The organism is Dyadobacter sp. 3J3, from assembly GCF_009801115.1.
In the GTDB taxonomy this organism is placed as follows: domain Bacteria; phylum Bacteroidota; class Bacteroidia; order Cytophagales; family Spirosomataceae; genus Dyadobacter.
Genome location: NZ_VTOL01000001.1, coordinates 230,687 through 288,357 on the forward strand (window position 1 = coordinate 230,687; position 57,671 = coordinate 288,357).

Here is a 57,671-nt window from a genome sequence, read left to right on the forward strand (position 1 = left end):
AATGGCTGATGAATCGGTCATTGGTACGGATGGCACCGTAGATCATGTAAAAGCAGAAACCATGACAGTGGCTGGGTTGGATGCCTATTTCCTTCCACAAGTTGTCGGGCGACTTGCTTATGCTAAACCAGGGATTGAGCCACAGGAATTAAACCTAACAAATTAAACGGATGATGAAGCATAACACAGATGTAATCATTATCGGTGCAGGCTTAGCGGGTTTGACGGCTGCCAAAGTTTTAAAAGCAGCAGGTAAATCAGTAAAGATACTGGAAGCTTCTGACCAGGTGGGAGGCAGGGTAAGAACAGAGGAGATTGATGGCTTTCTTCTGGACAGAGGATTCCAGGTTTTATTAACCGCTTACCCCGAAACCCAAAGATTTTTGGATTATGATGCTTTGGATCTGCGTAAATTTGACCCGGGTGCATTAATCCTGAACAAAAACGGTATGACCAAAATCGGCGATCCTTTAAGACAGCCGAGTGCATTGATCAGCACTTTGCTATCCCCAGCCGGTACATTAGGTGATAAAATGCGGATGCTCGGGCTAAAAATAAAACTTGCCCGCAAAAGTATCGCTGATATTTTTTCTGAGGAACAGACAACTACATTAGCCTATCTGAAAAATGAAGGATTTAGTGATCAGATCCTCGAATCATTCTTCAAACCTTTTATGACCGGTATTTTTCTTGAAGATAAACTAAGTACTTCCAGCCGGATGTTTGAGTTTGTATTTAAGATGTTCAGTGAGGGCGATGCCGCTATTCCCGCAAAAGGAATGGGGATGATCCCGTTACAATTAGCCAGGGATTTGTCATCCGATGAAATTGTCTTTAATCAAAAAGTAACAGAAATTGATGGCAATAATGTAAAAACGTTGGCCGGTTCAGTTCACCAGGCTACCGCTGTTCTCATTGCCACGGATCAGCTTCATTTGCCCGAACCTTTTCAAAAGGAGGTAAAATCATACCATTCTGTCACCAATATGTATTTTACTTCCGATAGTAAACCGTTCACCGACCCGCTGATTGCTTTAAATACACTATCTGGAAAGCTGGTTAATAATATTGCCATGATGAATCAGATCTCACCAAGTTATTCAAAAAATGGTGATACCTTAATTTCACTTTCGCTTGTCGGAGACCACTCCTGCATAGAAAGAACAAAACTTCAATCCAACGTAATAAGTGAAATGCAAAACTGGTTTCCGGAAGCAATGCACTGGAAACATCTTAAAACGTATCATATCTCTTATGCGCTGCCGGATGATGATTATGTAACCAATGAGCCGGATAATCAGATGATGAAGTTAAACCCACACTGCTTTGTATGTGGGGATTATTTAATGAATGGCTCTATAAATGCAGCGATGAAAAGCGGGAGACTGGCAGCAGAAGCGCTCATAACTACCTTAGATTCATAATGGTTGATCACAAAATATATAGCGACGAAATTTTAAACAGGAAAAGACTGTTGGGCGATCCGCCTGCCGATGATTTTATAAAAATTATTTTTGCGGATCCAAATAAAAAACTCCTGTTACAAAACTGGATGTATTCAGCAGGCGGAAATAGCGATTCTGAATCATTAACAACTATTTTTCCTGAATTTGAATTCATCAGTAAAGCACAAGAATTGCCATCATGGGCAGAACCTGAGTTGATGAGCACTGGTTCGGCTCTTTTTGCGCGGCATTCTGAAATGATCATGAGCCTGCTTGGATTGTTGTCGCTTCCTTATTGTTATACTGCTGCGCATGGTGCGATGGTATTGTATGTTTCAGGAAGGATCCAGAAACAAACTACTAAACGATTATATGATACGGCGATATTTGTCTGGGACATGATGGATCCTGATGCGTTTGTTGAAAACGGAAACGCTTATCAGCAGATTTTAAAAGTCCGTATTATACACGCCGCGATTCGTTACTATACACTGCAAAGCGGAAAATGGGATGAGACTTGGGGTTTGCCGGTAAACCAGGAAGACATGGCAGGTACAAATCTTTCCTTCTCATTAATTGTACTCCGCGGTTTGCAAATGTTAGGTTTTAAAGTTAGCCGTCTGGATCAGCAGGCTTTTCTGCACACCTGGGCAGTGATTGGTTATCTGACCGGCCTGGATGAGGACATGATTCCCGAAAACCAAACAGAAGCTAAGCATCTGGACGCTGCCATCAAACGTCGCCAGTTCCGGGTTTCAACGCATGGAAAAGAGCTGACCGAATCTCTGATCGGCCACATTCTGTCTGTAAATACGAGTAAAGCTACGCCGGACGATATCATGGGGTTAATGCGGTATCTGTTGGGAAGCGAAATCGCCGATATGCTTGCCATAAAGGCCCCGGAACTACCTGCATACAAGCTGGCATTGATCAGGACGTTCAATCTTTTCAAAAGCTTTATTCCAAAGGGCAACCTCAGTCAGAATTACACCAACGCCTACGAAGCGTTCCGGAAACTAAATCCGGAACTCGTCAGCAGTATTTAAATTTGAATCTCCCTTAATGATATTGACATGAAATCATACCAGCTTATTCATGAACTGATTACGCTTGCAGAGCAACTTGAAAATGAGAATCAAGGCCGTCCGGTAACCATCCGGGACTTTGCAGGATTTCTGGTCACGAAGATTGGTGATCCAATAGATAGCCTGGCTGGTACAGATGTACGATTTGGTAAAAATGAAAGTGCGGCGCAGGAAATTGCTTACCAGGTTGACAACAATATCGGCAGGCTGTTTGTCTATATGAGCCGTTATGCTAAGTCTTATATAAAAAAAGCACTGGAAGGTACACCGCTTCTGACCGCCGAGGATTTCACTTGCCTTTCTCTTCTGCTCACCCACGATCACCTGTCGAAAAGTGAGTTGATCAGCCATAATTTACAGGAAAAAACGTCGGGCACGGAGGTGATCCGAAGACTGATCGCAGCAGGCCTCGCTAAGCAATGGGACGATTTAGAGGACAAACGAAGCAAGCAGATTGCCATTACCGAAGAAGGGAAAGAATTGCTATACTACGTGTTTACAGATATGAGCAACGTGGGCAAAATGATAACCGGTAAATTGACAATTTCTGAAAAACTGACGCTTCAATACCTGCTTCAAAAACTGGAAAATTTCCATTTGGAACATCACGAAAAGAAAACGATCATGAACAAAGCCGACCTGAAATCTTTTGCAGAACAGCTAAGTTCAAGGGATCAATAAAATTAGAATACCAGGTAGTGCAAGCCGGGAATAAATTATAAAATGAGCCCATTGATATAATTAAATGGTGTTTCATTTATGTTCTGTACATACCTAAAAAAGGGCGATTCGTTCCGTTTTACTACTGTTTTACTCCGGACAGCGAACGGATTTTAGCAATTCGAAAGTTATAGAATTGATTGTATGTTAATCTTAGTCAAAACTTTACCATTTCACTCATGAAAACTTTCAAAACAATTCAAACACTAAAAACCTGCCTTTTTGCTGCCATGGTGGCTTTTACGCTTTCGTCATGCAGTGACGACGATGATGATGATCAGCCTACACCACCTGCCTTAGGTACCATCCCGGCAGTCGCCTCAGCGGATCCGCAGTTTTCTACATTAGTAGCCGCACTCACCAAAGCTGAACTGGTTACCACCCTTCAGGGCGCTGGCCCCTTTACGGTATTTGCACCGAACAATGCCGCCTTCACAAAGGCTGGCATCACCAGTTTGGACGGTTTAACAAAGGATGCTCTAACACCTATCCTGACTACACATGTGATCAGTGGAACGGTTAAAGCAGCTGATGTGAAAAGCGGCACTGTTAAAACCGTTAATCCCAGCAATGATATTTACCTTTCAAAAAATACTGACGGTGTTTTTATTAATGGTAAGATTAAAGTGATCGCTACTGACGTTTCCGCGGCAAATGGTGTAATTCATGTCATCGACAACGTCATCGTACCACCAACCCAATCACTCGTGGCTATTGCGCAGGCCGACACCAATTTTACCGAACTGGTGTCACTTGTACTTGCTGCGGACCCGGCAGTAGCCACGGCCTTATCATCAGCCGGAACTGGATTGACGGTTTTCGCTCCTACCAATGCAGCTTTCCGTGAATTATATAAAACGACATCGAAAGCCACGCTTCTGGATCCTGCAAACAAGGCTTTATTAACCAGTGTTTTGCTTTACCATGTTGTGCCTGGTCGTGTTTTCTCTACCGATTTGCCTAATGTTTCCGGCCCTGTAACCACTGCGAATACGAGTGGTACCGTTACATTCGATCTGACGGGAGGTGCCAAGGTAATAGGAAAAACAAGTGGTGCATCTAACATCACAGCTGCCAACATTCTGGCAACCAACGGTGTTGTGCACGTAATTGACAAAGTTTTAATGCCCTAAACTAAATTGAACATAAAGGTTGGCAAACTGTTGTTTTTCAATTAGGTTGCCAACCTTTTTAATTTACTGCCTAACTTGACGAAGTCATGTTCAACATCAGGTACCGGTTCGGGTTAATGCTTTTGCTCGGAGCGTATTCTTTCCTGAATACGCTGCTTATTGAGTCTTTTGAATACTATCATCTCGGTGCAAACCAGTGGGTGATATTTCTTCTTTTTCTTGCAGTTACAGCCGGGATCTGGGAAGGTAACCGGATTTGGGACAACTGGCTTTCTGATGTTGACATTAAACCCTTTTGGAAAAGGGTAAGTTATAATTTTGCCGGAGGCGCTGTTATTACTGCATTGGTTGCCATGCTGCTTGGTATTCCGGCGGCTATCTACACCTTATCGAAGAACTGGCACGAGTGGATACTTCCCTTAAAACTACTGCTAATGTTCTGTTTCCGGGTGAACTTGTTCCTGAATACCATCCATGTTATTTTTCTTTACATGAAACAGCTCGAACAAAGCCGCCAGTTATTGGAAAGTTACAAGCGGATCAGCAGTCAGGCTCAGCTCCAGTCACTTCGTAACCAGGTAAATCCTCATTTTTTGTTTAATAATTTGAGTGTGCTAAGTGCCCTGATCCCTCAGGACGCCAATGCTTCCATAGAGTTTGTAAAGCAATTTTCGAATGTGTACCGTTACGTACTAAAAAGCGATGAAAAGGAGCTGATCGAGTTATGGCAAGAGCTCGATTTTATTGAATCGTATTTGTACCTGCTCAAAACACGTTTCGAAACCGGATTAAGCATCCAGGTTGATATTTCCGAAGGATGCCTTTCTGCTTATATCCTTCCGGTGTCCCTCCAGATGTTGGTTGAAAACGCGGTAAAGCACAATATTGTTTCAAAAAGCAAACCGCTACACATTGAAATATCTTGTCATGATAATGCATCTATCACCGTTAGGAATAATTTACAGAGAAAAATAGTGGAAGAAGACCAATCTACCAAACTGGGTTTGACCAACATTACAAAAAGATATGATTTCCTGGGACATCATGGCGTGGTTGTTGAGCGGACAGACCAGTCATTCAGTGTAACTATCCCACTTATACGTCTTGATCAGCAACCGATGATGCATGTAAACAGAGTTGCTTCAGATTAATTATCCTCAAACTTAAAATTGCCTTCCATGAAAGTACTCATTTTAGAAGACGAAGCCCTCTCGGCTAAAAGAGCTTCCCAACTATTAACTGAACACGATCCGGCTATCGAAGTAATGGATACCCTGGATTCTATCGAAGAAGCTGCCTTGTGGCTCAATCAAAATCCTGAACCTGACCTGATGCTGCTTGATATTCATCTTGCCGACGGGCTTTGTTTTAGCTTGTTCGATAAAGTTTCTGTAAAAAGTCCGGTTATTTTCACCACTGCTTACGATCAGTATGCATTGCAGGCGTTTAAAATAAACAGCATCGATTATCTGCTTAAACCGCTGGACAAAAAAGATTTAACGAAGGCTTTGACAAAATACCATAACCTAAACCAGGATCGCAAAAGCATTTCCGCTCTTGATATTGAAAAGCTCAGGATGACGATCCAGTCACTGACAAAAAAATACAAATCCAGGTTTCTTGTCAGATTTGGCGACACCATACTTTTTAAATACATTGAAGAAGTGGCCTACTTTTACGCTGATGGTAAGTCTGTATTCATGGTCACCAATGAAGGAAAAAAATACCTGATGGATAGTAATCTGGAAAGCCTCGAAGAAATGGTTGATCCGGCATTATTTTTTAGGATCAACAGGAAAGTCATTGCCAGAATTGAGGCAATTCTAAAAGTAAAGACTCTGCTAAGCAGCCGATTACAGGTATTTTTGAAACCTGCTTTCAATCAGGACGTTTTTGTGAGCAAATACAGAAGCAATGACTTTAAGACCTGGCTTGACAATTAACAAAACATACCTCCATTTTATGAAATTCCTATTTACATTTTGTGCATTCCTGATTGCAAACGGGATGTCAGTAGTTTTTGGTCAGCAGGCCAGTGAAGTCAGTATACATCTCAAAAACGGCTCCATGATTTATGGCCGGATACTTGAAACAGACCAGCATTATAAAATTCAAACCTACGACAAAAGTATCTGGGTATTCCCAAAATCAGACGTCGACACCGTGATCGCCGAAAAAATGATCAACCCAAACATTGGATACAAAAAAAGAGGGTTTGTCCATTATACCGAGCTTGGCCCTTTAGCTATGAGCAACAGGGCCTCAAATGGCGTAACTACCTCCGCATTTTCCTTTCAAACGACCAATGGATATAAGTTTAGCCAGTGGATTTACACTGGCCTTGGTATTGGTGCAGACTTGTATGCCGTGCAGACATTCGTCCCGGTAGTGTTGAGCCTTCGGGGCGATTTTACAGATAAGGGATCAAAAATTCCTTTTTATTTTCTGGAAGGTGGATATAGTTTGAATGCCACTTCCAATGATGTGGATAGCCTCCGGTTTAGTGGAGGAGCCACCTTCGCGGCGGGTATCGGCTTAAAAATACTTTTCAACGGAAACACCGGATTTACTATTGCAGCAGGTTACCGCTTCCAAAGGTCCTCCGTAACCCAGGCTGGCTCAGAAAGGCTGGAAGACTTTAACCGGCTGTCTTTGCGGGCTGGGTTTTCGTTTTGAATTACTGACTTGTACTAGTTCAAAGTAATTGGGCTGAAACCCTGAGAAAATTGCAACTTTCTCAATTAATCTGAATTACGATTACGGATAAATTCAGTTTATATTCGGGGTTGGCGGCAGCAACTGGATGGAGATTGTGGACTGTACTGATAGCAGGCACCCAAGAGATTTTGCTAATACCAGATAGTCCATTATTTCCAGCCTGGCTTTTATCAATATCTCAATATTGGATTCGCTGGTACTATCATTTATCCCAAACCTTTCCTGCATACTAAAATTCCTTAAATTGTGAAAACTGATTTTTTGATTGATCAGACTTAATAATACGTCACGGGCATCGTCAAATTCGTAAATACCAGAGATTAAAGTGATGTCACCATTTTCCATGTTCCTATGCGGTCAAGTTATTTTAGGTTTATTTTGTTCAATAATTTGCTGTCAGCACAGGCAAAAAGAATGGAAGGTTTATTCGAAAACACCTTGACCATATTGTGCAGGAGGACGTACATCTCCTTTTCTAAATTGATAAGGAGATGCACATCTTACTACCAGGACACACCTTTTTCTATCCCACCTCAACCTGCGACTCGATTGCAACTTTGCCCGAACCGTTATCAATATACTTTTTAATTTCAAAGAGATTTTCCTGAAGTTTTCTTATTTTTCTTTCCCGGCTTTTGATATCTTCTTCATTCATATCTAGGTTAATTTTTTGCTCATGATACTTTATTTTAATATGGATCATTTGTGTGATCAGGTGAATCGCATCATTAGCCTCGAACTCGCCTTTTATCAATTGTATGGTCATTATTGCTAAGTATTTATTTTGAAAGATCTCTATGTTGATTGAATTATTTACACATATGATTTATTAATTTTTTTCGTAAATATTTTCGAAAGCTCCGATTTTGAACTATTGCCCCTGTCCCAAAGAGAAACCTTGTTTTCCATTAAACGTGTATAGGTTTTCTGTTTTAATCACGTCAATATCTTCACGAAGGCAATTGTCCAACAGTCCGGCGATAAACGCTTTATTAGCGATGGAACCCGATTTTGACTGGAACCGGCATCGCCAGTGATCCGTACAAAAGGTTTCCTTAAATCCATTTGGCCATACCTTTATACCCCTGTTTGTAATCATTTTCAAATCAACCTCATTTCCATCCACGCGTTTTATGATTTCTGCGAGTTCATCAGGATTTGATCCGTCCCAGTGTACAAACAGATCCACCCCCACCAGTTCTTTATCCTGTTTAGGTTTCCGCTGATAGGTTGGGAGAACCAGTGCTGCATTATTGGCATAAGAAACTTCCTTTAACAAATCAGGTTTCTTTCCAAGGTTTGAAATAACTGCATCAGCAAATTCCTTTGTACCGACTTTCACTTTACTGACTTTATCTTTGAAGATATCATAGGTATGCGTGCCATCCTCTATCGTTTTTAGCCAGGCATTTTGAACCCTTTCTGCCACCTTTGTTTGGCCGATATGATTCAACATCATCACGGCTCCCTGCAACAAACCAGACGGATTTGCCATATTCTGGCCAGCTCTTCTCGGTGCTGACCCGTGAATAGCCTCAAACATTGCGCATTCTTCTCCGATATTGGCCGAACCTGCCAAGCCGACGGAACCTGCTATTTGTGCTGCAACGTCACTCAATACATCACCGTATAAATTGGGCATCACCAGTACGTCGAAGATTTCAGGCGTATCAGCCATTTTGGCCGCTCCAATATCGATGATCCAATGCTCATTTTCTATTTCCGGGTACTCTTTTGCAATTTCGTCAAACACACGATGAAACAGGCCGTCTGTCTGTTTCATAATGTTGTCTTTGGTAAAACAGGTCACTTTCTTCCGACCTTGCTGCCTGGCATATTCAAATGCATACCGTACAATTTTCTCACAACCTGGGCGACTGATCAGTTTCAGACATTGAACTACCTCATCGGTTTGCTGATGCTCGATTCCTGCATATAGGTCTTCCTCATTTTCCCTTATAATCACGATATCCATATCAGGATGTTTTGTGCTTACATAGGGATGAAGGCTCGTGCAAGGCCTGACATTTGAATATAGACCCAGAAATTTACGCGTCGTAACGTTTAAGCTTTTGTACCCACCTCCTTGCGGCGTAGTGATGGGAGCTTTCAGAAAAATCTTGTTGCGCCTGATTATATCCCAGGATTCCGAACTAATACCGGCAGCGTTGCCCGCCAGATAAACCGACTCTCCAACCGTAATTTCTTCAATTTCAATTTCGGCACCTGCTGCCAAAATAATTTTCAAAGTGGCATCCATGATTTCCGGGCCAATTCCGTCTCCTTTTGCAACTGTTATTTTAGTCATTTCAATTGGTTTGTTTATGACCACAAAACTATTGACCGTAAATCATAAATTTTCATTTATATTTACTATGCTTTACATAAAAATTATTTATGCATTATACATTAAACCAACTCCGGATTTTCCTGGCGGTTGTGAAGGCACAGAGTGTCACAAAAGCCTCCGAGGAATTGCATTTGACCCAACCTGCGGTTTCTATTCAGTTAAAAAATTTTGAGAACCAGTTTGACATCCCGTTGACAGAGGTCATAGGAAGGAAGATTTATATAACAGATTTTGGACATGAGATCGCGGAGGCGGCTGAAAGCATTATTGAACAGGTACATGCCATTAACTATAAAACATTGGCTTACAAAGGCAAGTTGACCGGAAAACTAAAAATCTCGGTAGTTTCAACTGGAAAATACGTCATGCCATTTTTTCTTACGGATTTTTTGACAAAAAATGCAGGAATTGAGCTATTAATGGATGTTACCAACAAAAACAGGGTTTTGGAAAGCCTGGAAAACAACGAGGTAGATTTTGCCCTTGTATCCATTTTACCTACCACAATCAATATTGAATGGCTGGATCTTTTACCCAACAGGCTCTATTTAGTAGGAAAACCCGGACTAAAACTGAAAAAAAATAAAGAAGTAAGCGAAATATTTAAAGACTTGCCTCTTATTTTTCGGGAAAAAGGTTCTGGTACACGCCAGGTTATGGAGGGTTTTATTGCCGAGCACAATATTTCTGTTTTAAAAAAAATGGAACTCACTTCAAATGAAGCTGTTAAACAAGCCATCCTGGCTGGTTTGGGCTACTCCATTATGCCCGTAATAGGCATAAAAAACGAACTCAATAGCAATGAATTAGAAATCATAAATGTCCCGGGCCTTCCGATAAAAACGACCTGGAGCCTGATTTGGCTGAAAGAAAAAAAGCACTCGAAAGCTTCATTATCTTTTTTAGAATCAGTTGGTAAACAAAAATCAGGGATCATTGAACACAATTTCAAATGGTGTGAGCATCCTTATTAAAAAAGACTTCAAAGCATCAGTCAGTACCAGTCATTAAACAGGAAAATTACAAATAGATACCATGACGATAAAGTCGCAAGTATCAGATATGTTTTTAATACCTTACTGTTTAAATATTTCCATCGAAAGGTCAACAAACTTAATGTCAGCAGCGTAAAAATAGCGTAGAGAAATTTGCCGATAGACCAAATCATAAAAATCCCTTTCGTAGATACCGCTTCCCTCATGTGGTCGAAAAGCTGGCTGATCGAAAGCAGGATTATGACCAGGCCTATGGTCGCTAGTGTGGGCGAAAGCCTGATCAACAACTGGTTGCATGGGAGTTTTTTCAGGATGAAAAGAAAAATATTTACTACGCCAAAAACTAGTGTGCTGATTAAAATGAGCCCGCTGAACGCAAAAAAAAGTATGGACGCCCAGGCCGCTAACGCGGTTGTTTTCTTAAAATACAGTGCTCCGTCCGTAATCACCGGGTTGTTGTCACTGTCCTTCAAAAATAAAATTTGAGGTTTAGCAGCATACTGATTTTTATATTTCAATCCCGTTTTGTCAACTGCTTGCCAGGTCATTGCACCACGACTTAGAATTTGCACACGCATTTCGTTTCCGGCCGGTTCAACATTGATGGTATTCGTCAGACTTTCGAAAAATCCGGTATACATTTGGCTTGGATTGCTTAGCCGGTAATAACCCAGGTAGGGCTTTACAACCACAGTATTCAAAGGATACCTTAAAGTCGCATCCGGCTTATGAATATTCCTGAGAACAAACTCACTGATTAGTTGATCGGCAAATTGATAAAATGCCTCATTGTGCGTGTTTAGAGCAAATGCGTATCCTAATCCAAGGTGCCGGTTGTATAAAAAAGCTGACAAAAATCCACCGATTGCGCCTCGATGTCCCCTGAATATGTGACCGCCCAACTCGTTTGCCTCATTGCCATAGGCATACGTATTTTTAAGGCCACCCCCGGCCGAAAGATAGCTATGCGGTGTTTCAGTTGCTTCCAGAATATCCTTCGAAAGAAATTGTCCCGATGGTGTTTTCCAGTCGTTTAAATAATTTTTCAATACATGAGCAAAATCCTGTGCGCTGACATTTAAGGAGCTGTAACCAGCATTGAAAGCGGGTTGATGTGGTACCAGCTGAAAATTCCCTTGCTTCCAGACATAACCTTTGCTGTATCGGCCGGAACCGTCATCCGTCAGATCGACATTTGCATAAGGCATCCCCAAAGGCTTGAATACGCGTTCCTGCAAATATTTCGGGGTCGGTTGGCCTGATACTTTCCCGGTGATATAATCCAGAATGGCATAGTTCACACTAGAATAGGAATGTCTCTCACCGGGTTTCCATTTGGATGTCATACAATCTTCAAACACCTTAACAGACTCGATTTTTGTATATGGATGGCCCGTGAAATTGTATTCCTGAAAAGGCGATTTGTCGCTAAATCCGGTGGTATGCTCCATTAATTCTTCAATGGTAACAGGATTCGTTGTTTCCCATTGATTCTCAAATGGAATTTCCGGCGCTATATCTTTCAGTTTCGCGTTGACTTTCAGCTTTCCGTCTTTTACTAAATTCATAATCCCAAGTGCGACAAACAGTTTTGTGATTGAAGCGCCGCGAAATAGATGCTTTTCTGTAACCGGGGTTTTCTTATCAATATCTGTATAACCGATTCCACCCGAAAACAGGATTGAATCCCTATTGACGATTGTCATCATCATGCCTGCAATATGCTGCCTCTGCATTTCAGTTTCTAATCTTGCTTTTAAATCACTCAATGTGGTTGGGACAGATTCTTCTGCAGAAGCCGGTTCTACACGCAGAATTGTAATCAGGAAAATTGCTAAGGTGCAGGAAAACAAAGTAGTTCTAAGAGCCATTTTATCGGGATATTAATTTGAAAAAATTATAGCCCGAAATTGGATAAAAACAGCCCTATGTGTGTTCGGATGTATCCAAACGAACAAGTTTCAGCTATTGGAAAAAGAAAAATAGTCTTGGAGATATAAAATATTCTGGTTAATTATCTGATTTTCAGCATTTAATTAAAAGACAAACAAAATATTTATTTTCTTCCCGTCAATGCAAATTCACTTGGCGAAAGGCCCGTTGATTTTTTGAAAGCAGTATTGAACGTGGTTTTGGAATTGAAACCGGCCTCGTAAGCGATTCCGAGTATATTCAGCGTTTCGTATTTTTCAGAGTGCAGCAGACGTTTGGCTTCTTCAATCCGATGTCTGTTTACAAACGAAAAGAAATTTTCTCCATAGACATCGTTGATCAGAAAAGATAATTCATGAATGGATACGCCCATTTGTTGCGCGAGGACCGGCAAACTAAGCTCGTTGTTGAGATATACCTTTTCCAGTTGCATGAGATTTTCCAGCTTTTCTTTCAGAACCACCGTCTGGCTTTCTGTCAGCCTTTTTTGCTTTTCAGTTTTGTGAGGTGTCGTGGAAGAAATGACGATGTCAAGCTCCTGCAAGTCTACTTTTGTAAAAGGATAAATTTCGCTTTGTTTCAAAGCGAAATAGGCCAGAAAATAAACGCTGAGCAGGTAAAGAAACGGTGTGAAGCCGAACAGAACTGTGAAGTTGAAGAGTGCAAGGTTGAGCCAGATTAAAACCACCGCCGCCAAAACCCATAAGAAATATTTCAGCCAGGAGAGGTCAATTTCAGTCGTAAAACTCGTAACCTGTCTGATATTTTGTTCGTGCCGACGTAATTTCAGAAAAGATAAACACCAATAAATCACCGTTTGTGCGGGGAGCGAAATTTTGAAAAAAGTAAGTACAATACCAGCAATATATTCATTTGGGAATTTGAAATTTTCTCCGGTCAATATGTTCGGCATTAGTAAAATTAGAGCCGCAAAGAAAAGAGCAAAATGCAGGTATACTGCTTTATCTTTTTTATTGGCTGATGTAAAGGATGAAACACTCAAATACAAAGTCGGTGCGGATAAAAACCGACTCGCTTCAATCAAACTGAGCGCTACATGGCGATTTTTGACAAGACGAAGATTGTGCAGGAAAATTTCCAGCATTGCACACGCAAAGGAAAAGACAAAAACACCAAGCCAGCGGTTCGCCTTTACATTGATATTCTTTGGATTTGTAAAAAGCAAAAATGAAAGCAAAAAAGCTGCGCCGGTCGTAAGGCCAATGAAAAGTGGATCAGACATGTTTTTATTTTAAAGAGCTGACTTCCATCATTTATTGAGTTGGTGCTCGAAGTTATTACGAATCTTTACCTCCTCCACTCTGACATCAGGCGTGAGTAGGAAACCTGTTGAATTTGTAGAGTTCCCCAAGAGAGGTATTGAAATAATTCCTGGCATGACTTCTGGTAATTTCGATTTGCGAAGAAGGACCTGAGAAGACCTGTAAAAAATTAAGTGAAGCAAAAATATATTCAAAAATCACCCCGATAAAAATTGATAAACCTGGAAATTTCCAGTGATTACCTATCAGACTCAATAAAAAACAGGCTGGTCGGTTTCAGAAAAACCAACCAGCTTTAAAAGCCACTACTCTTTTGTTAAAAATGAATTCATGAGCAGATATCTTCCGCGATGTTTTTCCGTTTCCAGTCTTGTTTTTAAATCGATGTGCATGTAATGCGCATTTTCTCCTGTTCCTAATGGCTTCCACTCAGGCAATCCTGTGCCATTTGGATTTCCTGTTTTCACAAAGTTGGCAAAGTAATTCTGCATAATTTCCGACACTTTATGATCTTCCGGCGTCCAGTCATATACTTTATTAAGCGAAAGATTACCCATCGCATATTCAATTTCTGAGGAGTGCACGGCTCCCTGCGGAATTGTTATTTTTGATGGAGCCGCATCCTTAGATTTGGTAATTCCACCTGCTAATCCGGGTGCAGCATTGCCCATTTCCTTTGTCATTGCAGGGCGTGGATGGGCGTAATAATAACGGTATACAGGTTTTCCGCCTCCGGTTTTGCTCTGGACATCCGCCCATTTCCAGGTTCCGAATCCAATGAAGCGATCACCGGCAAGATCCGTGGCTACTTGTTCAACTTCTGCATCCGTGGTAACTGCATATTGCTTTAAAACCTGATCGGCCTTTTCTCCATATAGCTTTTGTACTGTTTTGGTATAATTATCAACAGTCGGCGATTCTTTACCCAAAATAGCTTTGTAATTCATTTCCTCAGAATTCCATCCGACCAGGAGCGGTACCTGGGCTTGTTCACCATTCAGGTATGTTTCCATAGGTGGTTTTGAAAAGAAATATCCGTCAACCGTAGCCATGAATCTTGGAACTCCAGGCTTATCAGTAAAACCAAGCAATTTCTCCGCAGGGATAGCTCTTAATTCGGTCAGTGACTTCGCACCAACATGTTCTGCAAATTTCGCTCCCGTCTGTTCCGCCTCCATAAGTGGAACCGGAGGCAATGTACCCAATACAGAACCGCTTTCACCAATAGCAGCTGCAAAAAGATTTTTTGACAAAGGTGATGCCATCAGCGCACTTACAGAAAGCGACCCCGCGGATTCTCCCGCAATTGTCACCCGGCCCGGATCTCCTCCGAAAGCAGCAATATTCTGTTGCACCCATTTAAGTGCTGCTGCCTGATCAAGATAACCATAGTTGCCCGATGCGTGATGCGAAGATTCTTTTGTTAAATCAGCAGAAGCCATATAACCGAACACACCCAAACGGTAATTGACGGTTAAACTCACCATACCCTTTTTAGCCATACTTTCGCCATCATAACGACCTTCCGAACCATCACCGGCGATGAAACCACCTCCGTAAAAATACACCAGTACCGGTAATTTTTCATTTGCAGATGAAGCCGGTGTCCATACATTAAGGTACAAACAATCTTCACTCATACCATCCGAACGAAAACCCATATCTCCAAAAACAGCATTTTGCATTGCACGCGGACCAAACTTTTCTGCTTTACGGACATCCTTCCAGTTCTTTACCGGCATCGGTTCTTTCCAACGCAGCTCTCCTATCGGCGGCTGTGCAAAAGGAATTCCTTTGAAAGCACGAATTCCTGACGGCTCTGTTACTCCCTCCAAAATGCCGTTGACTGTTTTGGCTTGCGGAGTATTGGTGGACTTTTTGGACTGAGCAGTAGCCAGTTGTACAATCTGCATAGTCATGAAGACTGTTATAAATAATATTTTCATCAATTGGATTTTAAGATAAAAGATGAAAATATAAGTTATCTCCTCACGAAATGAAAGGTTTAATCCTATATTATATTAGGGTTAATACTTAAACTCAACAAATGCATAATTCAACGATGTTTATGATTCAACTTAATTTGTTACCTGATGACATAAATAAATTGCAGGGCAATTCATTGTCATTAAAAGAATTTAGTATTTTGAGATAAATAGTTATAAACGAGTTATATATAAAACTAATTTAATGGGATGTAATGTCTAATTTTGGCTTCATTATATTATTTAACGGTATGGCACAAAATGTCAATTCTCACTTTTGCAATTTTTGAAGCCCCAAAAATGGAACCTATACATATATACGCTATAAGAAGCTTCGGTGTTCATTATCTTCAATACACTAGCCTGAGATTATTTCAATGGTACGGAGCTGCATTATAGGCAAACAGTAGAATGATGGTCAGATATTCTATGGCTGTCGCAATAACCATTGGGCAGGTTCGTCCTGGCATTTTGAGCATATTGCCCGGACCATCCATCCCACACCCTGCCCCATCAAAAATCACCCTGCAGTCATATTCAAAGCGGAAAATTCTGGAGTGTTAGACACTTCTATCATGGAATTTCTATATTACAGAAACGAGCTCACTGACCATAACTTCCTATGATATTTGTACGTGCCATCACTTATCCACAAGTATGCACTCAACATAACTTTAATTATATAACAAAGGAAATTCACATTAATGAACATCAACATTAATAGCTCTTTGTAGATAATGCTTTATTTATATCTTCTTACTGATTCTTACCTCTTTTTGTCTGGTATTTCGGAGAAGTGAACCACCTAATTCAGTGGTACCGTATTTCCTGGTCATTTCTCCATGTTATTTCATAACAGGTTATTTCTGTGCGCCGCTTACTCCAGAGTGGTATACATTGCCGCTCCCCGCTCTAACAGAACAGGTTTTAAAAGTCCTGCAACATGGCAGTAAAAGTAATCCGTAATCTGATCATCGAGCATTGGTGGAGTATGATCGTGATAGTAAAAAATGTACACCGTACTGCGTCAATTCCGGGATAACTGACTCTATTAAAATCTTTCTGAATTGATTCAGCTGATTGTAATTAATTTTTGCGGCCTTATCATAGATACTATTTTTGCCTCGCTGTTGCCTTGCAAGCAAAATGGGTAAACGAACGCGGTAAAATTCATCAAGATTTGAGGAAAATATTAATAAAAACTTTATTCTTTCCAAAACCGGCACAATATCCCTGCCTGCTTCAATCAACACTCTTTCATTAAAGGAAAGCCAGCTCAGATTACGGTCAAAATAAGAGTATTTGGTCATCATGTTGATAAATCAGACATTGTGTAAGGATCATTACTTTCAAAATTTATAGTGCCGTTTCACAGGAACAATTAAAAATGTGCCACCTAAATCTAATACGTTGGCTTTCCCAAGCTGGGAATAACTTTACCTGATTGCTATGTATCTAAAACGGAGAAGATATTTTAAAGACATAAGTAGATATACCTACAGACAAAATGAACGAATTGGAATACACGTAAATTTGTATTAAAAATTAAATGAACCAAATTATTATTAAATGTCGTTTAGCATTTCAACCTTTAATTTTAAAATCATTTTACTTTGATTGATATTACTCGGGATGGGATAAACTCTAAGTAACGTTAATAATCTGTATCCTGCGGCTGCCAGTTGACCCAACCAACAGTCCAGTCCGTCGTAGCAAAAGCGCCGCGGTAGCTAACCGGAGTAATAAAATAATTGGCTATTTTAGTGCTAACCACCCCGCTACTTAACAATGATGAATTTTTCTGAGGCAGCATCTTGGGTGCACCAAGATCAAAACTTGATGGGTCTAATAATAGCGATGACAACTCAGAGCCTGCAATAATCACGTTTCTGTAGGCAGGCGTATGGAAAAAACTTATAGCCTGCTCATCTGTAATATCTCCTGCCCCACGTACATCCTTTGTCAGTACATCCCCATATAATGGCAGTGCCCCACCGACATTGGCCAAGGTTACACCCTGAAGTTTTAAGTCCCCATTTTCCACATTTTTCCAGGTACCACTTCTTGTACCGTCCAAACGTAAACCTTCCGGCCAGCCGATAAAAACTGAATTAATAACGCTGGCCGCTGAGTTTCTGCGAAGGTGCAGCGCAGACTGATAGCCACCGCTGCCCATCAATGTAGTAGCAATGGGCCTTTCAGCAAATGCAAAACTACTTACATTGGCTAAAATCGCTTTGGTTAACGGCATTCCCTTATTAGGATTTAAAGAACTTTGGTCAGCGTTTTCACCCGGGTTAAAATTATCAGATTCAATACAATTGGATCCCGAAGCATCAGCGATCTGCGGATCACGCAGAGAAAGTGCAAATTGAACATTTCCTGAATAGCCCCAGTCCAGATCAAAATCGTCATCAAACGGGCTTAGCGATATCAGGTGCCGAGCGTTTACAGTACCACCACGCCAATCAAAGGAATCACCAGCACTGTGAGAAACCTGAACATGATCAATAGTAGTTGCTGAACCAACGCCGTAACACCTCAAACCACTCAGGTCGGAGCAGCAGACCGAACCTCCTGCGTACTCGATACGCACATATTGCAAAGATCCGGAGTTGTCGGCCGGCTGATCGAATGCATTCATCGAACCTCTGATATCCGCATCAAACAAAAAATCGCCAGGACGGTTATGTGGTGCTTTACCTATGAGCACTATACCACCCCAATCACCGGAATTACGTTTGCCAGGCACATTTGCAGATGTAAAAACAATAGGTTTCTGCTCTGTCCCGTTGGCGAAAATTTTGGCTCCGGCTTCAATGATCAATGCGTCAGGATGGCTGTATGCATCCTGTTGAAAGTTACCACCCAAAATTACAGTGCCAGGTTCAATGGTCAAAGCCGCCTGGTTGGTTACATAGACGTAACCTCGAAGCAGGTAGTGGTTATTGGCAGTCCACACCATGTTTTCACGAATCTCGCCCTTCACTTCAATTAAATTATATGTAATGGGTTTTTCATCTGGCACCGCCGTTATCGACTTGCAACCAGCCAGACAAAAAAGATGACACAATCCCAAAACTAAGATTATCTTAAATAAAAAAGGCTTCATCAAATGCTGATCATAAGTCAATACAAAGTTATAAACAGAGAACTAATTTAAGCCTGAATCAACATTATGTTTATGTAAAGATTACAGCCAGTTACAGCTTACTTCAATTACACACAACACTGCTGATTGCAATCTTAGACCAGATCACAATTTTCTACAAGCAGTTGACAGATTATTTTATTTGATAGGAAATAATCTCATTTGAAAAGGCCAGATCGACTAAGGCAGTGCCTTTGATAATGTCCGGGCCAAGCAGATAATTTAATAGGATCATAAAACTCTGAAGAATTGCAGGAAATATCAGGCGGCTAACTTTATGGATTACAACAAATCACAAAACAGCTGTATGAAAAATAAAAATTCTATCAACCGAAGGGCATTTATTGAAAAATCGGCATTGGGCATTTCTGGGATGATTTTATCATCTGTACTGGTGGGTTCGTGCACCGATCACAACATACCTGACCCCAATGATCCAGGACAGAAAGGTAATTTTGACTATGGCGTTGCAAGTTTTGATCCAACAGAAAGTAAAATAATCCTATGGACCAGAGTAACACCCGCTGTAAGCACTGACAAAGTAACGCTTTCTTACAAGCTTGCCACAGACTCTGCTTTCAACTCCGTTCTAAAAACAGAAATGGTGGATGCACTTTCGGGCGATGACTTTACAGTAAGCATCGATATCAGTGGGCTTGACTCCAACAAAAAATATTACTATAATTTCACTATCGTTAATACTGCAACGGTTTCAGTGACCGGCGAGACATTGACACTTCCAAAGGCAGGTGAGCGTAGTGAAGTGAAACTAGCGGTCTGTTCTTGTTCAAACTATGCCGCTGGTTTGTTCAATGTTTACGGCGCGATGGCGATATCCGACGCTGACGTGATTTTGCACCTCGGGGATTACATCTATGAATATGGTGAAGGGCAATACGGTACTAATTCAAACACTGCCGCTCTGGGAAGGACACATGCACCAAAGAACGAGATATTGACCCTGGACGATTACCGTACACGTCTTAAACAATACAGAAGTGACCCGCAGCTTCAGCTGGCTCATCAGAAAAAACCATTTATTTGTGTTTGGGACGATCATGAGATTGCCAATGATGCTTACAAAGACGGTGCACAGAATCACAATGCCGGCGAAGGAAGCTTTGAAACGCGGAAAGCAAATGCAATTAAAGCTTATCATGAATACATTGGGGTCCGTACTTTGTCAGATCCGAAAATCTACCGCAGCTTTACTTTTGGAGATATTCTTGACCTTCACATGCTCGATACCCGGGTAATTGGCCGGGATAAACAACTTTCATACACAGATTACTTTAACAGTAGCGGTGTTTTAGACGCAGCTGCCTTTCAGAAAGACTGGCTAAATCCATCCAGAACCATTTTGGGTGCTGAGCAGCTTACATGGCTGGGCAGTGCGCTTCAAGCTGGAAAAGGCAAATGGCAAGTCCTTGGACAACAGGTATTGATGAGAAAAATGTATGTCCCGGCAGAATTACTAATTGGTATAACACAAATCGTTGGTGAAGCTACCGCATTGGGCTCGGCAACCCCAGCGACTTTTCAAAAGTTCCAGGCGCTGCTTTTGGCTTTGACACAGATCAAAGCGCGTTCTCTTGCCAAAGATCCTTCATTGACAACACAGGAAATTGCCAGAATTAGCACAGTATTGCCCTATAATCTGGACGCCTGGGATGGATATCCAGCCGAACGTGAAAAAGTATATGCGTTGGCAAAGGGCAAGAAACTCATAGCCCTGTCAGGTGATTCACACAATGGCTGGTATTCTGACCTGACAACAGCGGACCAGGAAAAAATAGGAAAGGAATTTGCTGCTTCCTCTGTAACTTCTCCTGGTTTTGAAGAGTATTTGGGAACTGATCCAGCTTCTTTGGCAGGCTTTGAAAAAGCACTGGCACTCCTGGTTGATGATCTAAACTATGTGGACGCTTCTAAACGCGGTTATGTGATGGCAAAATTCACCACCACCCAGGCAATTGCAGAATGGAGGTATGTGAGCACGATCTCAACACTGAACACGACAACCACAACAGGACATAGCGAAACAATTAGTTAGTAACCTGGTAGTTTTTTTATTTTGGGCTAAAAGGTTGCTGCCTGCGCATACTGGTTAGCAACCTTTTAACTTTACTTGATTCATTCTATAAGGAGACATCCTTTTGTTCAATTATAACAGTCTTATTTTGATGTTTAGGCATTGTTTTTTTTGAATTTTTTGCAAGCTGCTTCCCTATCTTAACTGCCAGTTTTTTAGCTGTTTCTTTTATTGATTTTTCAAAGCTCTTTGAGATAGGCACCAAGCCAGTCAATTTTTCAGTAAGTGTTGATTAAATATCCTGAGCTGTCTGTTTGTCGTATTTTTTCATAATTCCTGTCTATTGGGCGATATCATTTTTGAGCATTGTCAAATCTTTGGCTATCCGCATCGGCCGGATCGATATTGCCGGTTAAAACTGATTGACTTCCGTCAAACTAGGGCATATTTTTAAGATTCGCCGCTTGCATCTTCGGAAAAATTACCCGGATCGCTACCAGTTTCAGCCACTTTTTTAGCTGCCTGCCGCTCTTGTTTTTCAAAGATCATCATCAACCTTTCAGCAAGTTTTCCGCCCGACTTGGCTATCCTGTTTTTTGCTTTGTCTGATAGCACCATTGAGGATTCCAACCGGCTCGTTATTGCTTCAACAATTTCGTTTTGCAAAGAATTTTTATCGACACTCATGTTAGTTTGGCTGTATAAAGTTTGAAAAGTGAGATTAAACATCAATTTAAATTTTTAATGTTTACAAACCATAGATGAGCAAGAAAATAAACTGGATGGAACCAGATCAAATCAACCTCGCAGTATTTTAAATCATTCGTTCTATATACTGACCTATAAAACATCTGTATTTTAATTGATTTTATTTATTAAATTTTGATTGAGAAATCATTGTAACGAGTGATCTTCATTCATTATTAAACGATACAGCAGTCAATAGATTTGTCACTAGTGGTATTATCAGATAAATCTGTACGCATGAAAAAAACCTTTAAAATATTCCTGCTTTGTGCAGGCACAGTGATGCTGATACTTGTCACTGCCACCAGTCTGTTTATTTACAGAATTAAAAATGGGTTTCCGGTAAAATTCGAAACAGATCATCCTGTGATCAATTTTCCGGCTGCCAAACCTGCCATACTATTATTTTCCAAAACAACAGGTTACAGGCATTCCGAATCCATTGACGCGGCCAAGCGTGTCTTTCTGAATATGAGCAAGAAAAATGGTTGGTATATTTATGAGACGGAAAAGGGTGGCGTATTCTTCGGCGAACTGTTAAAGAATTTTAAAGTTATAATCATTAATAACGGAACTGGCAGACTGCTGAATGCTGAACAACAGATGGCGGTGAAGGAGTTTGTTGAATCGGGCGGCACATTAATGGGTATTCATAGTGCCGGCGATTTCTCCCACAATGACTGGCCATGGATGAATAAAAATCTTATAGGTGCCAGTTTTTCCCATCACCCACTCCATCCGCAACTTCAGGCGGCCAAGGTAAACATTGAGAAAGATATAGATTCCACCTTTACACATCAGCGGCCCGCTTCCTGGAAGCAAACAGATGAATGGTATATCTATTATTCGAAGCCCAAGGGTGTCAGGATTGTTGCCTATATCGATGGCGAAACGATTCTTCCTAGCGGAAACTTATTTCTTATTCAAAACAAAGATTTTGGCATGGGTAAGCACCAGCCAGTTGCATGGTACCGAAATGTCGGCCAGGGAAAAACATTTTATACTTCAATGGGCCATGATACAGCAGTTTGGAAGAATGAAAACTTTGTGCAATTACTACAAAATGCAGTTCTCTGGTCAATCAAATAATTTGCCAGATTTAATTTTAGCATCAGCACCATAAGGGCAAATCAAATCATTATTTCAGCATGCACTCCGACCGGTTTAGACAAGCATTTCCCGTCTTTTATTGCCAAGAATAATCACCATTTTTCTTAACAACGATTTATTGGAAACCATTAAAGGATGAAATAACGAAAAAACCTTATAATTCCGGGCACACTTTATCACTGAAGATCTAGCAGGTGTAATAACAAGATCTAAAGGGGTATAAAATGAGACAAAGTTGATTGGTTGTAACTGGGTGGTGTCCAGGTTTAAATTTTCAAGAAAAGAACTGTTCGGGCGCATTTGGTTAATTCCGGCCCCAGGAAAAAAATAAGCGCTTATAGTACCTTGATGTGGCGTTGAAAGGGTTATAAGATTGTCCGTTTTATATAAGCAGTCAAGATGCTGGAGATAATACCTGCATATAAGACCTCCCATGCTAAATCCTATTAAATCAATCCGCTCCGAGCCAATTGTATTTTCCTCAATGAAAAGATTTAATTGTTCAGCAAGTACTTCAATAGATTCAGAACCATTACTTGAACGCAGCGACGGGGTTAAAACTTTCCAGCCCAAATCACGCAATTGCCTTGCCATAAATTTCATTCGCCTGTCAGTATCCATAAAACCGTGAACGAGTACCAGCGTATTGTCCATCTCAATTTTTCAGTCTTTGCAATTATATTCGTACAAAACATTTGTAAGATAGTTTGATACCCAACGGCAGCCAAGCTATTTGATCTAAATTATAATTGCTTTTTAATAACTTAATCAAAGCATCACGTTGAATATATTTATGTTTTAGCTCAATATATTAACTTAACCGGGTTAACAAAGCACTTCATCATTATGGATAACTTTACCGAATATGTTGATACGATTGCCCGTATGTCAATTCTCAAGGCCAAGGCTGCCTTTACTTGTCCTGTTCACCCGGACATTATGATAAGGACTGAAAATTTTGATACCGAGCAACGCGCCTTTATGATAGCCCAGAAAACATCGGTTTACAATGACAAAAGTGTACTCCTCAATAGAGTAACGAGTGCTGTCCGGCGGGAGCTGGAATCTGCTGATGGAAGATGCAATATTTGCACCTGAACACAATAAACTAATAACCTTTCTTCTGTGGATCACTTTATTTTACAACTTTATTGCCTACAATTTTCGTTTCACTTTACTTACCATTTTAACCTTTTTCATTATTTGAGCCAACGTTGGAGCTGCGCGGGTTGAAAACACTGGATTCCGCCAATGTGAATAGGAATGTCATTTTTCTTAACAATAAGACAATATGAACCTGTCTTTCAATTTATTTAATATTGACTAGATTTTCTACTCCTATAAATATGAAAGGTTCTTTATTGACAATGCTGGTCTTTCTTTGGTCTTGTCAGGGAAATAGTGATGTAATAAAAATAAAAGGATCAGACACAGAGGTGAATCTGGCGGTAGAATTAGCAGAATCTTTCCATAAGCAAAATCCGTCAATTTTTGTTTCCATCTCCGGTGGTGGTTCTGGTTTGGGGATTGCGTCGTTGCTGAATGAGACTGCTGATATCGCCAATTCGTCAAGAAGTATCAATGCCGAAGAAATAGGTCTGTTTAAAAAGGAGGGTGAACGGATTGATTCATTCATATTTGCGCAGGATGCAATAGCATTTGTCGTGGCAGAAAATCTTTCGATCGACTCTATCAGTACCACACAACTTGCAGTTTTACTAAAAGGAGAACAGACAGACTGGTCTACTATTGCTAAACAAAAACTTCCGGTCAACATTTATGGAAGGCAAAGCAACTCAGGAACGCATGATTTTGTGCGCAAGAAACTAAAAATTGAGTTTAGTAACAGAGCAAAAGAAATGAACGGAAATGCCCAGATACTTGAAGCGATCAAGGCAGATAATTCCGGCATTGGTTATGTGGGTGCGGGGTATGTAACCCATGGTGGAAGCAAAGGAATAAAGGTTCTTAAAATTTATTCCGGAGATGGTCAAAGCGCGGTTTCACCCTTGGATGCAAAGATGATTGCGGCAGGAAAGTATTTCTTTCAACGTCCGCTTTTTCAATACTACCAGCGTGCATCTTACCATAAAATAAAACCATTTATTGATTTTGAAAAAAGCGCAGTTGGACAAAAGATAATAAAAACAGCGGGTTACTATCCGGTAATGAAACTATGAGTGTACGCAGACGAGAGAGGACCGATCGGATACTGAAAATTATTTTCAAAGCCACAGGCCTTGCTACAATCGCATTGCTGGGAGCAATATTTTTTATGCTGTTTTATAACAGCATTGCGTTCTTCACCCACATCAGCCCGATCGATTTTTTTACAGGCTCCCAGTGGAACCCCGAAAGTGTAAACGGGACGTACAGTATTTTTCCACTACTGGCAAGTACAGGCCTTGTAGCATTTGGGTCTATGTTTATTGCAGTGCCACTGGGCATTTTGACTGCTGCTTATATCTCCGAATTTGCGCCGCGGAAATTGCAAATCGTTTTAAAACCGGTCATAGAAATGCTTGCGGCAATTCCTTCTGTGGCGATCGGTTTTCTAGGTATTGTTTTGATCGGGCCGGCAATTGCAAAATTATTCGGGATTCAAAATGGCTTAAATGCGCTGAATGGATCTATTTTACTAGCGGTAATGGCTTTGCCAACGATTATCACCATTGCCGAGGACGCAATCAATGCTGTCCCGCAAACATATAAAGAAGCCTCTTTTGCATTAGGCGCAAACAAGTGGGCAACACTATTTAAAGTCACGATACCCGCAGCGCTGCCGGGCCTGATTGCCGCGGTCATGCTGGGGTTGGGCAGAGCTTTAGGAGAAACCATGACCGTGCTTATGGCAACTGGAAATGCTGCCGCCTTGCCAAAAGGCTTTCTGGATTCTATCCGTACCATAACTGCAACGATTGCGATTGAGATGGGAGAAGTGCCTTATCAGACTACGCATTATTTCGCTCTTTTTGCCATCGCGGCGGTTTTGTTTGTTATCACGCTTGTCATCAATTTACTCGGGGAATATTTCGCAAACCGGTTTAGAAAATTTCATGCATGAAAAAGAAACTTACACATTTTCTAAACTGGGTCCTTCTGGTTGGAAGCACATGCATCGTATGTTTGTTTCTGGGTATTATCTTGTTTGATATTTTCTCAAAAGGCTTCTCCTCTGTCTCCTGGAATTTCATTAGTCAGCCTCCGGAGCAAGGTATGACAAAAGGCGGGATCCTTCCGGCGCTTATTGGCACTTTGTGGCTGACACTGATCACGACGCTTTTTGCTGTTCCATTTGGCATTGGCTGCGCGGTTTATCTCAACGAATATGCAAAACCATCTCTTTTGACCAATATTATACGCGCATCGATACGAAATCTCGCAGGCATTCCTTCCATTATTTACGGACTTTTCGGTTTGGCCCTTTTTGTGCAAGGTCTGCGCATGGGCACATCGGTTCTCTCAGCAGGTCTAACATTAGGTTTGCTATCGCTTCCCTATATTATCACGACAACCGAGGAAGCATTAAAACGGATTCCGAATAGTATGCGGGAAGCAACGCTGGCACTTGGGGCAACCCAGTTCGAAACAATTAAAGATGTGGTGCTGCCCAAAGCTCTTCCGGGCATTCTAACAGGTATTATTCTGACTTTGTCAAGGGCAGCCGGCGAGACAGCACCCATCTTGTTTACCGGCGTAGCGTTTTATATCAATGGTTTGACCTCTTCTCTGAACCAGGAATTTATGGCATTGCCTTATCATTTATATATGCTTTCAACCCAGCACCAATCTATCCAACAGGTCAGGCCGCTCGCTTACGGCACAGCGGTAGTACTCATTGTACTGGTGTTCGGTTTGAATTTGATTGCGTTTTACATCCGGTTTAAACAAAGAACACAAGACTAAAATGGATCAGATAAAATTATCCGCTCATTCCTTAAATCTGTCGTTTGGAGAAAAGCAGATACTGAAAAATATTAATATCGACTTTATTAAAAATCAGGTTATTTCGCTGATTGGGCCATCGGGATGTGGTAAATCAACACTGCTGAGGTCTTTCAACCGCATGCATGATCTTTCACCAGACGCGCATGTAAAAGGAACGCTGAAACTTGATAATCTGGATTTATATGATAAAAATATATCGGTCACTGAAATAAGGAAACGGATCGGCATGGTGTTTCAAAAACCTAACCCTTTGCCAAAAAGCATCTATGAGAACCTCTCTTATGGACTTAATATCCATGAATTCCCAAAAAACGAAATCCCTGACCTGATAGAAAAAGCCTTAAAAGAAAGTTATCTGTGGGACGAGGTCAAAGATGAACTTAAAAAACCGGCAGTCAAATTATCAGGAGGACAGCAGCAGCGGTTATGCATTGCCCGCACGGTTGTGCTGCGGCCCGAGGTTATTCTCATGGATGAACCATGTTCGGCATTGGACCCGATCAGTACCGGCAAAATTGAAGAGCTGATTATGAGTCTTAAAAAAGACTACACGATCGTGATCGTGACACACAATATGCAGCAGGCACAGCGGATATCGGACAAAGTAGCTTTTATGTATTTAGGGGAAGTTATTGAATTTGATTCCACAGAAAATGTTTTCAAAAATCCTCAGCAGGAACTGACCAGGAATTATGTCGGTGGACATTTTGGATAAGTTTTTCAAAATTTGAATTAAACCAGAAGTATAAACCGCATTGTTACACTTCTGGTTCTCTTTATCCACTTGTAGGGCTTTTTATTGGTAATACAATTTCTTGCTTTTTAAATAATCAAGAAGCTCTTTTGGCCTATCTGTCTGGATGACATTTGCTCCTCTTTTGATAAGCCATCCCCAGTTTTCTTCTGGCTTTAAAATTGCTTTTTCATCTGTGTGTCCGGCGCACAGTTCTTCCCAAAGTGAATTCACCCATACAGAAATACCGGCTTTCTGGATCGCAGGCACAGCCTCCAAAAGTACCGGGGAGTCTTCTTTATTGAATATAACTTCAAATGCCACAGGTTTGTAATCATCTAAAAATCCCTTCACAAATATATCCGGATGCGCTGCGGTTTCACCATAAATATTATAATCCATCGGCCATACCATAGGCATGTAAATGATACTGTCCATCAGGCTGCCATGCTTTTTTCTCATTTCAACAAGTGTTTGTTTTCCTTTAAAAATGGCCTGCTGGACTGTTCCGGTTTGCTTTAAAACTTGATACGCTTCTGGCAAATAGTCCCAGCCTTTATCCAGGTTAACCAGTACGGGTTTTCCCTTTATAAAAAGCATTGCCTGCTCCAATGTTGGAAGCTCTCCCGGTGTGGCGCCTCCATGTCCCTGTCTGATTTTGAGCGTTTTCAATGAGTCCAGGGTCCAGTCTTGTAGTTTACCGTGTCCTGTTGTTGTTCTGTCGATCGTCAGGTCATGAAGCAGTACCAAATGACCATCTTTGGTTTTATGAATATCGATTTCAACAATATCAATTCCCATTTTAATACAACGGTCGATTGCATCAATTGAATTTTCGGGAGCGTTTCTCCAGTCACCTCTGTGGGCAGCTGTCAGCACATGATCAGGTGATGGGTTCTTTAACTGCTTTAAAATACTCTGATAAGTTTTTTGTGCATTTGCCTGGCGTGTGCCTAAGCTCAACAGCACGCTGATTACCAGGATTTGAAATAGTATCTTTTTCATAGATTAGTTATAACCAGGATTTTGTTTGATAGCAGGATCTGTATTGATTTGCCCAACCGGAATGGGTAATAGCATCTTTTGTTCACTGATCACTGTAAGTGCTCCGTTCTGCTTAAACCAGGAATTCATCACTTCAACCGCTCTTTTAGTCCTGATAAGATCAAACCACCGGTGGCCTTCTCCGACAAGCTCCAATTGTCTTTCCAACGCGATGGCAGTTCTTAATTCCTCTTTTGAGCCCGGAGCAGCTGCATTTAATCCAGCCCGTGTTCTGATTTGATTTAAATAATCAATGGACGCTGCCAGATTGCCCAATTCATTTTCCGCTTCCGAAAGCATTAACAGCACATCAGGATAGCGAAGAACTACAATGTTGCTCCCGCCATCGGTTATCACTGTTGTTGGTTTTTTTAGCTTGTTGTTGTAAGGGGAACCACTAGTAGCCAGGGCCACATATTCATTTTTTCTTTTGTCAGCCGAGGTGTAAAGATTGTAAAGGCTTTTTGTAGGTAAGTTATGCCCCTTTGCGCCACTGACTGTGGCTGACGGGCTGAACTGTTGGTACATGTAGCTACCCTCTGTATTTCCATTGATACCAGATGCAAATTGTACTGCAAAAATGATCTCTTTGTTGTTTTCATTGGCAAGCGAAAAGATATCCGCCAGGTTCGGAAGCAGTAAATGTTTACCCGATTTAATCACATTTTGAAGTTGTGTTCGGGCATTGGAATAATCATTGAGTGTCAGATAAACCTTTCCAAGCAATGCCTGGGCAGCAGTTTGGACCACTTTTCCCGGTTGACTGGATTCAGCAGGCAGCAGCTCAACGGCTGTATTAAGATCCTGAATAATTTGCTCATACACTTTTGCCGAAGCAGTGCGCCCCTGGCCAAAATAGGTATTAACGTCTGTGGTCTCGCCGGTAACCAAGGGCACATCACCATATAATCTTACCAGGTTGAAATACAGCAGTGCACGGATAAACTTCATCTCACCGGTCCTTGCTTTTTTTATAATATCACTTTTGAATGATACCGCTTCAATCCTATTTAAAACTACATTGGTTTTTTGTATGCCCTGATAGGAATGTTTCCAGTTTGCAGCAATGACGCCATTGGCAGGTATGATTGTGAACAGGTCAAGTTCTCCATAAACCCCTCCGTCATTCAAAGGCACTTCATCAAAGGTATTGTCTGATGCAATTTCACCCAACACAGGCATGTAAAGACCATAAAGGCCATCCAGTTGTAAATTTGCATAAACTGCATTTACGTATTCTTCAACTTCTGCTTCGGTTCGCAAAAATTGGCTTAACTCTTTGGATGTAATTGGGTTTTGGTCGAGCTCATCTGTGCATGACGTAAACAGAGCCATGCACACCATGGAGGCAACAATAAGATTTTTCATATTTGAATATTTGATAAGTCCAGGCAAGTTTTTAGAAAGTTACATTGACACCGATCTGGTAAGAGCGTGCGACCGGGTAATTGGAAACCGCCTGGCCGCTGGTTAAAACCGATCCTGTGGTCGCATCCGGGTTAAAACCTCTGTATTTAGTGATAGTCAACAAATTATTGGCAGATACATAAACTCTTGCAGCGCTGATTTTTAACATGGATAATACCGATGGCTTAATGGTGTAAGAAAGCTGTATGCTCCGAATCCTGATGTAATCGCCGTTTTGGTAATATAGATTTGAGGCACGCGCCGATTTTCTGGCGGTTGAAAAGTTACCCATGTTAGGCTGTCCAAAGAAACCGTCAGGATTATTTTCCGGATGATACCTGTGCTCGAAATAGTACTTGGTTGGAACCGAAAAGCCTTCCCCGGATTCATTTTGAGATGAGAGTTGCCGGTCAAATATTTTACGGCCTGATACACCGGTTAAAGAAAAGTTTAGTCCAAAACCCATATAGGAAAAATCGTTGGTAAGCCCGTAAGTCAACTTGGGAAAATAAGAGCCCTGCGCTGTCATATCAAGGGAATTCACGATTCCGTCGCCATTTGTATCAGTCACTACATAATCGCCCACTACCGTTCCTGCCAGGTGCGCTGAATTGTCGATAGCATCCTGGGTTTTATAAATTCCGGTCACGTTATATCCGTATAATTCAGCAACAGGACCGCCTACTTTGGTATAGAAATTACTTTCGTTACCGCTAATGATCTGTGTCTGGCCTGGTGCCAGGGCCAAAACTTTATTTTTATTGGCGGCCATATTTGCAGAGGCATTCCATTTCACTTTTCCCAGATTGATATTTCCGGAAAATTCTAATTCCAAACCGCTGTTTCGAACCTTACCAATATTTTGGATGGATGAGCTGAAACCGGATTGTTCGGGTACCGGTACATCTAATAACAGATCACTTGTTGTTGAATTATAATAGTCAACCGTCACGTTAAGCCGGTTAAAAAAGCTTAAATCCACCCCGAAATTTACAGATGTCTTGGTCTCCCAGCCGAGCCTTGTGTTGGGCGTTTTCGATGCAGCAAAACCCGAGCCCAAAGTATTACCGTAAACGTAATTATAAGCCGATCCGCCACTAACAAGGGCCTTGGAATCATAAGGGCCGATTTGGTTATTACCGGCTTTCCCCCAGGTAGCACGCAGTTTAGCAAATGTCAGCAGATCCGTTTTCGGCATAAATGCTTCTTTACTCAGTATCCAGCCAGCTGTAAAAGAAGGGAAAAACCCCCACTTGTTGTCTGCCCCGAAACGGGAAGATCCATCTCTTCGCATGGCAGCTGAGAACAGATAAGTACCTTTATATGCGTACTGAATACGGGAAAGATAGGAAACCTGAGCCCAGGCGTATTTATCGGTATTGACAGCAAAGGCACTCGCACCGCCGATATTGGTGATATTATCATCTGCGATGCCCGTACCGGTTACGGCGGTATTGGAATTGGTTTGTTTTTGAAAACTATACCCAGCCAAAACGTTTATGTCGTGCTCTCCAAATGCCTTACTGTAAGTCAGTGTATTCTCGATCAAATAATTAATTGCCGAACCGTTTGTTTCTGAGGCTTCTGCCGGTTTGGGGGCGGGGGTACGGTAAGCGCCCACGTCTGATGGGTTGAAATAAGAAAAGTAATTGGTCCGGTAATCGGCACCCCACAGAGTCTTAAACTTTAATCCGTCCAGAATTTTGAACTCAAAGTAGGTATTACCTAGCGTCCTGAAATTGTTTCTGACATTTTTGATTTTTTTTGCCAGTGCTACTGCATTTTCTGCCAGCGCGCCATCCTCAGGGGTATTCGCAATTATCTGCTGGCTGATGGCGAAAGAACCATCCGGATTGTATACGCTAAAAAAAGGATAAGATATCCCGGTAGCAGCAATCGGATCAAAACTGCTGTTATTATCATCGTTGTTAAAATAATTTTGAACCGAATAAGACGGATTCAAATTGAAGCTGAAACTAAGCCTGTCCGAAACTTCAGAATTAATTTTTATAGTCCCACTGTAACGTTTCAATCCGTTATTGATGACCAGGCCCTGCTGGTTAAAATAATTAGCTGAAAAATAGTAATTGGTTTTGGTCGTTCCTCCGGAAACAGAAACGTTGTAGCTGCTCATGGCCGCCTTCCGGAAAGTTTCGTCCAGCCAATTCGTATTGGTCAGTCCAGGTTTCTTGTCCAGGTATGGCTGCAGGTAATTAAGTCTGAGCTCACGAAGTGATGCGCCGTTGGCTTTCCTCGTAGCAACATCGTCAGTGATTCTTCTTTTTGACGGATTTTTAGAAACGTATCCGTAATCCCGGGCTTCCGTAAAATATTGGGCCGCATCGTAGGCATCAACATATTCTACCTTATCTGCGCGCTGCTGAACCCCGGCAAAAATATCCAGACTTACTTTCATACTCTCATTTTTTCCTTTTTTAGTTGTAATCAGGATCACTCCGTTGGCAGCTCTGGATCCATATATAGCGGCAGACGCCGGGTCTTTTAGAATGTCGATCGTTTCAATATCATTTGGGTTGATCGAATTAAACGAAGTGCCTTCTGTCATTGGAAAACCATCAACAACGATAAGAGGATCTCTTCCGGCAGTGAGTGTTCCGACGCCCCTGATAATGATCTGTGGGTCACTGCCGGGCTGGGCGGAATAATCATTGATGATAACGCCGGCTGCTTTGCCCGACAGCTGGCTCGCAAAACTGCTTCCTGAGTAGGTAGCAAGTTCTTTGGATGCAACGCGGGATATCGAACCGGTAACATTTCTTTTAGACTGTGTTCCATAACCAACTACCAATACCTGGTCCAGCGATGTGGCAGACTCGGTCAGCCTGATAATCATCGAGTTATTATCTTGTTGATTGATCTTAAAATCTTTCAAAAAATAAGTATCAAAGCCAACCGAGCTAAAAGAGAAATCATATATTTTCCCAATCGCAAGATTGCCAATCGTAAACAGTCCTTTCTCGTTGGTGGTTGTAAAATCTTTTGTGGCAACTCCGGTTTGCTGCATGGTAATGGTAACGCCAGGTAGTTCTTCACCTTTCATGCTCACAACCGCACCCTTTATTTGAGCGGTCATCGACTGTGCATTTGAAAAAAAAGGAATCACGACCAGCCACAGGAGCAGCAGCCATCTTTTTTGTACATTTTTCATCATTTATACTTTTTTGGAAATAGTTCTCCCGTGCGCACAAAACAAGGCACAGGATTAAATTAGGTTGAAATTGGTTGAAAACAGATTCTTACGCTATGTGAAGTAATCTCAATTATTGGCTTTTTTGATGGTTATTATGTTTTGTTTTCTTTCAAAAGATAAATCATTGCTACCGCAAATGATGGTAAGAATATTGCCCAGAGAGTCCGACGGAAAAAATGTACCGGTAAAGGAAATGGAATTTATTTCCACATCAGAACTTTCGATTTTTACATTAAATTGTTCTCCAATCTTCTCAAAAACAACGGATAACGGTTTTTGAACAAAAGCCAACGATCCGGCTTTATTTGGATTTAACGACGTTTTTTTTAATCCATTAGTCCCGCTCTTTTGATCTTCAATATCAAACGGGCTGATTTTGGCATATCCAGTTGCAATTTCGAATTTACACTGCTGACCCGGCATCAGGTAAACATCTTTCATCTCAGTTGAACGCAGAACCACTTTTCCTTCCATCAACCTGACTTTTACGAACTTATTCTGGCTTGCGGCATCAATTCTAAACCTGGTCCCCAAAGCCGTGGTTGATAACCTTCCGGTATATACGGCGAATGGCCTCGAAACGTCTTTCGCCACATCGAAATCTGCGGTTCCCACCAATGAAATATCTCGCCGGCCAGATACAAAGGGTTTGTAGTAGGTAATCGCACTCCTTGGGGAAAGCCGGATAAGGGAACTGTCACTTAAAGTCAGTACCATTACGGAATCAGAAGAATTTACAACATTCACCAAACCGGGTTTTTCTGTGATTGGCGTTTCTGCCATTTGCTTTTCCGGATTTTTAACAAATCTGAAAACTAAAAACATACTGGCAAGAACCAAAAGTACAGAGGCTGCTGCAATCCAGTAATGCCGGTTACTTCTGCTATCAAGAGGCCTCTCAATAACTTTCGTTTTTTTAGTTTCAAAATTTAACCTGCCGTGCAATGCTTCCAGCAATTCAGCGCCTGCGGACTCTCCCAATACATCCATATGCCCTGTTTCGATTGATTCAAACCCCAACAGAATACCATCCGAATCGTTATTCAAAATATGATTCAACCGGATGTTTTCCGGCTCTGTTGTTTGGCCAGCCCAAAATTTTTGTATCAGTAAGTCTAGTTCTTCCATGCTTTCAAGGGTAAATACGTCCCGGCCGTGTTGATGGTGGGTATTAGCAGTGTTACGAAATTGTTAACTTAAATTTATTGAAGAAATCCAAAAACGAAATACAGCAGCCAGGCCGCATTTTTTGGCATGTGATCTGCAACATACGACTTGATCGTTTTTGAAGCTGCCATCAGATGTTCCTTGACAGTGTAAATTGAGATACCTAAAATATCGGCGGCTTCCTGGTAAGATTTCCCTTCAAGCCTGCAAAGTGTAAAAACATTTTTTCTTTTTGGCGGGAGCTGTTCTATTGCAGCGTATAGGAGATTAAGTTTAACTTCGGTATCCCCTTCGTTTTCTTTAAAATCTTCAATTTCTAACGGAAGCTCAACATCCAGAACCAGCTTTTCTCTAACCTTTTTTCTCAGGCAGCTGAAATCTCTTTAACAGGTTGACTCAAAACAAATTACAAGCACTTCAGTGCGTCTTTTTGAAAAATAAAAAGACGCACTGAAAGACGCTTTTTGATTTTGAGCAGTTTTGTACATTTTGGTGATCTAAAACGCAAAAAAAATCCTGCTAAAATTGAATTTTAACAGGATTTCTTAATTTTTGAAAAAAAAATGTGCGGTCTGGACGGGACTCGAACCCGCGACCCCATGCGTGACAGGCATGTATTCTAACCAACTGAACTACCAAACCAATAGCTTCAATCTTTCAATAAACTTGGCGGTCTGGACGGGACTCGAACCCGCGACCCCATGCGTGACAGGCATGTATTCTAACCAACTGAACTACCAAACCAAGTTAACTTTCCCCCGTCGTTCCGGGTTATTGTGGTGCAAAACTAGTATTATTATTCTTGATTGCAATACGTTTGGCAAATAAATCTTGTTTAATTTGCAAATAAAATTTCAAAAAATCAAATTCGTTCTGGCTATCAAATAGTTGCAACTTAAAAAAAATGACACAAATTAAAGAGATTATTCATCAACTTGAAAAACTTGCTCCTCCTACCTATCAGGAAAGTTACGATAATGCCGGATTACTCGTTGGATCACCTCTCACATTGGTAACAGGCATACTTTTCTCACTGGATACTACAGAAGAAGTCGTTCAGGAAGCTATTGAAAAAAATTGTAACCTGATCGTTGCCCACCACCCAATTGTTTTTAAAGGGCTAAAAAGATTAAACGGCAGTAACTATGTAGAAAGGACTGTCATAAAAGCGATCAAAAATGATATAGCAATCTATGCGATTCATACCAACCTGGATCATGTTGTCAATGGCGTTAACTGGAAAATTGCAGAAAGACTTGGCCTGGGTAATGTAAAAGTGTTGTCTCCAAAAAAGCAATTGCTTACAAAACTTACATTTTTTGCTCCAATCGAAAACACCCAATCTATTTTAGATGCAATGTTTGCAGCCGGTGCCGGTGAAATTGGTCAATATAAAAATTGCAGTTTCCGTACTGAGGGCATTGGAACTTTTCAACCGGGTCAATCTTCAAATCCTACCGTTGGAACGAAAGGAAATGACGAAGAAGTGACAGAAAACAGAATTGAGGTGATGTTTCCTTCTTATTTGCAATCCTCCATTTTGAAAATCATGAAGGAAAATCATCCTTATGAGGAGGCAGCTTATTATCTTCAAAATCTCGAAAATGAGAATCAGGAAGTAGGTGCAGGGGCTGTTGGAGAATTATCTGAGGCGATGGACCCGGAAATATTTCTCCAATTTTTGAAGACCCAAATGCAAACGCCGCTTGTTAAACATACTGTCCCATTAAATAAAAAAATACAAAGAATTGCTGTCTGCGGAGGCGCGGGAAGTTTCCTGTTATCGGACGCGATTAGAGCCAAAGCAGACGTTTTTGTGACAGCAGATTATAAATATCATGAATTTTTTGATGCCGATAACCGCATTATGATCTGTGATATCGGACATTTTGAAAGCGAAGTATTCACGAAAGATTTATTATACAACTATTTATCGGGAATTTTTAGTAATTTCGCACTCTGTTTGTCAGACGTCAATACTAATCCGGTACGATATCTTGTTTAGAAATAAGTTTTTGAGCAAGTTAGTATTCAAATAGTACGAAGAAGAGATTCAGCTTAAAGTCCCACTCATATAATACGCATTGAAACAAGTCCATTAAAGACATACATGGAAAATACAATCGCACAAAAATTAGACGCTCTCCTGAAACTTCAGGAAATTGATTCAAGCCTGGACGAAATCAGAAAGACCCGTGGCGATCTTCCCGAAGAAGTTAGAGATCTGGAAGACGAAATCATCGGTTTTGAAACAAGAATAGGAAAATTCAAAAGCGAAATCGCTGCATTAAATGCAGAAATTGATAGCTTTAAAAATGCCCAGAAGGATGGCGAAAAGCTGATCAAAAAATACAAGGATCAGCAGATGAATGTTCGTAACAACCGCGAATATGACGCTATCACGAAGGAAATTGAATTGCAGGAACTTGATATGCAATTGGCCGACAAGAAAATTAACGAAGCCAAAGCACGTATCAGATTGATCGAAGATGATGCAAATCGTGCAGAATCTACGCTTAATGAAAGAAATGAAGATTTGAAAGCCAAAAAAGGTGAACTTTCTCTGATAACCAGCGAAAGCGAAGCAGAGGAAAAAGGACTTTTAGGTGAACGCGAAAAACATATTAAAAAAATCGAAGAGCGTTTGTTGAAATCGTATCAAAAAATACGTGACAATTCTATGAACGGTCTTGCAGTTGTACACGTATCACGTGGCGCCTGCGGAGGATGTTTCAGCATTGTTCCTCCTCAAAGACAAGCGGATATACGTGAACGCAAAAAACTTATTGTTTGCGAACATTGCGGAAGAATTCTTGCCGATGTGGAAAGTGTTGAGCCGGTTCACCAACGCCGCTAGGTTTTAGAGAAATTATAATATTAGAAGGTTGTCTTATTCAGGCAACCTTTTTTTGTGCTTTGATTTAACAGATTTCCGGTCAAATGATAGTGGATAACTTTCTCTTCTTAAATTTGCACGACCAGCACTAATTGTCTCCTAAATAATCCAGTGAAAGAATATAAAATCATTAACAAGCTTACATTGAAAGTTCAGGCAACTATTTTTTTATTTATTATACTGTTTTTGAGCAGCTTACAAATAAAAGCCACAACTAGTCATGATGTTCGTTTTACTCCGAAATTGCAGAAGGCTTATTTCGAAATTCAAAAATTGCGCATTGAACCTGCCCGCGCATTGATTGAAGAGGAACGAAAAGCTGATCCTGAAAACGCTTTTATTACTTATCTTGACAATTATGCAGATTTGCATTATCTCCTGATTTCAGAAGATAAAACAGCTTTTAAAGAATGGAGTAAAAAAGAGGATAGCCGCTTGCTTGATCTTACCAAACTTTCTAACTCTTCGCCGTACAAACGTTTCTTCCAGGCCGAAATCAGAATGCACTGGGCATTTATTAAAATGAAATTCGGAAATGAAGTAAGTGCTTCCTGGGATATCATCAAGGCCTATAACTTGTTACAGGACAATAGAAAAAAATTCCCGGCGTTCAATCCTTCATTAAAAACTCTGGGGCTTTTACATGTATTAATCGGCTCTGTTCCTGACAATTATACCTGGGTAACCAAAATTCTGGGCTTAAAGGGAAACATTAAGTTAGGCATTGAAGAAATACAGTTTGTAGAGCGTGAAGAGCCATTTTTCAAACAAGAAGCGCAACTAATCGATCTTCTTTTGCATGCTTATACTTTGCAGCTTAGTGATGCACAGAGAACTTTGATACAACAATTACCAAAAAGTCAGCCGGATAATTTGCTGCTTCACTTTTTTGCTACAACCATTTTGATGAAAGAAGGAAGAAGCGAAGATGCACTTTACTATCTTAACTATGCACCCAACGGCGATGATTACTTGCCATTTCCGTTTCTTGACTATCTGCGTGGGGAAATAGCTTTGCAAAAAGGAAAATATGATATCGCTTTCTTCTTTTATTCAAAATTTCAGCAGAAATATAAAGGTGTCAACTTCATCAAAGACAGTAATCTGAAACTTTTCATGAGCCGCTGGCTAGCCGATCGTGATGCTGATGCAATTCCTTACATCAAACTTGCCGGCAGCAAAGGAAGTACGATTGTGGAAGGTGATAAATTTGCGCAGCGTTTGTCGGAAGAATATGCTGATGGAAAATTATTACCGGATCAAAAAGTACTTTATAAAGCCCGCTACTCAACTGATGGAGGATATCTGACAGAAGCCTGGGATTTTATTGATAATTATACTGAAAAATCATTTTCGACGCCAGGCGATAAAGCGGAGCTGAATTATCGTAAAGGCCGGATTCTGCAAAAAATGAACCAAATTGATCGAGCGATACCCTATTATGACCGGGCGATATTTTTGACTCAGGGCACTTCATTCACCTTTGGTCCTTCTGCTGCCTTACAAATGGGTTATATTACCCGGGATAAAAAGAACAACACCCTGGCCATCAGCTATTTCAAAAAAGCCATGTCGTACAAAAAACATGAATATAAAAATAGCATCGATAATAAGGCAAAAGCTGCACTGACTGAATTAGGGGAATAAAAGTTAACAGGACGCAGGTTTTTACATGACCAAACAACTTTTTCTTCGTCATAGGGACTAAAATTTCCTTATGTCCGAAGATAATCCTTACAATCCGACCACCATTCGAAGTTGGGCAGAAGAAGACCGACCCCGCGAAAAATTACTTTTGAAAGGGAAAGCAGCCTTGTCCAATGCCGAATTAATTGCCATTCTGATAGGTTCAGGAACTGTTAAGTTATCTGCGGTTGATGTGGCCAAAGGAATCATGAATGCAGTAAACAATAACATCAGCGAACTTGCCAGACAAGGAATGAAGGACCTGATGAAGAATAAAGGAATCGGCGAAGCAAAAGCCATTACTATTCTCGCTGCACTGGAACTTGGACGTAGAAGAACGGATCATATTTCGGACAAACGCAGAATTATCAACTCATCCCAAGCTGTATATGATGAAATGAGGCAACATCTCCAGGACAAATCTCATGAAGAATTCTGGATTATTTTGCTTAATCGTGCCAACGAAGTTATGAAATCCGTCGCCGTCAGTGTAGGTGGAATTTCCGGAACCGTCTGCGATCCAAAAGTAGTGTTTAAACTAGCACTGGAACATATGGCAAGCTCTATTATCCTGGTACACAATCATCCTTCGGGTCAATTGACCGCCAGTTTACAAGACCTCAATCTTACCAAACAGTTAAAAGAATGTGGTATGTTACTTGACCTGCCGGTTTTGGATCATATCATTTTCACCGATAAAGGTTTTCTAAGTTTTGTGGACGAGAAAATTTTCTAGCCTAAAAAATCAATTCCTTTTTTACAATTCCTTCCAGTTCTTGATAAGGAATTGTAAACGTGATTGCTCCGCGCGCGTAAGCTGCAATTTCGTATGGATTGTAATAAAAGAAAATCCCTCCTCTCGTAAATGCGTAGTTTGCAGGTAGAAAAAATTTATGATTTGCTAAAAAATATCCTGCATTTTCAAGATTGGTAGTATCCGCCAGATTTTCAAGTTTCCTGAATGATCTTTCTACTTTTTTAAGCAAAGCAACGGAATCAGCAATGAATGACGATGATTCTAATTCCTTTCCGGTCTGTATATCGAAAACATAATAGGTCCGGAAACTGTTAGGATGTGCTCCGCCTGTAAAAGCATAATGATCCATTTGATACTGCATGATTTTTGAGGAAACCATAATCGTATCTCCTTTCAAATCCACTTCCCAGCAACCTGGCGCATCCGGAAATTGTGTTTTGAATTTTGTATAATTTGAAGCAAAAACATCATAAGCATTTTTGATACTATTATCTGAACCCGGATGAGCAGCGATACTCGCAGAATCTGCATAATCATTTATTCTGTCGATCAGTTTTTGATTTAAAAAAGCACGAATCGTGCCAGAAACGGTATCCTGAGAAGCTGGCTCCCAGATATTTATCATCAGACTTACCCCACCTATCAGTGTTGTATCACAATTCCCAAACTCCATTTTATTAAATTTCCCAGCTTTAATTCCCGTATTAACTTCTTCCTTTTTAGTGGAAGGCGTACACGCATAAAAGAAAATAAAGCTGCCTAATATTAACAGTTTTGAGAGAATACGCATATTGAGTTTGGGATTGATGAGTGCTTTTATTTTAATAGTCTTAAAGTGTAATAATTGTTCCCAAGTTTTTATTATCTGTCCGACGTTAAAAAAACCGTCGGACGGACGGCTCGAAAAACTTCTGAATCGGCAACCCGTCGGACGGCTTTTTCCGCCGTCCGACGGGTAAAAAAAACTCTATAAGCCTACAAACTCATTAACTCCTTAAACCGGATCGCCTGTCGACGGGAAATTTCAATTTTATCTCCACCTTGCAAAGTCACTAAAAGACCACCACTAAACCAGGGTTCAATTTTTTCAATCCAATGTAAATTGATAATATGTTTACGGTTAGCTCTGAAATAAGTCCCTGGATCAAGTCTTTCTTCCAGATTATTTAGCGATTTTAAAACCAAAGGTTTCTGGTCATCAAAATGCAGACGAACATAATTACCCATCGATTCGAATAATCTTACTTTTCCTAATTTTACAAACCAGCATTTTTCGCCGTCTTTAACAAAAACCTGATCGTTTTCACCAAGAATTTTTTCTACTCTTTCATGATTTGAAACAGGGATTTCAATATGCGCCTGGTTTTCTTCAATTCTGTGGATTGTCTCTCTTAAACGTTCCGAATCAATGGGTTTCAATAAATAATCAAGCGCATTAAATTCAAATGCCTTGATTGCATATTCATCATACGCCGTTGTAAAAATCACCTCCGGACTTTTTCCTTCTATTGAAGACAAAAGCTCGAAACCGTTTTTACCCGGCATTTGTATATCAAGGAATAAAAGTTCTGGCTGCAAATCGTCAATCATCACCAATGCTTCTTCCGCGTTGGCAGCTTCTCCTACAATTTCAATTTTAGTGTAAGGTTCAAGTAATCTTTTAAGTTCATTTCTGGCTAGGCGTTCATCGTCAACAATAAGAGTTCTCATGGCGGTTTTCGGGAATTGTTTATTAAATAAAATTCTTGAATTGTTACTTAAAATTTAAATTTGGCGACTTACAAAGTCGCCAGTTTAGTCAACCTGCAAGAGCTGCATCTGATCAGAAAGTGTGGGAATCCTTACTTCCGAGCAAACCACCCCCTCTTTTTCCTGAAAAATCCTGAATGATGCGTCTTTACCATACAATATAGAAAGTCGCTCCGCTGTATTTTTCAACCCTACCCCACCAGAATCCATATTCTCCAGATTACCCGGAATACTATTAAGTGTACCCGTATTCCTTATTTGAATAATAAGAATATCGTCCTCAATATCGGACTTTACTTCCAGAAATCCGCCACCCATAAGCTTTGATACGCCATGTTTTATACCATTTTCCACCAAAGTCTGTAACATCATCGGTGGAACCTGCCAGTAAACTGCCTGTGGATTGGATTCAATTGTATATTGCAAACGCTCTTCATATCGAACTTTTTCGAGTTCAAGATAATCTACAACCGTCTTCAACTCTTCTTGCAAATCCACCGTTTTCCTGCGATCCGCAAGAAGTGAATTTCGTAAAATGTTTGATAATTGAGTAATGCTAATTTGTGCCCGTGACGGATCTTCATAGACCAGTGCCCGGATACTATTAAGTGCATTGAAAGTAAAATGCGGGTTAAGTTGTGAACGTAACACTTTTGCTTCTGCTTCGCGCATGGAGGTTTTGAGCATTATCTTTTCAAAATCTGTTAAACGGTTTTGTTCAACATAATGATAAACGGTGTAGGAAAGTATCCACGCCAGAAGATTTTTGCACCAACCCGCATAATAATTCCAGAAGACAAAAGGCTGGTTCATCAGGTTTTCCTCTAAAATTTTTCGATCAAGAGGAAGGTTGACCACGGTCATGATCAGACCTAAAAATAAAACAGATACTACCACTCGCAAAGCAAGCCTTGGCAGCGGCAGCGTAGACCAGTTCCACCGACGGATCACAAGCCTGTAAATGTGTGTCAGGGTAATACCCAGAAGAATATTGGCAATACTGCTGTATAAATTGGTACGGTCAAATCCGTATTCAAGGGTGTATAATACAAACTCATACATAATGAGCACGGTCCAGCCCACAATTTGTAAAGTCCAGTAAATTTTCCTTTTGGACATGAATTAAAGGTTACAGCTGAATAACTAAGCCACAAAAGTATAGAAGCCCGGTCAGTTTTCCGCCATAAATACATCAAAGGAATTGCCCCTACACGAACGGTCTCCTACAAGGTTTGAGGAATTTCAAGTGAAAGCAGGTGTGTTGTATCGTTTTTTACTTCCATTTCAAAAAGACCGGTATCATAAGAATAATTGATGCGATACAAACACAAATTGCTGTGTTCATAATCATCCATATGAATCAGCGATTCTTTGAAAAGGATCGTTAACAGGACACGCATCGCACGGCCATGCATGGCGATAAGAATATTTCTTTCGTGCGGACGGGATAGAATTGTTTCTATTACCGGAATCTGCCGGTCACGGACCATGATCGGACTTTCTCCACCTTCCGCCGCTGCATCAAAATCCCCAGCTTTCCAGGCAAGTACAAGATCGCGGTAATAACTTGTATCTCCCGTGTTGGGCTCTTTGCCTTCACGAAGTCCCCATGAAATCTCGTTCAGACCCGAATAACTTTCGTGTGGAATGCCTTGTTTTATAAAACCGCGGACCGACTGGTGCGTTCGCTGTAAATCAGAAGTATATATTTTGTCAAAAGGCACATGCTGGTAAGCATTAAAAAAAGCAGCCGCCTGAGCCTCTCCCCATTCGTTCAAACTAGAATTTACACCACTTCCCTGGACTACTCCTCTACGATTAAGATCAGTTTCACCGTGGCGAATGAGATATATAGACTTTCTTTTCAAAATAATTGTATTATTTAAATATTATTTTTGCAAATACCTTGTTTTTGACTAATATAGCAGGTACAAATTTATACAATTTTTATATGTTCACAACATCCATTTCTCTTGATGCCATTCATTCTTTTAGCAAAAACACAATTGCCGATCATATTGGTATTGAATTTCTGGAAATAGGAACAGATTATATTGTGGCCCGGATGCCTGTCGACCACCGCACACACCAGCCTTTTGGAATTTTGCACGGTGGAGCGTCCGTTGTTCTGGCTGAAACATTGGGAAGTATAGCTTCATTTTTATGCCTGAAAGACCCGGATAATCAACATGCGGTTGGACTTGAAATAAATGCAAATCATCTTCGGCCTGCAAAGAACGGATTTGTTTATGGACGTGTTACACCTATACATGTTGGAAGGACGACACATATCTGGGATATAAAAATCACCAATGAGGAAGACAAATTGGTTTGTGTGAGTCGTTTGACAGTCGCCATTGTGAGTGCGAACCGTTAATTCCAACAAAAATAAGTTATGGATTTAGAGCAGGTTTAGGCCTGTTAAAGATTAAATAGATGATTTCGACACAAATTAGAACGGCTCAGTACATTTTAGAACGTTTTGAAGCAGAAGAACTTTGGAAAGCAGCAAAAGAACTGGGCTTTCCATGTGCCATGTGGAAACTTCCTTATACCAGTGAAATTAAATTATTAATATCGATCAGAGAAGGAATACGCAGCTGCCAGCCGGATATTGAAAAACTTTCATCAGGATTCATAATCAGTCCATTTCATTGGAATGAAAACGAAAATGTCCTTTTTATGGAAGGGGATATTATTGCCGTTTATTCAGAAAATGGTCATCTTCAACACCTGGATAACAAGCTTGGAGAAGAACATCCGGAAATCAAAAAACTAGTTGATTTAGCATCTCAAATAAAGGAAAACGACATAAGTGAAAATGTCAGTAACCAGCCTTTGTTAATTTCTACCCTACCCGATCAGGATACAAAAGCACGGTTTGAAAGAACGGTAGAACTTGCTGTATCGGCTATCAAGCAAAAACAGTTTCATAAGGTAGTTTTATCCCGCACAAAAGAACTTTCCTTTACCGAACATTTTCAACCAGCAAAAGCTTTTCAAAAATTGGCAAAAGCATATGCTCACGCTTTTGTTTCCCTTGTTAATTTACCCGATCAGAAAGAGCTATGGCTTGGGGCAAGTCCGGAAGCCTTGGTGCAGCAAACAGCCGAAGGAACTTTTAAAACCATGTCTCTTGCCGGCACACAAAAAGCCAAAGATGAGAACGGAGATCTGTTGGCGAAATATGACATTCGATGGGGCCAAAAGGAAATTGAAGAACAGGCTTTGGTAAGCCGTTATATTATTGAATGCTTTAAAAAAATTCGATTGAGGGAATATCTTGAAACCGGCCCGAAAACTGTTTTGGCAGGAAACCTTTATCACCTTCGAAGTGATTTTGAAGTAGATACCAATGCCCTCAATTTCCCGGAACTTCCATCGGTAATGCTGCGCCTGCTGCATCCCACTTCTGCGATATGCGGAGTTCCAAAAATCCCCAGTTTAAAATTTATTTCTGAAATCGAAGGATACGACCGTTCTTTTTATAGCGGATTTCTTGGACCGGTTCAGATTGAAGGAGATAGCAATTTATTTGTAAATCTCAGAACCGTTCGTCTTAAAGATGGCATTGCCACGTTTTATGCGGGTGCCGGAATAACAGAAGACTCAATTCCGGAACGTGAATGGGAAGAAACCGAACTCAAATGTGATACGCTTTTAAAAGTGATCGCAAAAGAATTTTAAAAAAATTACTTCCAGGCATTAAACTTTTATAGTAGAAAACTATCCAAGCGGTATTACATTTACGTAACATTGACGAAACTTCCACGGTTTCTGACTGTTAACTATTCCTAACAATTTAATAATTTAAAATTTCCTTGAAATAGTACTACCTCTATGAATTGCATTCTTCCAGGGCCTGATTTTCTATGTCGATCTAGTTTAAAAAAATCTTTTCTTTCTTCACTTTTCTTAGCCGCTTTCAGCACCGTTTTTTTTTCGTGCGGAGAAAAAAAGGATACTTTCAAAAAAAATGATGGCAAATCTGCCCCTACTACCGTTGATGTAATCATCGCGGCAAGAGAAAATGTAAGTGATAAAGTTGAAGTAAATGGTACAGTAGTTGCCAATGAATTTGCAGAACTACATCCGGAAGTAAGCGGATTGCTGACTTTCCTGGACGTTCCGGAAGGAAAAACCATTCAGAAAGGAACGGTTATTGGCCGAATCAATAGTGCAGACCTGACAGCACAGATGAACAAATCTAAAATTCTTTTAGATAACGCCTTGCTTACGGAAGATCGGTTGAAGAAACTGATCGCTATCAACGGTGTTAACCAGGCCGATTATGATCTTGCGATTAACAACTCCAATTCCCTGAAAGCCGATATGGCTTATACTCAGGCTTTAATTGACAAAACAATTATTCGTGCACCATTTACAGGTGTGGTTGGTTTGCGAAAAGTAAGTGCAGGATCCTACGTATCTCCAATGACAATTATTGCTACCATGCAGCAATTGAGCAATTTACGGATTGATTTTACAGTACCTGAAGTATATCAGCAATTTGTTCAAAAAGGAAGCACAGTAGACGTTGTTATTGATCAAAAAGGTACAATCCAAAAAGCAAGAATTATAGCGACTGAACCAAAAATTGACCAGTCGACAAGAAATATTACGGTGAGGTCGGTGTTGGATTCAGGAAATCCAAGCCCAGGTTCCTTTGCAAAAGTCCTTTTGAATGCAGGAGCTCAAAAAAGCAGTATTCTGATTCCTACCAACTGTATTATTCCTGAATCACGGGATAAAAAAGTAGTAACAGTAAAAGGAGGAAAGGCCGTTTTCGTTAGTATTCAAACCGGAGTTCGCAAGGCTGATTTTGTGGAAGTTACAAGTGGTATCAACGTTGGAGATTCCATTGTTGTTTCCGGGGTATTGTTCGCCCGTCCTGATGCGCCTGTGAAAGTGAGAGCAGTAAAAACCCTGAATTCAACAAAAGCCGAATAACGGCATTGAATTGCCCATTTCCTAGACAACCATCCTATGAATATTTCGGAATTATCGCTGAACCGGCCAGTACTTGCCGTGGTTATGAACCTGCTTATTATCCTTTTCGGAGTAGTAGGTTATAACTTTCTATCTCTGAGGGATTACCCCGCCATTGACCCTCCAATTGTGAACGTCCGCACCAGCTACACAGGTGCCAACGCCGATATCATTGAAAGCCAGATTACCGAACCACTTGAAAAAAGTATCAATGGTATTCCTGGTATTAAAAGTATAAGTTCGTCGAGCCAGATTGGCGCAAGTAATATCACGGTCGAATTCAACCTTGAAATTGATCTTGAAGCTGCCGCAAATGACGTGCGTGACAAAGTAAGTCAGGCACAGCGAAATTTGCCCCAGGATATTGATGCTCCTCCGGTTGTAGCGAAAGCAGATGCTAACAGTGATTTTATTCTTCTTTTGGCAGTACAAAGTCCTTCAAAAGGTTTGCTGGAATTGAGTGAATATGCTGAAAACGTTTTACAGCAAAGTCTTCAAACGATTGATGGAGTAAGTGCGATCAACATTTTTGGTCAAAAAAGATATGCGATGCGTATCTGGCTGAATCCTGATCAGATGAGCGCCTACAATGTTTCCTTCAATGATATCAATACAACACTGAATGCGGAAAACGTAGAACTTCCGGCTGGAAAAATTTACGGTAACGAAACCGAACTTACCATTCGTACCATGGGAAGGCTGACTTCCGAGAAAGAATTCAGTGATCTTATCATAAGAAATGACAGTACCGGAATTGTTCGCCTGAGTAACGTTGCAAAAGTTGAACTTGGACCTGAAACCGAAGAACAGAGCTGGAAATATAATGGCGTTTACGCAGTAGGACTAGCAGTAATCCCTCAACCTGGTGCCAACTATGTTAAGATTTCTGAAGAATTCAATAAACGCCTTGCAGAGATTGCTAAATCGAATAAGTCAGATATTACTTTCAATGTATTGATTGATAATACCCGCCTTGTACGTCAGTCTGTGGAGGAAGTGGAAGAGACACTTATTATCTCCTTCGGGCTCGTAGTAATCGTAATTTTATTCTTCTTCCGAAACTTCCTCGTTGCCGTCCGTCCGTTGATCGATATTCCGATTTCGTTAGTCGCGACATTTTTTGTCATGTATCTTTTCGGTTTTTCTATCAATATCCTAACACTTTTAGGTATCGTACTGGCAACAGGACTTGTAGTGGATGATGGTATTGTGGTCACGGAAAATATTTTCCGAAAGCTCGAAGAAGGTCTCCCCATTCGAGAGGCGGCGTTGGAAGGTAGTAAGGAAATTTTCTTCGCCGTAATTTCTACATCCCTTACACTTGCCGTTGTATTCTTACCTGTTATTTTCCTTGAAGGTTTTGTAGGAAGTTTATTCCGGGAGTTTGGAATTGTAGTAGCTTCGGCCGTATTGATTTCAGCTTTCGTATCACTAACCATTACACCGGTCCTTAACGTATTCCTTAATCGCAAAGATGCTGGTCACGGATGGTTTTATAATAAAACAGAACCATTTTTTACAGGAATGGAAGATGGTTACAACCGAATGCTTACCGGTTTTATCAAAGTACGCTGGATGGCCTGGATTCTGGTTCTTGCATGTGTAGGAATAATATATTTCACATACAAACATCTGCCAAGTGAACTTGCTCCGATGGAAGATCGCAATAGTGTTCGTCTGAGTATGTCGGCACCTGAAGGTACCAGTTTTGATCAGATGCAGGGAATTTCTGATGAGGTCATTAATTATTTGAATGACTCCATTCCCGAACGCTCTTTTGTATTTTCATCTACACCCGGTTTTGGAGGCGGTGGTATGAATGCATCTTCCGGACGTATAGGATTGGTACCATCTGGTGAGAGAAAAAGAAGCCAGAATGATATTGCGATGGAACTCAATAAAAAACTGCCTCAATTTAACAATGCCAGAATATTCGCAGTTCAGGAACAGACTATTGCGGTTGGTATCGGTTCACGTGGAGCGCTTCCTGTACAATTTATTCTTCAAAATCTGGATTTTGCCAAACTGACCGATGTATTACCAAAATTTCTGGAAGAAGCTCGGAAAGATCCTGTCTTCCAAAATGTCGATGCTAACTTAAAGTTTAACAAACCGGAAGTTCAGTTAACGATCGACCGTTTGAAAGCGCGTGATCTTGGTCTTTCCACTACCGATGTGGCTGCAACAATTCAGGGCGCATTCAGTGGAAGGCGTTTGGCTTATTTCATTCGTAACGGACAGCAGTATCAGGTAATCGGGCAGGTTGAACGTGCAGATCGCGACAAGCCAGCGGATATTGAAAAACTATATGTAAGAAATAATCGGGGACAAAATATTCCATTAACGGCCGTTGTCAAAATGGTTGAGCAAAGTGGTCCTCCTACGCTTTATCACTACAACCGATACAAAAGCGCCACAATTTCGGCTTCCCTAGTGGAAGGAAAAACCGTTGGTGACGGTGTGTTAGCGATGCGTACGATCGCAAATAAATTACTTGACGAAACTTTCCAGACTTCATTAAGCGGACCTTCGCGGGATTACGAGGAAAGTTCTTCCAATACCAGTTTCGCATTTGGTCTGGCTTTATTACTGGTTTACCTGGTACTTGCCGGACAATTTGAAAGTTTTACAGATCCGTTTATTATCATGATTACCGTACCATTGGCTTTGGCTGGTGCTCTTTTGAGTTTGTTTATTTTTAAGTTAACAATCAATATTTTCTCGCAAATCGGTATGATCATGCTGATCGGGCTAGTTACGAAAAATGGTATTTTGATTGTAGAATTTGCAAATCAGAAACGGGAACATGGTATGAAACGATTGCCTGCCGTTATTGAATCAGCAACACAGCGTCTGCGCCCAATTTTAATGACCAGCCTTGCAACAGCATTTGGAGCTTTGCCAATTGCCCTAAGCCTTGGTGCAGCGGCTACCAGCCGAGTACCTCTGGGTGTTGTAATTGTAGGCGGCTTGACATTTTCCCTGATTTTGACATTGTTTGTAATTCCGGCGATATATACATTTATATCTCCAAAACATAACAAACACAGAGAAGAACTGGCGGCTGTTGAAGAAGCTCCGGCTGCTGTCTAAAAAACAAATTGTTTAATCATCATAAGTCAATATAGGTTTTCATGAACCCGCTCAAAAATTTGAACAACAGTTTTAAAATTGCAATTTTTCTACTACTGACTGGAAGCTCTGCTATGAGCCATCAGGTTCCGGCGGATTCTTTGATCACGCTAGACGATGCGATTGCTATCGCTTTGAAAAACAGTCTGGAAATACAGATTGCCAAAAATGGTGTAGAAGCAAATACATTACTCAATAATTATGGAGTGGCTGGCGGATTACCTACCGTAACGGCTACGGCTTCCAATGTTGAACAAATTCAAAATATCACGCAGGAACTTCAAACTGGCCCAGGTACAAAAAGACGGGGTGCAGACGGGAATAATACAAATGCAGCTATCACTGCAAGTCTTCTTTTATACAACGGAAAAAGAGTTGTGGCGACAAAAAAACGTTTGGCAGAATTACAAAGTCAAAGCAGCGAATATTTAAATTCCCAGATCCAAAATACAATTGCTGCCGTGATGACAAGTTATTATGACGTTGTCCGCCAGCTGAGCTACATGAATACAGTACGATTTTCTATCATTGCTTCGCAAAAACGTCTTGAAATTATTGAAGTAAGAAAAATGGCCGGAATGGCCAACAATGCTGATTTATTTCAGGCACAAATTGATTTAAATACACTTACCCAGACTCTGACAAATCAGCAGCTGGCCGTTGATGTTTCCAAATCCGAATTATTAAGATTGCTGGCACTGGATCCACAATCTCCGGTTGCTATCCGTGACACGATCTTAGTTGATCAAACAATCAATATTACTAACGTTCTTGAAAAACTTTCTGTTAATGCTGATATAAAAGCGGCAGACAACCAGATCAGGATTTCTGAATTGATCGTTCGTGAAACAGCTGCGTTGCGATATCCAACCGTTCGGCTTAACCTTGGATACAATTATATCCGTGCGCAAAGTTCTGCTGGTTTTACTCTTTTAAACAAGGTGACGGCCCCAAGTGCCGGTCTTACGCTTAGTGTACCTATTTATAACGGCAGTGCTTTTAAACGCCAGCAGCAGGTTGCAGAAATTAATTCTAACTCTGCCAAATCTCAAAGACAGGTTTTGGTACGTGATTATTCCTCGCAGGCGATGAAAATGTTCCAGACATATAGAAGTTCTTTGGAGCAATTGGAGTCCCAAAAAGCAAATTACAAATTAAGCCAGCAGCTTCTTGATCTGACATTACAGCGTTTCCAGCTAATTCAGGCGACGATTATCGATGTAAGAGAAGCACAGCGCAGTTTCGAAGAAGCGGGTTACCGTTTGATAAATTTGAATTACGCAGCAAAATCTTCGGAAATTGAATTAAAAAGATTGACCAATACACTGATGTAATTGGCATTTCATCTTCCTTCAACATACTATTTTCAAACCACCCAAGCTATTTTCGGGTGGTTTGATGCTTTAAAGAATAGAGGAAAAGAGGTTAGTTTATTAATAAAATGCAAATCCGGGTTTATACCCTTACCTTTGTATGAAACATAATAAGAAAGAATGCTTTTTATAGGAAAATATAACAACCTCACCATCCTTCGTGATACCAGCGTAGGTTTCTTTTTGGGTGATGTGGAGGGTGAAGAAGTACTGCTTCCCAATAAATACAAAACGGATGACATGCAGATTGATGATGTCATTAAAGTTTTTGTCTACAACGATTCTGAGGATCGTCCGGTTGCTACAACGGAAACACCAAAAATTGTACGTAACGAATTTGTAAATCTGAGAGTTAAAGATGTTTCCGAACACGGCGCATTTCTTGACTGGGGTTTGGAAAAAGACCTTTTCGTGCCTTTCAGAGAACAAACCACGCCTATGGAAATAGATGAATGGCACGTGGTATTTTTATATCTTGATCAGAAAACTTCCCGCCTGATTGCCACGACAAAGCTTGACAGATATCTGGAAAACGAACGTTTGCTGGTTAAGGAAGGCGATGAAGTAGATTTGCTTGTTTGGAAAAAAACAGACTTGGGCTACAATGTTGTTGTAAACCAGTTTCATAAAGGATTGATATACGCCAACGAGGTTTTCAAACCGCTAAGTGTTGGCGATAGCCTTAAAGGATATATCAAAAAGATCAGAGACGAAAACAGACTGGATATCAGTCTGGAAAAACAAGGATACGCTAACGTAGTAGAACCTACCGGACAGCGGATTCTGGACGATTTGAAAAAAAATAACGGCTATCTGAATTTATCCGACAGCAGCGCGCCGGAAGATATTAACAGAGTGCTTGGAATCAGCAAGAAAGTCTTCAAAAAAGCAATCGGCGGCCTATACAAACAAGGATTGATCCGAATAGCTACCGATGGAATATATTCGGTAGAAGGAGAATAATAGGTCACACAGAGAACCACGGAGAAAAAGGAGAGGGCCACAGAGATTTATAAAAAATTCTCTGTGGCCCTCTTTTTTGACTCTTAAAACTCTGTGTAACCTAAATTACTTTTGACCGTATTTTTCTTTGTACTTGTCGTATAAGCGTTTTTGCTTGTCGTCCAGGTTTACTTTTCCTCCTTTGATAAATACCATGGAAACAGAATTTCCACGCATATCAAGCAAATCTCCACCTGTTACAATTAGTGACGCTTGTTTTCCTTTTTCCAGCGTTCCTACATACTGATCAATGCCCATAATTTCAGCGGCATTTTTTGTGATCAGCTGTAATGCTTCCTCAGGTTTAATATCACTGAAACCGGAAGAAGTTCCTGCCAAAAACGCAAGATTACGCGTTCTCCACCATTCGTCAGAATAACTGATAGCCACTTTTACACCAGCTTTGGTTAAAATTCCAGGCAATTCATAAGGTAGATAAACATCTTCATCAGTTGCATTTGGAAGTCGGTGCGATTGGTTTAAAACAACCGGAATATTGTTTTCTTTCAAAAACGCTGTTATTTTATTTGACTGATCACCGCCAACAATAACAATCTTTTTAATCCCGAATTCCTGGGCAAATTTTACCGATTCTATAATATCCTTTGCATAATCCGCACGGATATAGAGATTGGCTTTTCCTGCAAAAATATCCTTCATCGCTTCCAGACGAATATTCATCGGGGAAGGTTTGCTGATTCCTGCATACCCTTTTGCATCGGAAAATGTGCTTCTAAATAAATCAATCGTTTCCTGACGCTTTTCATTCTTTTTCAACGAGACTGAAAAATCTTCATAATTGAAACTTGTAGACAAATAAGACGGCCAGTTTATCCAGATCCCATCATCTTTCTTCAAAACTGCATCCTCCCAGTTCCATCCATCGGTATAAAATACAGAAGAAGACCCTGAAATAATTCCACCTTGCGGAACGGCTTGTGATAATAAAATTCCGGTATTACGCAAAGTTGGGATAACTTCCGAATCTGTGTTGTAAGCCACCAAAGCGCGCACATGAGGATTAATCTCACCCACTTCTGAATAATCCAAAGTTGCACGCACAGAAGCAATTTCCTGAATACCAACGGTCGTGTTCATGGAAATAATACCCGGAAAAATGTGCTTTCCTTTTACATCGATCACCTCCACATTATTTGTGCTCCCAGAAGCGGCCGGTCCTACCTGCGTGATGATTCCTTTATCAAAAGAAATTGCACCGTTTTCTATCACCTGACCATTTCCAAGGTGAATGGTTGCACCCGTCAAAATGATTGGCCTTGTTTGCGGTTTCGCTGGTGCAGGATTTTGTGCAAAACCTGCGGTGTTAAGGCAAAAAACTGCTGCCAAACCTAGCAAACATGTATTCAGCTTATTATATTTTTTTGTTTTCATAAGACAATTTTGAATGAATAAAGGATGAAAAATAAATTAGAAATCTTTTATTTTCCTTCCTCATGTTCCGCATGAATTCCGATGATATCTTCACAGTGCCACATACGAGGCATAGTCATTGGCGCTTTTTGTGTTGGTTTACCATCTGCCTTATCACTCAGCATTTTCTGGATCAGACGCTCACGTTCCGCAGCTACTTTTGTCTGTTTTGCTACATCTTCTTTACGATCAAAATAAACAGTTCCTTCAATCATCGTGAATTCCGGACGTGCATAAATTGACAAAGGATGTGTGCTCCAAAGAACAAGATCTGCATCTTTTCCAACTTTAATACTTCCCATTCTGTTATCCACGTGCAAAAGTTTTGCAGGATTTAATGTCACCATTTTCCATGCTTCTTCTTCCGGTACGCCACCAAACACTACGGTTTTTGCAGCTTCCTGATTTAATCTTCTGGCCATTTCCGCATCATCCGAGTTGATCGCAACAGTAACACCTTCATGATACATCAGGGCGGCATTGTAGGGAATCGCTTCTTTCACTTCCATTTTGTAAGCCCACCAGTCAGCAAACGTTGAACCGCCGATATTACGGGCTTTCATTTTGTCAGCCATTTTGTAGCCTTCCAAAATGTGGGTGAAGGTATTGATATGAAAATTCAATGAATCCGCTACGTGCATCAGCATATTTATTTCCGACTGAACGTAAGAGTGGCAGGTAATGAAACGCTGGTTGTCAAGAATTTCAGCCAATGCTTCCAGTTCAAGGTCACGGCGGGGAACTTCCAGGGCCGTTTTCTTTCCAGCGCCGTTATACTCTTTCCATCCCTTTGCATATTCTTTTGCACGGGTAAAGTGATCATAATAAACCTGCTCAACACCCATTCTGGTTTGTGGGAAACGAACACGGGCCACATCGCCCCAGTTGGATTGTTTCACGTTTTCACCCAAAGCAAATTTGATCGTTTTTGCCTCCGGTATCAACATTTCCGTTTGTGTAGCACCCCATTTCAATTTCACCAAAGCACTTTGTCCACCGATAGCATTGGCAGAACCATGCAGCAAATGCGAAGTGGTAACACCACCGGCAAGCTGACGATAAATATTCACGTCGTCAGGATTGATCACGTCACTCATCCGAACTTCCGCAGAACTCGTCTGAGATCCTTCATTGATAGCGAACAAAGCAATGTGTGAATGTTCGTCAATAATTCCGTTTGTCAGATGTTTTCCCGTTCCATCCACAGTACGCGCACCGGACGGAGCAGATAATCCTTTTCCAACTTTCGAGATTTTTCCGTTTTGAATAATTACATCCGCATTTTGTAAAATACCATCTTTTTCATTGGTCCAAACCGTAGCATTTTTTACAAATACTGTTTCAGATTTTGGAAGCTGTTCGTTTCCAAAACCAACAAAAGGATATAGTACCGGGCCGGTTTCCTTAATTTTAGCCACTGCTGTATCTTTCTTGGCAACGGATTTGTAAGGTTCCGTCAAAATAGCATTCCAGGTTAGCGGCGAACCATCCGGCATTACACCTTCTCCTGCCAAACCTTTTCCTGCAATCCATCCTGTAAGTCTCACCGTTCCGGGCGTTTTCTTTTCAGGCTGATATGTTAACGTCAGAAGGTCGTTGGCAAGCGTTACTTTTGGCGTAACTTTTACCGTATCTTTTATCGTGATTTTATAATCAGGTTTTTCAACAGAACCTGATATTTCTATCTTTCCGGTTGCCGCTTTATTGATTGAAAACGAATACGTTCCACGAAGATCAGGAGCATCAATTGGAGCAAGAATAAATTTCTTTCCCTGAATCCAGTTTTCATAAATTACATTATCCTTGCTGAATAAATCATCCGAAGTGATCAGGAAATTAGCAAGCATACCAGCCTTCAAACTTCCTACCTGGCCTTCTGCTTTTATCAAACGGGCAGGCGTGGTCGTCAGAGCTTCCAATGCTTTTTCTTTTGGCAAACCGTATTCAATAGCTGAACGGATTTTAGACCAGAAATCAGATTTGTTCTTTAAATCAGCCGCTGTGAAAGCAAAGGAAACACCACTTTTAGCCAGAACAGAAGGATTAGCTGGTGCCATTTCCCAATGTTTTAATTGAGCGACTGAAATTGCATCTGCGTCCCAGGGATCCGTAACGTCATAAGCCGCTGGAAAATCCAATGGCAAAATCAAGGTGGCCTTGCTCGCTTTCACTTCTTCCAGACGCTGATATTCATCACCACCACCTTTGATTATATATTGCGTACCAAACTCGTCACCGATTTTGTCTGCACGAAGCAGGCTATACTTATCATTGGTTTCAAAAAATGAAGGTAACGTTTTGATCTGGTTGAAAGCTTCCAGCGACAGGTTCGTTTCCTTGGTTTTTCCACCTTTTGCATACCAGTCGGCGTCATAATAATTCTGGCGAAGCAGTGCAACAGCGCCCATTCCCGAAGAAGGATAATTTTGTCCGGACGTACCTTTGCTGAACGAAAAATGAGCAGAAGCCTTTCCGTTCAAAAGTGCCTTGTTTGCCGATTCATCCGTAAGTGTTACTACCGCACCGCTTCCTCTTACGATTCCGTCGTGTGAGTAAGTCAATACCGTTCCAAATCCGATTTTACGTAAATCACCGCCTTTTTTTGCGTCAGGACTAAAAACCTGGCTCGCATCATTTTCTGGTTGTACGGCCTGGTTCCAGCCAAAAGCACCCTTTTTATTTGATTCCAGCTGAGGAGTCTGGCGTCCACGGCCACGTGCTTCATTTTTCACTTCCGGCATTCCATAATCGGAATCCAGATCAATCAGAGATGGATAAATGTACTTTCCCTTCAGGTCGATCACCACAACGCCGGCAGGAATTTTTACTTGTTTGCTCACTTCACGGATTACTCCGTTTTCGATCAGCAGGGTGCCGTTAGGAATTGTAGTTTTTGAATCGACAACAATGTTTGCATTCGTGAATGCGTACCGTCCTGTTCTTTCATCATAAGTACCGTTGCGAGGAAAAGTTTCCTGGGCATGGCACAACGAAGTTAAGGTCAGTCCAAACACTAACGTTGATAATTTTTTCATCATAGAAATAGGAGTTTTGGAAAAGATAACCGTTTATTGATAATAAGGGAATGTTCAGACAATATACAATGAAAACACTAAATATGGGTCTAACAACGATTTAATGTATTATCTGTGCAATCCGTACTTGGAATTTCAATATTGCTTTGTTTTTTTGTATCTCAATTAACGCATCGCTACTTATATGACTTACGATCAATTTAAATCCAGCCTGTCACAAACTGAACCACCACTAGGTATTTCAGTGATTTTGCAAGCTCTTTGGTATGATGCAAATAAAAACTGGGAAGCCGCTCATGACATTGCGCAAAGTCAGGAAGGAACCAAGGCATATGATCGTCTACATGCTTATTTGCACCGGGTTGAAGGTGATACCTGGAACGCAGGATATTGGTACCGGCGCGCCGGCGCGGATGTTTTTAAAGGTTCTTTAAAGGAAGAATGGGAGTTTTTGGTTGAATCCTTGTTGTAATTATATAAGGCTAAAACCTTATATTTTATATTTATAAGTAAAAAAGCTTATAAAACTATATTATAAGGTAAAAACCTTATATTTGATTATTATAAGCTTTTTACCTTATATGAAAAAGAAAAATCAGGCGGTTATAACCGCAGATATGGTTAATTCAACCCATTTTTCAACGGAACAAACCGGGAAATGGTTGAATGAATTAATTGTCATCCTCAAAAAAGATCCATTTAAATGGCTATTAGCACCCGAAATTTACCGCGGGGATAGCTTTCAAGGTGTATTGAAAAATCCGGAGGATGCGTTAAAAGTTGCGGTTTTATCCCGGACAATTATAAAATCCTATTCCCCAAAAAGCGATTTAAGAATTGCTATTGGTATCGGGACAATCGATTTATTGACTGATAGACCCGGAACTTCTGACGGAGAAGCCTTCCGGCTATCAGGACATTTAGCTGACAACATTAGAAAACAAAAAGCAAGAATTGGTATTGCTCTTCCTCAAAACTCAGAGCCTTTGAATGCTATTTTGGATTTACTGGAAACCTTAATAGAAAATTGGACACCGGCACAAAGCGAAGTCGTTGCAGCACTTATTCAAAATAAGAATATTTCCGAAATTGTTACGCAACTGTCTATAAGTCAGCCAGCAGTCAGCCAACGTATTACATCATCCAAATGGTGGGCAATCGAACATTTTCTTCGTACATTCCCTGAACATCTCGCACTATACACCAAAATGAAATGATATGATTGAGTTCCTGCTGCTATTGCTCGCACATGTGTTAGCTGATTTTTACTGGCAGCCCACAGCGTGGGTATTGGATAAAAGAGAAAAATCCTTTCGGTCCAAATATTTGTATGCTCATGTAGGCGTAGTGATTATAACTTCTTACATTTTACTGGCGCATTTCCAAAATCCGGTTCCTGCCATTGTCATCGGTTTCGTTCACGGA

At 40.8% G+C, this 57,671-nt stretch carries 49 protein-coding genes, 2 tRNA genes and 1 pseudogene (2 of these 52 running past the window's edge); 29 read left to right on the forward strand and 23 right to left on the reverse strand.

Annotated elements, in window-relative coordinates; translation table 11 throughout:
* The 8 genes from FZF08_RS00990 to FZF08_RS01025 all read left to right on the forward strand — a co-directional run.
* Positions 1-166, forward strand: the 3' portion of a protein-coding gene (locus tag FZF08_RS00990; RefSeq protein ID WP_159466757.1) for a flavin reductase family protein. The gene continues 479 nt to the left of window position 1, outside the view; only the last 166 of its 645 coding nucleotides appear in the window; its start codon lies beyond the left edge, outside the window; the stop codon is at positions 164-166.
* A 4-nt stretch (positions 167-170) separates the two neighbouring features.
* The gene (locus FZF08_RS00995) at positions 171-1,424 is read left to right on the forward strand and encodes an NAD(P)/FAD-dependent oxidoreductase (protein ID WP_159466758.1); all 1,254 of its coding nucleotides are present in this window, start codon (positions 171-173) and stop codon (positions 1,422-1,424) included.
* The gene (locus FZF08_RS01000; RefSeq protein WP_159466759.1) at positions 1,424-2,491 is read left to right on the forward strand and encodes an oxygenase MpaB family protein; all 1,068 of its coding nucleotides are present in this window, start codon (positions 1,424-1,426) and stop codon (positions 2,489-2,491) included. Before FZF08_RS00995 ends, FZF08_RS01000 begins: the two co-directional genes overlap by 1 nt.
* A gap of 27 nt (positions 2,492-2,518) precedes the next feature.
* Positions 2,519-3,211, forward strand: a complete 693-nt coding sequence (locus tag FZF08_RS01005; RefSeq protein WP_159466760.1) for a MarR family winged helix-turn-helix transcriptional regulator — start codon at positions 2,519-2,521, stop codon at positions 3,209-3,211.
* Between the two features lie 218 nt (positions 3,212-3,429).
* Positions 3,430-4,383 (forward strand): fasciclin domain-containing protein, encoded by a 954-nt coding sequence (locus tag FZF08_RS01010; RefSeq protein ID WP_159466761.1) that lies wholly within the window; start codon positions 3,430-3,432, stop codon positions 4,381-4,383.
* An 86-nt stretch (positions 4,384-4,469) separates the two neighbouring features.
* The gene (locus FZF08_RS01015; protein ID WP_159466762.1) at positions 4,470-5,534 is read left to right on the forward strand and encodes a sensor histidine kinase; all 1,065 of its coding nucleotides are present in this window, start codon (positions 4,470-4,472) and stop codon (positions 5,532-5,534) included.
* Between the two features lie 27 nt (positions 5,535-5,561).
* Positions 5,562-6,326, forward strand: a complete 765-nt coding sequence (locus tag FZF08_RS01020; protein ID WP_159466763.1) for a LytTR family DNA-binding domain-containing protein — start codon at positions 5,562-5,564, stop codon at positions 6,324-6,326.
* A gap of 19 nt (positions 6,327-6,345) precedes the next feature.
* Positions 6,346-7,059 carry a hypothetical protein gene (locus FZF08_RS01025; protein ID WP_229216375.1) on the forward strand — a complete coding sequence of 238 codons (714 nt, stop codon included), beginning with the start codon at positions 6,346-6,348 and terminating at the stop codon, positions 7,057-7,059.
* Between the two features lie 93 nt (positions 7,060-7,152).
* Here FZF08_RS01025 and FZF08_RS01030 read toward each other — a convergent pair whose 3' ends face one another.
* The 3 genes from FZF08_RS01030 to FZF08_RS01040 form a co-directional block, all read right to left on the reverse strand.
* Positions 7,153-7,446, reverse strand: a complete 294-nt coding sequence (locus FZF08_RS01030; RefSeq protein WP_159466764.1) for a hypothetical protein — start codon at positions 7,444-7,446, stop codon at positions 7,153-7,155.
* A gap of 178 nt (positions 7,447-7,624) precedes the next feature.
* A complete protein-coding gene (locus FZF08_RS01035) occupies positions 7,625-7,867 on the reverse strand; it encodes a hypothetical protein (protein ID WP_159466765.1) in 243 nt (80 codons plus the stop codon).
* Between the two features lie 105 nt (positions 7,868-7,972).
* Positions 7,973-9,409 carry an NADP-dependent isocitrate dehydrogenase gene (locus FZF08_RS01040; RefSeq protein WP_159466766.1) on the reverse strand — a complete coding sequence of 479 codons (1,437 nt, stop codon included), beginning with the start codon at positions 9,407-9,409 and terminating at the stop codon, positions 7,973-7,975.
* 89 nt (positions 9,410-9,498) lie between these two features.
* Between FZF08_RS01040 and FZF08_RS01045 the strand changes: the two genes are divergently transcribed.
* Positions 9,499-10,425 carry a LysR family transcriptional regulator gene (locus tag FZF08_RS01045; protein ID WP_159466767.1) on the forward strand — a complete coding sequence of 309 codons (927 nt, stop codon included), beginning with the start codon at positions 9,499-9,501 and terminating at the stop codon, positions 10,423-10,425.
* Between the two features lie 20 nt (positions 10,426-10,445).
* On the opposite strand, the gene FZF08_RS01050 is transcribed toward FZF08_RS01045, so the two are convergent.
* The 5 genes and pseudogenes from FZF08_RS01050 to FZF08_RS01070 form a co-directional block, all read right to left on the reverse strand.
* A complete protein-coding gene (locus FZF08_RS01050; RefSeq protein ID WP_159466768.1) occupies positions 10,446-12,317 on the reverse strand; it encodes a serine hydrolase in 1,872 nt (623 codons plus the stop codon).
* A gap of 185 nt (positions 12,318-12,502) precedes the next feature.
* Positions 12,503-13,621: an AraC family transcriptional regulator gene (locus FZF08_RS01055; RefSeq protein ID WP_159466769.1), complete on the reverse strand. Its 1,119-nt coding sequence runs from the start codon at positions 13,619-13,621 to the stop codon at positions 12,503-12,505.
* Between the two features lie 345 nt (positions 13,622-13,966).
* Positions 13,967-15,607, reverse strand: coding sequence for a carboxylesterase/lipase family protein (locus FZF08_RS01060; protein WP_159466770.1), 1,641 nt, complete (start codon positions 15,605-15,607; stop codon positions 13,967-13,969).
* Positions 15,608-16,713: 1,106 nt separating this feature from the next.
* Positions 16,714-16,959 (reverse strand): annotated as a pseudogene (locus tag FZF08_RS01065) (polyphosphate kinase 1); the annotation flags it as partial.
* 341 nt (positions 16,960-17,300) lie between these two features.
* On the reverse strand, positions 17,301-18,758 hold the full coding sequence (locus FZF08_RS01070; protein WP_229216376.1) for a cell shape-determining protein MreB: 1,458 nt from the start codon (positions 18,756-18,758) through the stop codon (positions 17,301-17,303).
* 346 nt (positions 18,759-19,104) lie between these two features.
* On the opposite strand from FZF08_RS01070, the gene FZF08_RS01075 reads away from it, so the two are divergent.
* On the forward strand, positions 19,105-20,850 hold the full coding sequence (locus tag FZF08_RS01075; RefSeq protein WP_159466772.1) for an alkaline phosphatase: 1,746 nt from the start codon (positions 19,105-19,107) through the stop codon (positions 20,848-20,850).
* A gap of 429 nt (positions 20,851-21,279) precedes the next feature.
* Here FZF08_RS01075 and FZF08_RS01080 read toward each other — a convergent pair whose 3' ends face one another.
* The gene (locus tag FZF08_RS01080; RefSeq protein WP_159466773.1) at positions 21,280-21,516 is read right to left on the reverse strand and encodes a hypothetical protein; all 237 of its coding nucleotides are present in this window, start codon (positions 21,514-21,516) and stop codon (positions 21,280-21,282) included.
* 297 nt (positions 21,517-21,813) lie between these two features.
* Here FZF08_RS01080 and FZF08_RS01085 point away from each other — a divergent pair, with 297 nt between their 5' ends.
* Complete coding sequence (locus FZF08_RS01085) at positions 21,814-22,665, forward strand: ThuA domain-containing protein (RefSeq protein ID WP_159466774.1); 852 nt, start codon at positions 21,814-21,816, stop codon at positions 22,663-22,665.
* Between the two features lie 75 nt (positions 22,666-22,740).
* Here FZF08_RS01085 and FZF08_RS01090 read toward each other — a convergent pair whose 3' ends face one another.
* Positions 22,741-23,340, reverse strand: coding sequence for a triacylglycerol lipase (locus FZF08_RS01090; RefSeq protein WP_159466775.1), 600 nt, complete (start codon positions 23,338-23,340; stop codon positions 22,741-22,743).
* 231 nt (positions 23,341-23,571) lie between these two features.
* Here FZF08_RS01090 and FZF08_RS01095 point away from each other — a divergent pair, with 231 nt between their 5' ends.
* From FZF08_RS01095 to pstB, 5 genes are all read left to right on the forward strand, one after another.
* Positions 23,572-23,784 (forward strand): hypothetical protein, encoded by a 213-nt coding sequence (locus FZF08_RS01095; protein ID WP_159466776.1) that lies wholly within the window; start codon positions 23,572-23,574, stop codon positions 23,782-23,784.
* A 248-nt stretch (positions 23,785-24,032) separates the two neighbouring features.
* Positions 24,033-24,866, forward strand: coding sequence for a substrate-binding domain-containing protein (locus FZF08_RS01100; protein ID WP_159466777.1), 834 nt, complete (start codon positions 24,033-24,035; stop codon positions 24,864-24,866).
* Positions 24,863-25,750, forward strand: a complete 888-nt coding sequence (gene pstC / locus FZF08_RS01105) for a phosphate ABC transporter permease subunit PstC (RefSeq protein ID WP_159466778.1) — start codon at positions 24,863-24,865, stop codon at positions 25,748-25,750. Before FZF08_RS01100 ends, pstC begins: the two co-directional genes overlap by 4 nt.
* Positions 25,747-26,592: a phosphate ABC transporter permease PstA gene (gene pstA / locus FZF08_RS01110; RefSeq protein ID WP_200837004.1), complete on the forward strand. Its 846-nt coding sequence runs from the start codon at positions 25,747-25,749 to the stop codon at positions 26,590-26,592. The genes pstC and pstA overlap by 4 nt, the downstream gene beginning before the upstream one ends.
* 10 nt (positions 26,593-26,602) lie before the next feature.
* Positions 26,603-27,349: a phosphate ABC transporter ATP-binding protein PstB gene (gene pstB / locus FZF08_RS01115; RefSeq protein ID WP_229216404.1), complete on the forward strand. Its 747-nt coding sequence runs from the start codon at positions 26,603-26,605 to the stop codon at positions 27,347-27,349.
* A gap of 81 nt (positions 27,350-27,430) precedes the next feature.
* On the opposite strand, the gene FZF08_RS01120 is transcribed toward pstB, so the two are convergent.
* From FZF08_RS01120 to FZF08_RS01150, 7 genes are all read right to left on the reverse strand, one after another.
* Positions 27,431-28,372: a glycerophosphodiester phosphodiesterase family protein gene (locus FZF08_RS01120; protein ID WP_159466780.1), complete on the reverse strand. Its 942-nt coding sequence runs from the start codon at positions 28,370-28,372 to the stop codon at positions 27,431-27,433.
* A gap of 3 nt (positions 28,373-28,375) precedes the next feature.
* Positions 28,376-29,779, reverse strand: a complete 1,404-nt coding sequence (locus FZF08_RS01125) for a RagB/SusD family nutrient uptake outer membrane protein (RefSeq protein ID WP_159466781.1) — start codon at positions 29,777-29,779, stop codon at positions 28,376-28,378.
* A 31-nt stretch (positions 29,780-29,810) separates the two neighbouring features.
* The gene (locus tag FZF08_RS01130) at positions 29,811-32,990 is read right to left on the reverse strand and encodes a TonB-dependent receptor (protein WP_159466782.1); all 3,180 of its coding nucleotides are present in this window, start codon (positions 32,988-32,990) and stop codon (positions 29,811-29,813) included.
* 105 nt (positions 32,991-33,095) lie between these two features.
* Positions 33,096-34,157, reverse strand: a complete 1,062-nt coding sequence (locus FZF08_RS01135) for a FecR family protein (protein ID WP_159466783.1) — start codon at positions 34,155-34,157, stop codon at positions 33,096-33,098.
* 74 nt (positions 34,158-34,231) lie between these two features.
* A complete protein-coding gene (locus tag FZF08_RS32235) occupies positions 34,232-34,564 on the reverse strand; it encodes a sigma-70 family RNA polymerase sigma factor (RefSeq protein WP_159467295.1) in 333 nt (110 codons plus the stop codon).
* Between the two features lie 200 nt (positions 34,565-34,764).
* A tRNA-Asp gene (locus tag FZF08_RS01145) sits at positions 34,765-34,838 on the reverse strand.
* A 25-nt stretch (positions 34,839-34,863) separates the two neighbouring features.
* Positions 34,864-34,940, reverse strand: a tRNA-Asp gene (locus tag FZF08_RS01150).
* 160 nt (positions 34,941-35,100) lie between these two features.
* Between FZF08_RS01150 and FZF08_RS01155 the strand changes: the two genes are divergently transcribed.
* The 4 genes from FZF08_RS01155 (at position 35,101) to radC (ending at position 39,514) form a co-directional block, all read left to right on the forward strand.
* Positions 35,101-36,201 carry a Nif3-like dinuclear metal center hexameric protein gene (locus FZF08_RS01155; RefSeq protein ID WP_159466784.1) on the forward strand — a complete coding sequence of 367 codons (1,101 nt, stop codon included), beginning with the start codon at positions 35,101-35,103 and terminating at the stop codon, positions 36,199-36,201.
* Positions 36,202-36,306: 105 nt separating this feature from the next.
* On the forward strand, positions 36,307-37,053 hold the full coding sequence (locus FZF08_RS01160; protein ID WP_159466785.1) for a zinc ribbon domain-containing protein: 747 nt from the start codon (positions 36,307-36,309) through the stop codon (positions 37,051-37,053).
* A 150-nt stretch (positions 37,054-37,203) separates the two neighbouring features.
* Positions 37,204-38,739 carry a hypothetical protein gene (locus tag FZF08_RS01165; protein WP_159466786.1) on the forward strand — a complete coding sequence of 512 codons (1,536 nt, stop codon included), beginning with the start codon at positions 37,204-37,206 and terminating at the stop codon, positions 38,737-38,739.
* A 70-nt stretch (positions 38,740-38,809) separates the two neighbouring features.
* Complete coding sequence (gene radC, locus FZF08_RS01170; RefSeq protein WP_159466787.1) at positions 38,810-39,514, forward strand: RadC family protein; 705 nt, start codon at positions 38,810-38,812, stop codon at positions 39,512-39,514.
* A gap of 1 nt (position 39,515) precedes the next feature.
* Here the strand turns inward: radC and FZF08_RS01175 are convergent, their stop codons facing one another.
* The 4 genes from FZF08_RS01175 to FZF08_RS01190 form a co-directional block, all read right to left on the reverse strand.
* On the reverse strand, positions 39,516-40,325 hold the full coding sequence (locus tag FZF08_RS01175; RefSeq protein WP_159466788.1) for a DUF3298 and DUF4163 domain-containing protein: 810 nt from the start codon (positions 40,323-40,325) through the stop codon (positions 39,516-39,518).
* Positions 40,326-40,510: 185 nt separating this feature from the next.
* Positions 40,511-41,245: a LytTR family DNA-binding domain-containing protein gene (locus FZF08_RS01180; RefSeq protein ID WP_159466789.1), complete on the reverse strand. Its 735-nt coding sequence runs from the start codon at positions 41,243-41,245 to the stop codon at positions 40,511-40,513.
* Positions 41,246-41,329: 84 nt separating this feature from the next.
* A complete protein-coding gene (locus FZF08_RS01185; RefSeq protein ID WP_159466790.1) occupies positions 41,330-42,403 on the reverse strand; it encodes a sensor histidine kinase in 1,074 nt (357 codons plus the stop codon).
* A gap of 104 nt (positions 42,404-42,507) precedes the next feature.
* Positions 42,508-43,152 (reverse strand): histidine phosphatase family protein, encoded by a 645-nt coding sequence (locus FZF08_RS01190; protein ID WP_159466791.1) that lies wholly within the window; start codon positions 43,150-43,152, stop codon positions 42,508-42,510.
* 83 nt (positions 43,153-43,235) lie between these two features.
* Between FZF08_RS01190 and FZF08_RS01195 the strand changes: the two genes are divergently transcribed.
* The 6 genes from FZF08_RS01195 to FZF08_RS01220 all read left to right on the forward strand — a co-directional run bounded on the left by FZF08_RS01195 (position 43,236) and on the right by FZF08_RS01220 (position 51,741).
* Positions 43,236-43,661 (forward strand): hotdog fold thioesterase, encoded by a 426-nt coding sequence (locus FZF08_RS01195; protein WP_159466792.1) that lies wholly within the window; start codon positions 43,236-43,238, stop codon positions 43,659-43,661.
* Between the two features lie 59 nt (positions 43,662-43,720).
* On the forward strand, positions 43,721-44,971 hold the full coding sequence (locus FZF08_RS01200; protein WP_159466793.1) for a chorismate-binding protein: 1,251 nt from the start codon (positions 43,721-43,723) through the stop codon (positions 44,969-44,971).
* Positions 44,972-45,124: 153 nt separating this feature from the next.
* On the forward strand, positions 45,125-46,234 hold the full coding sequence (locus FZF08_RS01205) for an efflux RND transporter periplasmic adaptor subunit (RefSeq protein ID WP_159466794.1): 1,110 nt from the start codon (positions 45,125-45,127) through the stop codon (positions 46,232-46,234).
* Positions 46,235-46,270: 36 nt separating this feature from the next.
* A complete protein-coding gene (locus tag FZF08_RS01210; RefSeq protein ID WP_159466795.1) occupies positions 46,271-49,366 on the forward strand; it encodes an efflux RND transporter permease subunit in 3,096 nt (1,031 codons plus the stop codon).
* A gap of 41 nt (positions 49,367-49,407) precedes the next feature.
* A complete protein-coding gene (locus FZF08_RS01215; protein WP_159466796.1) occupies positions 49,408-50,739 on the forward strand; it encodes a TolC family protein in 1,332 nt (443 codons plus the stop codon).
* 159 nt (positions 50,740-50,898) lie between these two features.
* Positions 50,899-51,741 (forward strand): S1 RNA-binding domain-containing protein, encoded by an 843-nt coding sequence (locus FZF08_RS01220; RefSeq protein ID WP_159466797.1) that lies wholly within the window; start codon positions 50,899-50,901, stop codon positions 51,739-51,741.
* Positions 51,742-51,846: 105 nt separating this feature from the next.
* Here FZF08_RS01220 and FZF08_RS01225 read toward each other — a convergent pair whose 3' ends face one another.
* Entirely contained in the window at positions 51,847-53,172 is a 1,326-nt protein-coding gene (locus FZF08_RS01225) for an amidohydrolase family protein (RefSeq protein WP_159466798.1), read from the reverse strand.
* A 47-nt stretch (positions 53,173-53,219) separates the two neighbouring features.
* Positions 53,220-56,249, reverse strand: coding sequence for an amidohydrolase family protein (locus tag FZF08_RS01230; RefSeq protein ID WP_159466799.1), 3,030 nt, complete (start codon positions 56,247-56,249; stop codon positions 53,220-53,222).
* Positions 56,250-56,430: 181 nt separating this feature from the next.
* Between FZF08_RS01230 and FZF08_RS01235 the strand changes: the two genes are divergently transcribed.
* The 3 genes from FZF08_RS01235 to FZF08_RS01245 all read left to right on the forward strand — a co-directional run.
* Entirely contained in the window at positions 56,431-56,718 is a 288-nt protein-coding gene (locus FZF08_RS01235; protein ID WP_159466800.1) for a hypothetical protein, read from the forward strand.
* A 109-nt stretch (positions 56,719-56,827) separates the two neighbouring features.
* On the forward strand, positions 56,828-57,463 hold the full coding sequence (locus FZF08_RS01240) for a hypothetical protein (protein WP_159466801.1): 636 nt from the start codon (positions 56,828-56,830) through the stop codon (positions 57,461-57,463).
* Position 57,464: 1 nt separating this feature from the next.
* A protein-coding gene (locus FZF08_RS01245) for a DUF3307 domain-containing protein (RefSeq protein ID WP_159466802.1) crosses the window boundary here: on the forward strand, positions 57,465-57,671 show its 5' end (the start). The gene runs 537 nt beyond the window's last position; the window shows 207 of its 744 coding nt (coding positions 1-207); it begins with the start codon at positions 57,465-57,467; the stop codon falls past the right edge of the window.

What these genes read in the sequence shown, in the direction of transcription:
- FZF08_RS01160 (WP_159466785.1), top strand. Translation starts at nt 36,307, where the DNA reads ATGGAAAATACAATCGCACAAAAATTAGACGCTCTCCTGAAACTTCAG.
- FZF08_RS01225 (WP_159466798.1), bottom strand. Translation starts at nt 53,172, where the DNA reads ATGAAAACAAAAAAATATAATAAGCTGAATACATGTTTGCTAGGTTTG.
- FZF08_RS01215 (WP_159466796.1), top strand. Translation starts at nt 49,408, where the DNA reads ATGAACCCGCTCAAAAATTTGAACAACAGTTTTAAAATTGCAATTTTT.
- FZF08_RS01055 (WP_159466769.1), bottom strand. Translation starts at nt 13,621, where the DNA reads ATGTCTGATCCACTTTTCATTGGCCTTACGACCGGCGCAGCTTTTTTG.
- FZF08_RS01045 (WP_159466767.1), top strand. Translation starts at nt 9,499, where the DNA reads ATGCATTATACATTAAACCAACTCCGGATTTTCCTGGCGGTTGTGAAG.
- FZF08_RS01075 (WP_159466772.1), top strand. Translation starts at nt 19,105, where the DNA reads ATGAAAAATAAAAATTCTATCAACCGAAGGGCATTTATTGAAAAATCG.
- FZF08_RS01175 (WP_159466788.1), bottom strand. Translation starts at nt 40,325, where the DNA reads ATGCGTATTCTCTCAAAACTGTTAATATTAGGCAGCTTTATTTTCTTT.
- FZF08_RS01210 (WP_159466795.1), top strand. Translation starts at nt 46,271, where the DNA reads ATGAATATTTCGGAATTATCGCTGAACCGGCCAGTACTTGCCGTGGTT.
- FZF08_RS01080 (WP_159466773.1), bottom strand. Translation starts at nt 21,516, where the DNA reads ATGAGTGTCGATAAAAATTCTTTGCAAAACGAAATTGTTGAAGCAATA.
- radC (WP_159466787.1), top strand. Translation starts at nt 38,810, where the DNA reads ATGTCCGAAGATAATCCTTACAATCCGACCACCATTCGAAGTTGGGCA.
- FZF08_RS01100 (WP_159466777.1), top strand. Translation starts at nt 24,033, where the DNA reads ATGAAAGGTTCTTTATTGACAATGCTGGTCTTTCTTTGGTCTTGTCAG.
- FZF08_RS01180 (WP_159466789.1), bottom strand. Translation starts at nt 41,245, where the DNA reads ATGAGAACTCTTATTGTTGACGATGAACGCCTAGCCAGAAATGAACTT.
- FZF08_RS01220 (WP_159466797.1), top strand. Translation starts at nt 50,899, where the DNA reads ATGCTTTTTATAGGAAAATATAACAACCTCACCATCCTTCGTGATACC.
- FZF08_RS00995 (WP_159466758.1), top strand. Translation starts at nt 171, where the DNA reads ATGATGAAGCATAACACAGATGTAATCATTATCGGTGCAGGCTTAGCG.
- FZF08_RS01025 (WP_229216375.1), top strand. Translation starts at nt 6,346, where the DNA reads ATGAAATTCCTATTTACATTTTGTGCATTCCTGATTGCAAACGGGATG.
- FZF08_RS01120 (WP_159466780.1), bottom strand. Translation starts at nt 28,372, where the DNA reads ATGAAAAAGATACTATTTCAAATCCTGGTAATCAGCGTGCTGTTGAGC.
- FZF08_RS01090 (WP_159466775.1), bottom strand. Translation starts at nt 23,340, where the DNA reads ATGGACAATACGCTGGTACTCGTTCACGGTTTTATGGATACTGACAGG.
- FZF08_RS01155 (WP_159466784.1), top strand. Translation starts at nt 35,101, where the DNA reads ATGACACAAATTAAAGAGATTATTCATCAACTTGAAAAACTTGCTCCT.
- FZF08_RS01005 (WP_159466760.1), top strand. Translation starts at nt 2,519, where the DNA reads ATGAAATCATACCAGCTTATTCATGAACTGATTACGCTTGCAGAGCAA.
- FZF08_RS01230 (WP_159466799.1), bottom strand. Translation starts at nt 56,249, where the DNA reads ATGATGAAAAAATTATCAACGTTAGTGTTTGGACTGACCTTAACTTCG.
- FZF08_RS01125 (WP_159466781.1), bottom strand. Translation starts at nt 29,779, where the DNA reads ATGAAAAATCTTATTGTTGCCTCCATGGTGTGCATGGCTCTGTTTACG.
- FZF08_RS01015 (WP_159466762.1), top strand. Translation starts at nt 4,470, where the DNA reads ATGTTCAACATCAGGTACCGGTTCGGGTTAATGCTTTTGCTCGGAGCG.
- FZF08_RS01195 (WP_159466792.1), top strand. Translation starts at nt 43,236, where the DNA reads ATGTTCACAACATCCATTTCTCTTGATGCCATTCATTCTTTTAGCAAA.
- FZF08_RS01130 (WP_159466782.1), bottom strand. Translation starts at nt 32,990, where the DNA reads ATGATGAAAAATGTACAAAAAAGATGGCTGCTGCTCCTGTGGCTGGTC.
- FZF08_RS01035 (WP_159466765.1), bottom strand. Translation starts at nt 7,867, where the DNA reads ATGACCATACAATTGATAAAAGGCGAGTTCGAGGCTAATGATGCGATT.
- FZF08_RS01085 (WP_159466774.1), top strand. Translation starts at nt 21,814, where the DNA reads ATGAAAAAAACCTTTAAAATATTCCTGCTTTGTGCAGGCACAGTGATG.
- FZF08_RS01040 (WP_159466766.1), bottom strand. Translation starts at nt 9,409, where the DNA reads ATGACTAAAATAACAGTTGCAAAAGGAGACGGAATTGGCCCGGAAATC.
- FZF08_RS01185 (WP_159466790.1), bottom strand. Translation starts at nt 42,403, where the DNA reads ATGTCCAAAAGGAAAATTTACTGGACTTTACAAATTGTGGGCTGGACC.
- FZF08_RS01135 (WP_159466783.1), bottom strand. Translation starts at nt 34,157, where the DNA reads ATGGAAGAACTAGACTTACTGATACAAAAATTTTGGGCTGGCCAAACA.
- FZF08_RS01205 (WP_159466794.1), top strand. Translation starts at nt 45,125, where the DNA reads ATGAATTGCATTCTTCCAGGGCCTGATTTTCTATGTCGATCTAGTTTA.
- FZF08_RS01030 (WP_159466764.1), bottom strand. Translation starts at nt 7,446, where the DNA reads ATGGAAAATGGTGACATCACTTTAATCTCTGGTATTTACGAATTTGAC.
- pstA (WP_200837004.1), top strand. Translation starts at nt 25,747, where the DNA reads ATGAAAAAGAAACTTACACATTTTCTAAACTGGGTCCTTCTGGTTGGA.
- FZF08_RS01240 (WP_159466801.1), top strand. Translation starts at nt 56,828, where the DNA reads ATGAAAAAGAAAAATCAGGCGGTTATAACCGCAGATATGGTTAATTCA.
- FZF08_RS01050 (WP_159466768.1), bottom strand. Translation starts at nt 12,317, where the DNA reads ATGGCTCTTAGAACTACTTTGTTTTCCTGCACCTTAGCAATTTTCCTG.
- FZF08_RS01235 (WP_159466800.1), top strand. Translation starts at nt 56,431, where the DNA reads ATGACTTACGATCAATTTAAATCCAGCCTGTCACAAACTGAACCACCA.
- FZF08_RS01000 (WP_159466759.1), top strand. Translation starts at nt 1,424, where the DNA reads ATGGTTGATCACAAAATATATAGCGACGAAATTTTAAACAGGAAAAGA.
- FZF08_RS01060 (WP_159466770.1), bottom strand. Translation starts at nt 15,607, where the DNA reads ATGAAAATATTATTTATAACAGTCTTCATGACTATGCAGATTGTACAA.
- FZF08_RS01095 (WP_159466776.1), top strand. Translation starts at nt 23,572, where the DNA reads ATGTCAATTCTCAAGGCCAAGGCTGCCTTTACTTGTCCTGTTCACCCG.
- pstC (WP_159466778.1), top strand. Translation starts at nt 24,863, where the DNA reads ATGAGTGTACGCAGACGAGAGAGGACCGATCGGATACTGAAAATTATT.
- FZF08_RS01200 (WP_159466793.1), top strand. Translation starts at nt 43,721, where the DNA reads ATGATTTCGACACAAATTAGAACGGCTCAGTACATTTTAGAACGTTTT.
- FZF08_RS01010 (WP_159466761.1), top strand. Translation starts at nt 3,430, where the DNA reads ATGAAAACTTTCAAAACAATTCAAACACTAAAAACCTGCCTTTTTGCT.
- FZF08_RS01070 (WP_229216376.1), bottom strand. Translation starts at nt 18,758, where the DNA reads ATGAAGCCTTTTTTATTTAAGATAATCTTAGTTTTGGGATTGTGTCAT.
- FZF08_RS01020 (WP_159466763.1), top strand. Translation starts at nt 5,562, where the DNA reads ATGAAAGTACTCATTTTAGAAGACGAAGCCCTCTCGGCTAAAAGAGCT.